The 56,277-nt window shown below is 68.9% G+C and carries 56 protein-coding genes and 2 pseudogenes (2 of these 58 running past the window's edge); 28 read left to right on the top strand and 30 right to left on the bottom strand.

Annotated features, from left to right (window positions below):
- The 5 genes from FLL47_RS38880 to FLL47_RS38900 all read right to left on the bottom strand — a co-directional run.
- On the bottom strand, positions 1 to 111 hold the 5' portion of the coding sequence (locus FLL47_RS38880) for a glycoside hydrolase family 11 protein (RefSeq protein ID WP_246159271.1). 981 nt of this gene lie to the left of the window's left edge; only the first 111 of its 1,092 coding nucleotides appear in the window; it begins with the start codon at positions 109 to 111; the stop codon falls past the left edge of the window.
- Between the two features lie 662 nt (positions 112 to 773).
- Positions 774 to 1,676 carry an NlpC/P60 family protein gene (locus tag FLL47_RS38885; RefSeq protein WP_144127692.1) on the bottom strand — a complete coding sequence of 301 codons (903 nt, stop codon included), beginning with the start codon at positions 1,674 to 1,676 and terminating at the stop codon, positions 774 to 776.
- Positions 1,677 to 1,917: 241 nt separating this feature from the next.
- Positions 1,918 to 2,517: a TolB-like translocation protein gene (locus FLL47_RS38890; protein ID WP_144127693.1), complete on the bottom strand. Its 600-nt coding sequence runs from the start codon at positions 2,515 to 2,517 to the stop codon at positions 1,918 to 1,920.
- Positions 2,514 to 3,956 (bottom strand): IS607 family element RNA-guided endonuclease TnpB, encoded by a 1,443-nt coding sequence (gene tnpB, locus FLL47_RS38895; protein WP_144127694.1) that lies wholly within the window; start codon positions 3,954 to 3,956, stop codon positions 2,514 to 2,516. Before tnpB ends, FLL47_RS38890 begins: the two co-directional genes overlap by 4 nt.
- A gap of 146 nt (positions 3,957 to 4,102) precedes the next feature.
- Positions 4,103 to 4,537, bottom strand: coding sequence for a hypothetical protein (locus tag FLL47_RS38900; protein ID WP_144127695.1), 435 nt, complete (start codon positions 4,535 to 4,537; stop codon positions 4,103 to 4,105).
- Positions 4,538 to 5,418: 881 nt separating this feature from the next.
- Between FLL47_RS38900 and FLL47_RS38905 the strand changes: the two genes are divergently transcribed.
- Positions 5,419 to 6,621 (top strand): MFS transporter, encoded by a 1,203-nt coding sequence (locus tag FLL47_RS38905; protein ID WP_144127696.1) that lies wholly within the window; start codon positions 5,419 to 5,421, stop codon positions 6,619 to 6,621.
- 141 nt (positions 6,622 to 6,762) lie between these two features.
- Here FLL47_RS38905 and FLL47_RS38910 read toward each other — a convergent pair whose 3' ends face one another.
- Entirely contained in the window at positions 6,763 to 7,521 is a 759-nt protein-coding gene (locus FLL47_RS38910; protein ID WP_144127697.1) for a hypothetical protein, read from the bottom strand.
- Between the two features lie 347 nt (positions 7,522 to 7,868).
- On the opposite strand from FLL47_RS38910, the gene FLL47_RS38915 reads away from it, so the two are divergent.
- On the top strand, positions 7,869 to 8,192 hold the full coding sequence (locus FLL47_RS38915) for a PadR family transcriptional regulator (RefSeq protein WP_144127698.1): 324 nt from the start codon (positions 7,869 to 7,871) through the stop codon (positions 8,190 to 8,192).
- Positions 8,193 to 8,457: 265 nt separating this feature from the next.
- Positions 8,458 to 9,852 (top strand): DUF1996 domain-containing protein, encoded by a 1,395-nt coding sequence (locus FLL47_RS38920; RefSeq protein WP_144127699.1) that lies wholly within the window; start codon positions 8,458 to 8,460, stop codon positions 9,850 to 9,852.
- Between the two features lie 73 nt (positions 9,853 to 9,925).
- Here FLL47_RS38920 and FLL47_RS38925 read toward each other — a convergent pair whose 3' ends face one another.
- From FLL47_RS38925 to FLL47_RS38935, 3 genes are read right to left on the bottom strand one after another with little or no spacing between them, the layout of a single operon-like run.
- On the bottom strand, positions 9,926 to 10,594 hold the full coding sequence (locus FLL47_RS38925) for a hypothetical protein (protein WP_144127700.1): 669 nt from the start codon (positions 10,592 to 10,594) through the stop codon (positions 9,926 to 9,928).
- A gap of 1 nt (position 10,595) precedes the next feature.
- Complete coding sequence (locus FLL47_RS38930) at positions 10,596 to 11,243, bottom strand: LuxR C-terminal-related transcriptional regulator (RefSeq protein ID WP_222106403.1); 648 nt, start codon at positions 11,241 to 11,243, stop codon at positions 10,596 to 10,598.
- Positions 11,244 to 11,251: 8 nt separating this feature from the next.
- Complete coding sequence (locus FLL47_RS38935) at positions 11,252 to 12,448, bottom strand: sensor histidine kinase (RefSeq protein ID WP_144127702.1); 1,197 nt, start codon at positions 12,446 to 12,448, stop codon at positions 11,252 to 11,254.
- Between the two features lie 214 nt (positions 12,449 to 12,662).
- On the opposite strand from FLL47_RS38935, the gene FLL47_RS38940 reads away from it, so the two are divergent.
- Positions 12,663 to 13,154, top strand: coding sequence for a PH domain-containing protein (locus tag FLL47_RS38940; protein WP_186316178.1), 492 nt, complete (start codon positions 12,663 to 12,665; stop codon positions 13,152 to 13,154).
- Between the two features lie 205 nt (positions 13,155 to 13,359).
- Here FLL47_RS38940 and FLL47_RS43410 read toward each other — a convergent pair whose 3' ends face one another.
- Positions 13,360 to 13,524 (bottom strand): hypothetical protein, encoded by a 165-nt coding sequence (locus tag FLL47_RS43410; RefSeq protein WP_186316179.1) that lies wholly within the window; start codon positions 13,522 to 13,524, stop codon positions 13,360 to 13,362.
- Positions 13,525 to 13,819: 295 nt separating this feature from the next.
- Here FLL47_RS43410 and galE point away from each other — a divergent pair, with 295 nt between their 5' ends.
- Genes galE through FLL47_RS38965 form a run of 6 tightly spaced genes read left to right on the top strand, consistent with a single transcriptional unit; the run spans position 13,820 to position 21,265 of the window.
- Positions 13,820 to 14,788, top strand: a complete 969-nt coding sequence (gene galE / locus FLL47_RS38945; RefSeq protein WP_144127704.1) for a UDP-glucose 4-epimerase GalE — start codon at positions 13,820 to 13,822, stop codon at positions 14,786 to 14,788.
- A gap of 32 nt (positions 14,789 to 14,820) precedes the next feature.
- Entirely contained in the window at positions 14,821 to 16,851 is a 2,031-nt protein-coding gene (locus FLL47_RS38950) for a hypothetical protein (protein ID WP_222106404.1), read from the top strand.
- A gap of 10 nt (positions 16,852 to 16,861) precedes the next feature.
- Positions 16,862 to 18,343 (top strand): GT4 family glycosyltransferase PelF, encoded by a 1,482-nt coding sequence (gene pelF, locus FLL47_RS38955; RefSeq protein ID WP_144127705.1) that lies wholly within the window; start codon positions 16,862 to 16,864, stop codon positions 18,341 to 18,343.
- Entirely contained in the window at positions 18,340 to 19,695 is a 1,356-nt protein-coding gene (locus tag FLL47_RS43415; RefSeq protein ID WP_186316180.1) for a hypothetical protein, read from the top strand. The genes pelF and FLL47_RS43415 overlap by 4 nt, the downstream gene beginning before the upstream one ends.
- Positions 19,692 to 20,324, top strand: a complete 633-nt coding sequence (locus FLL47_RS43420; protein ID WP_186316181.1) for a spherulation-specific family 4 protein — start codon at positions 19,692 to 19,694, stop codon at positions 20,322 to 20,324. Before FLL47_RS43415 ends, FLL47_RS43420 begins: the two co-directional genes overlap by 4 nt.
- Positions 20,321 to 21,265: an endo alpha-1,4 polygalactosaminidase gene (locus FLL47_RS38965; RefSeq protein ID WP_144127706.1), complete on the top strand. Its 945-nt coding sequence runs from the start codon at positions 20,321 to 20,323 to the stop codon at positions 21,263 to 21,265. The genes FLL47_RS43420 and FLL47_RS38965 overlap by 4 nt, the downstream gene beginning before the upstream one ends.
- Before the next feature lie 97 nt (positions 21,266 to 21,362).
- Here the strand turns inward: FLL47_RS38965 and FLL47_RS44900 are convergent, their stop codons facing one another.
- Both FLL47_RS44900 and FLL47_RS43425 read right to left on the bottom strand, forming a co-directional pair.
- Positions 21,363 to 21,485 carry a hypothetical protein gene (locus FLL47_RS44900; protein WP_281286781.1) on the bottom strand — a complete coding sequence of 41 codons (123 nt, stop codon included), beginning with the start codon at positions 21,483 to 21,485 and terminating at the stop codon, positions 21,363 to 21,365.
- Between the two features lie 43 nt (positions 21,486 to 21,528).
- Positions 21,529 to 21,672 carry a hypothetical protein gene (locus tag FLL47_RS43425; RefSeq protein WP_186316182.1) on the bottom strand — a complete coding sequence of 48 codons (144 nt, stop codon included), beginning with the start codon at positions 21,670 to 21,672 and terminating at the stop codon, positions 21,529 to 21,531.
- Between the two features lie 65 nt (positions 21,673 to 21,737).
- On the opposite strand from FLL47_RS43425, the gene FLL47_RS38970 reads away from it, so the two are divergent.
- Complete coding sequence (locus FLL47_RS38970) at positions 21,738 to 22,508, top strand: hypothetical protein (RefSeq protein ID WP_144127707.1); 771 nt, start codon at positions 21,738 to 21,740, stop codon at positions 22,506 to 22,508.
- 347 nt (positions 22,509 to 22,855) lie between these two features.
- Here the strand turns inward: FLL47_RS38970 and FLL47_RS38975 are convergent, their stop codons facing one another.
- On the bottom strand, positions 22,856 to 25,759 hold the full coding sequence (locus tag FLL47_RS38975) for a hypothetical protein (RefSeq protein ID WP_144127708.1): 2,904 nt from the start codon (positions 25,757 to 25,759) through the stop codon (positions 22,856 to 22,858).
- A gap of 285 nt (positions 25,760 to 26,044) precedes the next feature.
- On the opposite strand from FLL47_RS38975, the gene FLL47_RS38980 reads away from it, so the two are divergent.
- Entirely contained in the window at positions 26,045 to 26,371 is a 327-nt protein-coding gene (locus FLL47_RS38980) for a DUF3592 domain-containing protein (protein ID WP_186316183.1), read from the top strand.
- An 82-nt stretch (positions 26,372 to 26,453) separates the two neighbouring features.
- Here FLL47_RS38980 and FLL47_RS38985 read toward each other — a convergent pair whose 3' ends face one another.
- The 3 genes from FLL47_RS38985 to FLL47_RS38995 form a co-directional block, all read right to left on the bottom strand.
- A complete protein-coding gene (locus tag FLL47_RS38985) occupies positions 26,454 to 26,840 on the bottom strand; it encodes a hypothetical protein (RefSeq protein ID WP_144127710.1) in 387 nt (128 codons plus the stop codon).
- 143 nt (positions 26,841 to 26,983) lie between these two features.
- Entirely contained in the window at positions 26,984 to 28,063 is a 1,080-nt protein-coding gene (locus FLL47_RS38990) for a LacI family DNA-binding transcriptional regulator (RefSeq protein ID WP_144127711.1), read from the bottom strand.
- A gap of 134 nt (positions 28,064 to 28,197) precedes the next feature.
- Positions 28,198 to 29,277, bottom strand: coding sequence for a hypothetical protein (locus FLL47_RS38995; protein WP_144127712.1), 1,080 nt, complete (start codon positions 29,275 to 29,277; stop codon positions 28,198 to 28,200).
- Between the two features lie 246 nt (positions 29,278 to 29,523).
- Between FLL47_RS38995 and FLL47_RS39000 the strand changes: the two genes are divergently transcribed.
- Entirely contained in the window at positions 29,524 to 32,775 is a 3,252-nt protein-coding gene (locus FLL47_RS39000) for an NACHT domain-containing protein (protein WP_144127713.1), read from the top strand.
- A 240-nt stretch (positions 32,776 to 33,015) separates the two neighbouring features.
- Here FLL47_RS39000 and FLL47_RS39005 read toward each other — a convergent pair whose 3' ends face one another.
- Both FLL47_RS39005 and FLL47_RS39010 read right to left on the bottom strand, forming a co-directional pair.
- The gene (locus FLL47_RS39005; protein WP_144127714.1) at positions 33,016 to 33,942 is read right to left on the bottom strand and encodes a hypothetical protein; all 927 of its coding nucleotides are present in this window, start codon (positions 33,940 to 33,942) and stop codon (positions 33,016 to 33,018) included.
- Position 33,943: 1 nt separating this feature from the next.
- Positions 33,944 to 34,606, bottom strand: coding sequence for a hypothetical protein (locus FLL47_RS39010; protein WP_144127715.1), 663 nt, complete (start codon positions 34,604 to 34,606; stop codon positions 33,944 to 33,946).
- A 161-nt stretch (positions 34,607 to 34,767) separates the two neighbouring features.
- Here FLL47_RS39010 and FLL47_RS39015 point away from each other — a divergent pair, with 161 nt between their 5' ends.
- Genes FLL47_RS39015 through FLL47_RS39025 form a run of 3 tightly spaced genes read left to right on the top strand, consistent with a single transcriptional unit; the run spans position 34,768 to position 37,327 of the window.
- Positions 34,768 to 35,457, top strand: coding sequence for a response regulator transcription factor (locus tag FLL47_RS39015; RefSeq protein WP_144127716.1), 690 nt, complete (start codon positions 34,768 to 34,770; stop codon positions 35,455 to 35,457).
- Positions 35,454 to 36,863, top strand: coding sequence for a HAMP domain-containing sensor histidine kinase (locus FLL47_RS39020; protein WP_246159273.1), 1,410 nt, complete (start codon positions 35,454 to 35,456; stop codon positions 36,861 to 36,863). Before FLL47_RS39015 ends, FLL47_RS39020 begins: the two co-directional genes overlap by 4 nt.
- Before the next feature lie 23 nt (positions 36,864 to 36,886).
- On the top strand, positions 36,887 to 37,327 hold the full coding sequence (locus FLL47_RS39025; RefSeq protein ID WP_144127717.1) for a hypothetical protein: 441 nt from the start codon (positions 36,887 to 36,889) through the stop codon (positions 37,325 to 37,327).
- A 356-nt stretch (positions 37,328 to 37,683) separates the two neighbouring features.
- Here the strand turns inward: FLL47_RS39025 and FLL47_RS39030 are convergent, their stop codons facing one another.
- The 4 genes and pseudogenes from FLL47_RS39030 to FLL47_RS45285 form a co-directional block, all read right to left on the bottom strand.
- Positions 37,684 to 38,457 (bottom strand): hypothetical protein, encoded by a 774-nt coding sequence (locus FLL47_RS39030; RefSeq protein WP_144127718.1) that lies wholly within the window; start codon positions 38,455 to 38,457, stop codon positions 37,684 to 37,686.
- Positions 38,458 to 39,197: 740 nt separating this feature from the next.
- The gene (locus FLL47_RS39035) at positions 39,198 to 39,713 is read right to left on the bottom strand and encodes a hypothetical protein (protein WP_144127719.1); all 516 of its coding nucleotides are present in this window, start codon (positions 39,711 to 39,713) and stop codon (positions 39,198 to 39,200) included.
- Between the two features lie 149 nt (positions 39,714 to 39,862).
- Entirely contained in the window at positions 39,863 to 40,426 is a 564-nt protein-coding gene (locus FLL47_RS43430; protein WP_246159278.1) for an RNA-guided endonuclease TnpB family protein, read from the bottom strand.
- Positions 40,427 to 40,551: 125 nt separating this feature from the next.
- Positions 40,552 to 40,641 (bottom strand): annotated as a pseudogene (locus FLL47_RS45285) (helix-turn-helix domain-containing protein); the annotation flags it as partial.
- 197 nt (positions 40,642 to 40,838) lie between these two features.
- Here FLL47_RS45285 and FLL47_RS39045 point away from each other — a divergent pair.
- On the top strand, positions 40,839 to 41,021 hold the full coding sequence (locus tag FLL47_RS39045) for a hypothetical protein (RefSeq protein WP_144127720.1): 183 nt from the start codon (positions 40,839 to 40,841) through the stop codon (positions 41,019 to 41,021).
- Between the two features lie 9 nt (positions 41,022 to 41,030).
- Here the strand turns inward: FLL47_RS39045 and FLL47_RS39050 are convergent, their stop codons facing one another.
- Together FLL47_RS39050 and FLL47_RS39055 are read right to left on the bottom strand one after the other, a co-directional pair.
- Positions 41,031 to 41,837, bottom strand: a complete 807-nt coding sequence (locus FLL47_RS39050; protein WP_222106405.1) for a GNAT family N-acetyltransferase — start codon at positions 41,835 to 41,837, stop codon at positions 41,031 to 41,033.
- Positions 41,838 to 41,866: 29 nt separating this feature from the next.
- Entirely contained in the window at positions 41,867 to 42,556 is a 690-nt protein-coding gene (locus FLL47_RS39055; RefSeq protein WP_144127721.1) for an HAD family hydrolase, read from the bottom strand.
- 243 nt (positions 42,557 to 42,799) lie between these two features.
- Here FLL47_RS39055 and FLL47_RS39060 point away from each other — a divergent pair, with 243 nt between their 5' ends.
- From FLL47_RS39060 to FLL47_RS39090, 8 genes and pseudogenes are all read left to right on the top strand, one after another.
- Positions 42,800 to 43,126, top strand: a complete 327-nt coding sequence (locus FLL47_RS39060; protein WP_144127722.1) for a hypothetical protein — start codon at positions 42,800 to 42,802, stop codon at positions 43,124 to 43,126.
- Positions 43,127 to 43,193: 67 nt separating this feature from the next.
- Positions 43,194 to 43,769: pseudogene (locus FLL47_RS39065) on the top strand (DUF1963 domain-containing protein); the annotation flags it as partial.
- 134 nt (positions 43,770 to 43,903) lie between these two features.
- Complete coding sequence (locus FLL47_RS44905) at positions 43,904 to 44,029, top strand: DUF1963 domain-containing protein (RefSeq protein ID WP_281286784.1); 126 nt, start codon at positions 43,904 to 43,906, stop codon at positions 44,027 to 44,029.
- Positions 44,030 to 44,201: 172 nt separating this feature from the next.
- The gene (locus FLL47_RS43435) at positions 44,202 to 45,308 is read left to right on the top strand and encodes a hypothetical protein (RefSeq protein WP_186316186.1); all 1,107 of its coding nucleotides are present in this window, start codon (positions 44,202 to 44,204) and stop codon (positions 45,306 to 45,308) included.
- Positions 45,309 to 45,589: 281 nt separating this feature from the next.
- Positions 45,590 to 46,081 carry a cupin domain-containing protein gene (locus tag FLL47_RS39075; RefSeq protein ID WP_144127723.1) on the top strand — a complete coding sequence of 164 codons (492 nt, stop codon included), beginning with the start codon at positions 45,590 to 45,592 and terminating at the stop codon, positions 46,079 to 46,081.
- A 402-nt stretch (positions 46,082 to 46,483) separates the two neighbouring features.
- On the top strand, positions 46,484 to 47,002 hold the full coding sequence (locus tag FLL47_RS39080) for a SigE family RNA polymerase sigma factor (RefSeq protein ID WP_144127724.1): 519 nt from the start codon (positions 46,484 to 46,486) through the stop codon (positions 47,000 to 47,002).
- Positions 46,999 to 48,027 (top strand): TolB-like translocation protein, encoded by a 1,029-nt coding sequence (locus FLL47_RS39085; protein WP_144127725.1) that lies wholly within the window; start codon positions 46,999 to 47,001, stop codon positions 48,025 to 48,027. The genes FLL47_RS39080 and FLL47_RS39085 overlap by 4 nt, the downstream gene beginning before the upstream one ends.
- A 92-nt stretch (positions 48,028 to 48,119) precedes the next feature.
- Positions 48,120 to 48,602 carry a hypothetical protein gene (locus FLL47_RS39090; RefSeq protein ID WP_144127726.1) on the top strand — a complete coding sequence of 161 codons (483 nt, stop codon included), beginning with the start codon at positions 48,120 to 48,122 and terminating at the stop codon, positions 48,600 to 48,602.
- A gap of 69 nt (positions 48,603 to 48,671) precedes the next feature.
- Here the strand turns inward: FLL47_RS39090 and FLL47_RS39095 are convergent, their stop codons facing one another.
- Both FLL47_RS39095 and FLL47_RS39100 read right to left on the bottom strand, forming a co-directional pair.
- Positions 48,672 to 49,448 (bottom strand): class I SAM-dependent methyltransferase, encoded by a 777-nt coding sequence (locus FLL47_RS39095; RefSeq protein WP_144127727.1) that lies wholly within the window; start codon positions 49,446 to 49,448, stop codon positions 48,672 to 48,674.
- Positions 49,449 to 49,619, bottom strand: coding sequence for a hypothetical protein (locus FLL47_RS39100; protein ID WP_186316187.1), 171 nt, complete (start codon positions 49,617 to 49,619; stop codon positions 49,449 to 49,451).
- Between the two features lie 205 nt (positions 49,620 to 49,824).
- On the opposite strand from FLL47_RS39100, the gene FLL47_RS39105 reads away from it, so the two are divergent.
- Genes FLL47_RS39105 through FLL47_RS39115 form a run of 3 tightly spaced genes read left to right on the top strand, consistent with a single transcriptional unit; the run spans position 49,825 to position 53,060 of the window.
- Positions 49,825 to 50,439 (top strand): IS607 family transposase, encoded by a 615-nt coding sequence (locus FLL47_RS39105; RefSeq protein WP_144127728.1) that lies wholly within the window; start codon positions 49,825 to 49,827, stop codon positions 50,437 to 50,439.
- Complete coding sequence (locus FLL47_RS39110) at positions 50,436 to 51,818, top strand: RNA-guided endonuclease TnpB family protein (RefSeq protein ID WP_144127729.1); 1,383 nt, start codon at positions 50,436 to 50,438, stop codon at positions 51,816 to 51,818. The genes FLL47_RS39105 and FLL47_RS39110 overlap by 4 nt, the downstream gene beginning before the upstream one ends.
- 57 nt (positions 51,819 to 51,875) lie before the next feature.
- On the top strand, positions 51,876 to 53,060 hold the full coding sequence (locus FLL47_RS39115) for an MBL fold metallo-hydrolase (RefSeq protein WP_144127730.1): 1,185 nt from the start codon (positions 51,876 to 51,878) through the stop codon (positions 53,058 to 53,060).
- A 187-nt stretch (positions 53,061 to 53,247) separates the two neighbouring features.
- On the opposite strand, the gene FLL47_RS39120 is transcribed toward FLL47_RS39115, so the two are convergent.
- From FLL47_RS39120 to FLL47_RS43440, 4 genes are all read right to left on the bottom strand, one after another.
- Positions 53,248 to 54,471 (bottom strand): RIP homotypic interaction motif-containing protein, encoded by a 1,224-nt coding sequence (locus tag FLL47_RS39120; RefSeq protein WP_144127731.1) that lies wholly within the window; start codon positions 54,469 to 54,471, stop codon positions 53,248 to 53,250.
- A 5-nt stretch (positions 54,472 to 54,476) separates the two neighbouring features.
- Positions 54,477 to 54,836: an RIP homotypic interaction motif-containing protein gene (locus FLL47_RS39125; protein WP_144127732.1), complete on the bottom strand. Its 360-nt coding sequence runs from the start codon at positions 54,834 to 54,836 to the stop codon at positions 54,477 to 54,479.
- A gap of 131 nt (positions 54,837 to 54,967) precedes the next feature.
- The gene (locus tag FLL47_RS39130) at positions 54,968 to 55,612 is read right to left on the bottom strand and encodes a GNAT family N-acetyltransferase (RefSeq protein WP_144127733.1); all 645 of its coding nucleotides are present in this window, start codon (positions 55,610 to 55,612) and stop codon (positions 54,968 to 54,970) included.
- A 163-nt stretch (positions 55,613 to 55,775) separates the two neighbouring features.
- Positions 55,776 to 56,277, bottom strand: the 3' portion of a protein-coding gene (locus FLL47_RS43440; protein ID WP_186316188.1) for an ankyrin repeat domain-containing protein. The gene runs 59 nt beyond the window's last position; the window shows 502 of its 561 coding nt (coding positions 60-561); the start codon falls outside the window, past its right edge; the stop codon is at positions 55,776 to 55,778.

Consider the following 56,277-nt stretch of genomic DNA (forward strand, 5'->3'; position numbering starts at 1 on the left):
GCCGGCCAGGTTCATCGAGGCTGCTGCCAGTAATACGGCGCCGGCAGCGGCGAGGACCAGCTTCAGGCGGTTGCGTCCGCGGAGCTTCGGGTGGGAGCGGAGGTCGTTCACGGGTGTGCATCCTTTTCGTGAGGGCAGCCCGAGGGCCAGGCCGCGTGACACGACTCGATGCTGGCGTGCGGCGCATCGGCGCGGCCGCTGCCGCCAGCGTCGGACCACGCCCGGGATGGCCGTGGTCCGGCCGACGACCGGGAGATCAGGTCTCGGCCGCGACCCGGGCTCGGCAATCGTCGAAACTCATCGATGGCCAGTGTCGGGCGGCCTGCCGATGGTTGTCAACGACTTCCGGAAGTTATCGAAAGGATCGCCACGATGCAGGTCACCTGCAGGATGCGAATCTGTACGTATACGGCGTGGCTATGGACCTCACCGCTTCAATGCGATCGAGCCGCTCATCGGCGGGCCACCCCGCCCGACAGCGAGATCATCGTCGAGTTCGGCGAAAGTTTCGGACCCGATCCGACGCTCCGTATCGCCTTGCCGTCCGCTGGGGAAGGCCACGAGCGCGTATTCGCTCAGCGACCATTCGTGCTTGACGCGCCTGCCGCACCCGCGGGCAGGGGCGGTCGTCGACGGGCGAACGCTTCCTTGGCGTACGCCGCGTGACAGGACTGCCGCAGGAGGAGGCATGAAGCTCTTGGCTGCACGCGGGGAGTCCCGCTGTCGACGACAGCGGGACTCCCCGCGTGCAGACTCGGCCACCTCGTCCTGGTTCATACTCCCGGAACGCGGTGCGCGGTGTAGGACGAGCTGTTCAGGTAGCTGGTGGCGTCGCTGATCACCACGCCCGTCCAGGTGCCGTCAGGGTTCTGCCACTTAGGCGTCGCCTCGAGGACCGACGCCACCCCGTCGCCGTCGCCGTCGCCGAGGTAGACCGCGACGTGGCCGTACTTGGCGAGGAGGTCCCCGACCCGGATCTGGGACTTCGGGACGGACGGCACACCGTCCTTGACGGCGGTCGAACTGTGCCAGTTGAACGGAACGCCTGCGTTCTGGAACATCTTCACGATCAGGCCGGAGCAGTCGAATCCTTTGACGCCGGCCGGCTGCTTGTAGACGCGGGTCTGGCCGCACGTGCGGCCGTCGTGGTTGAGCGTGGTGGAGGGCACGGTCCCGTATCGGTACGTTCCGGCCGCGCAGCCCACGTAGATCGCGTCGAGCTGGGCCAGACCGTAGCTCAGGGCCTGGCGCACCTTTGTCGACGGTGACTCCGTGACCTTGCAGTGGGTCATGTAGTACGGGATGCCGTTGGCGGGGATGCCCACCGCCTGGCTGCCGTCGAGGTAGTAGCGGAAGTCGTCGTTCGAGTAGATGGAGACGCTCGCGACCGCGCCGACCTTCCACTCGCCCGGCGCTGCGACGTAGGTCTGGTCGGATTGGAAACCGACTCCTGGACGGTGGACCTGGACCCTTGCCGTGTGCGCTGTCGAGGTGCCGTTGAGCAGGAGGTTCTCGACTTGGTAGACACCGCCGTAGGCTGTGACCTTGGTCCAGCAGGCGCCGACGTGAGGGTCGGTGCGGTAGAAGGTCCAATCGGCGTGGGCGGCTGGGGTGAACAGGGTGGCGCCCAGGACAGCTGCTGCTGCCACGGCGCTGATGCGACGCAACACCGACATGACTCCATACCTTTCATAGACGGGCTTTCACCCCACGATCGGTCGTGTCCGGTGTGGGGACACTGCCGAAAGTGTCGCCGTTTCGGGTACTCCTCGAGGGCGTCGTGTGGAGCCATGGGAAGGATTGCCGGGATGGCGAACACCTCGCGCGACCGGGGTGGCCAGGGGACCGCTGGGGGATCGGTAACCACCAATGTTCGAAGAGAAGTTCAAAATTTTCAAGAGTCTTCGGAAACTTCTTTCATGAAGCCGCTGGACCTGTTGGCTGCGCGCCACCGTGGATCCGGGGATCATCGACGGGTTGGCCATGCGCGAGGCACGCCACCGCGGGCGGTATCCGACGTTCGCCGGCAGCGCAGCAGCAAGCGCATCGCGGGAAGGCGGCTGGGGTCCCGTCCGTCGGCGGTGAACGCGGCAGTGACCGCAAGGCAGCTCGGCCGGCGTCGATTACCCGTAGTTCGGTGTGTTCGATGTCGTAGTCTGATCCCTTGGCCGGCTGGAGGACCGCGGCGATCTTCTTGCCGTCAGGGGAGATGGACACGCCCGGCGAGCGACCTGCGGTCACCAGGGCCATCTCGCCTGACTGCAGATCCACCCGCAAGATGCCGTATTGCGACTTCCACAGCGTGGAGACGAGCAGGCTCCGGTCGTCCGGTGTCGCCGCCGCGGCCAGCGGGTCGCCCAGACCCTTCACCACGGAGGTCGGCTGGTCGACGCCAGGCGTCCACCGGTAGACGTTCCACGGCTGGCCCGTCCGGGCGGCACCCGACTTGCCGTTGCTAATTCCATAGTCAGGTATCAGCAATCCCGGCCTTTCGGGCGGGAAGGTTCTTGCCGTCACCGAAGCGTGGCCGCTTCGGCTTGGCGAAGATCTCTCGTTTCTGTCCGCTGGTGCGGGGTTGCGCCACCTGCCTGCCCACCCGGCCGCGTATGCGGCCGGGTGGTGGTGCGGGTCTTACGGTCGGCTCCACGAAGGTTCGACGCTTGCGCGTCCTGGTCTCCGGCCACTCCGGTACCAGTCGAAACAGCCGCCGCGAGGGCGGCGAGGTTACGTGCGGCGTTGGCATCGCGGTCCATCACCAGCGGACACTGCTCGCAGGCGAACACCCGGACGTGCAGCGGCAGCTTGGCCTTCACCGCGCCGCAGTCCGAGCAGGTCTTCGACGAGGGCAACCAGCGGTCGGCCACAACGGTGACCCCACCGGCCCACCCGCCCTTGTAGGTCAGCTGTCGGCGGATCTGCCCGAACCCGGCATCGGCGATCTTTCGGGCCAGCCGCCGGTTGCGCAGCATCCCGGCCACGTTCAGATCCTCGACCACCACCGTGCCGTACCCGGCCCGGATCCTGGTGGTGAGTTTGTGCAGCCCGTCAGCGCGCAGATCGGCGACACGGTAGTGGACCCGGTTGCGTTCGGCGTCGGCTTTGACCCACCGCCGCGACGGTGTGCGGCCGGTGCGCCGGTCCGGTCCCTGACGCCGCGAGACCCGCCGCGACAGCCGGCGCAGCCGGGACAAGGCCGTGTCGAGGTGTGCGGGGTTGGGCTCGTAGGTGATCTGCCCGGTGCTGTCGGCCAGCACCGCCAGATGCCTCACCCCCAGGTCGACGCCCACAACGACGTCCGGCCGCGCCGGCCTGCGCGCCTGGCGCGCGACCTCGACCTGCAACGACACGAACCACCGCCCACGGGCGAAGCTGACCGTCGCGGACAGGATCCGGGCCGTCCCGGCATCCAGACGGCGGGCGAGTTTACGGGTGTTCTCGTGGGTACGGATGCTGCCCAGTCGCGGCAACGTCACATGCCGCCGGTCCGGCTCCACCCGCATCGTCCCGGTCGTGAACCGGCACGAGGGCCGCGCCCGGTGCTTGGACTTGAACCGAGGCAAGCCCACCGGCCTACCCTTGCGGACACCCCGCTTGGACTTGGTGTAGTTGTCGAACGCGGCCGCCGCGTTGGCCAGACCGGTGCTGTACGACTCCTTGGAGTTGTCGGCCCACCAGCCCGCGAACCTCGGATCGGTGTGTTTGGCCTCGTTGAACGCTTTACGCAGCGCGGGCAGCGACCACGACCGCCACGGCACGAGATCCGCCTCGGTCACACCGTAGGACTGCTCGGCCCTGCGCTGCCACCAGCACGCCGTTATCCACGACACCGCCCAGTTGTAGGCGGCACGCGCCGCACCGCAATGCGAACGCAACGCGGCCTGCTGACCGGCGTTCGGGTCAATAGCGAACCGGTACGCCTGCACCACGAACCCGGCCCGCGGCTCGAACCTGTTCACCCCCGACTGCCCCCGCACGCGACGACCCACCCGCCGCGCAAGGACCGCCCCACGCCGACAGGTCCCCAAGCGGCGACAACCTCAAGGCCGGCCGGCAACAGGCGAAGCAGCACATACCGACAATACATGTCGCTGTATCAGCGCGTTCACCGGCTGAACCCGCGACCGTCGCCAACCCTGCACCAAGCCCCAGGCAGCCACCATACGTGCCGAGCTCTGACTACATTCGTCGATAAATACGGGAGCAGTTCGCAACCCTGCGACGTCGGTGAGGCGAAGACAAGCAGGCCCTTGCCGTCCTTACGCAGGATCGGATGGACGACGCGGCCGTCGGCCGTGCACTCGGCCGACGCGTCCCGGAACCAGGTGAAGTCGACCGCCCAGGTGTGACCGTCGAAGGTCACCGGGCCCGGGATCCGCTCGGCGCCCTTGCGGGTCACCCGCGCAATGCCGGCACAGATCGAGGTGCTGTGCGAGACATAGCCCTCCTGTATTCCGGGCGCCCAGGTGACGGCGCCCGCCGGGGTGCCACCGAGCATCGCCAGTTCCTCGATCTTCGCAGTCGAGGTTTCGTAGGCCACGAGCCCGTTCCAGCACCCCGTTGGCCACCCGGAGTCCGTATGCAGCACTCTCGGCGATACCTCGAGCATGCTGGACGGGATTGCGGATGACCTGCCCGCCACGGTCTGCCGATCCCGCTGATCACGTGGCAGCCCAAGGTGGACAGGCACGCGCCGAGTCGGGTCCGGCAAGTCGTGGGTGGCCTGCGCACCGACGCTAACGCATCGGGTCCGCCCTGCGCGGGGCCGTCTATGAAAGCACACAGGACGTTCACGCCATCAGCACTGCCGCGGGCCGACCAGCCTGCCCTGCCCATGCCGTGGCACGTCATCGACACTTTCTCCACGGACAGGACAGAGTTCGCTTGCGGCATACGGGTGACGCCGCCCGCGGACTCGGGTGCGGGTGCCCCACCTTGCGGTGGCGGCCGGGTCGGGCCGCGCACCGGTTCGGCGTGCTTGACACGTCGTGGGGGCGTTGGCCAGGATGAGGCCCGTCAATACGAGCTCGCGACGGGGGCGACTCTTGGACGCGCAAGCCTCGATGACTGCGCCATATCCGTTCGATGTCCTGACGTGTGTGGCGTCCGGGAAACCGCAGCACGCGTCCGGTCCGGACTTCGTCGGATCCGGAGACCGCCTGCTTGGCGGCACGGTCGACATCGCATACGCCGGCCAGCGCTGGACGATATGGCGACCGCTCACGATCTCCCTCACCTCGGTCTGGGCTCCACACCGGAACTCCCCCCGACGCCGGCGCGTGTCGCCGGGTCCCGTGCCGCCGCGGTTTCGTGACGTCGATCCCGTCGGTGCCGGCAGGCCGGCTGCCGTGACCAGTTCGAAGGAGTGATCCCATCAACGAGTCGAGGGACGACGGCGCGCTCGCACGCAACCGGCAGGCGGTGGCCGCGCTGCTGGCCCTGGCGGTCGGGGCGTTCTGCTACGTCGCCATGGAGACCATGCCCATCGGGCTGTTGCCGCTGATCTCCGAGGACCTGGGGGTATCGCTGGCCGACGCCGGACTGCTGGTCACCGGCTACGGCCTCACCGTGGCGATCGTGTCGGTGCCGCTGGCGTACCTCACCCGCAGGGTGCCACGCCGCCTGCTGTTCTCGGTGCTGCTGGCGGTGTTCGTCGTCGCCACCCTGGCCTCGGCCATCGCGGAGAACTACGCGGTACTGCTCGGCGCACGGGTGGTGGTGGCGCTGAGCCAGGCCGTCTTCTGGGGAGTGGTCGGCCCGGCAGCGGCCGGCCTGTTCTCCGTGGAGGTGCGCGGCAGGGCCACCGCGACAGTGTTCGGCGGTGGGGCCATCGCACCGATGCTCGGCGTGCCCGCCGGCACGTGGCTCGGCCAGCAGGTCGGCTGGCGGTGGACCTTCGTCGCGCTGGCCGCCGTCGGCCTGGTGACACTGCTGCTGCTGGCCGTGTTGATGCCGAGCGTGCCGGTGGGTCAGGGCCACGCCGCCACCGGCACCGCACCCAGCGTCCGGCGGTTCTGGATCCTGATCGCCGTCACCACGCTGTCCATCACCGGCCTGTTCACCGCGTTCACCTACACCACACCGTTCCTGACCGACGTCGCAGGCTTCCCGGTGGCCGCCATCAGCCCGCTGCTGCTGCTGCGCGGGGTCGTCGACTTCGGTGGCATCGCGGTCGCCGGCGTGTTCGTCGACCGGCGCCCCCGGGCGGTCATGGCGGGCTCGGTCGCGGTGATGGCGGTGTCGCTCACCGGCATGTACGCCTTCGCCGGGGTCCAGATCGCGACGGCGGCGGCGCTCGCACTGTCGGGGTTCGCGCTCGGCGCGTTGACCCCGGCACTGCAGAACCGGGTGCTCGAGGTGGCACCGGGCAACTCCGATCTGGCCTCGGCGGGAAACTCCGCCGCGTTCAACGTCGGTATCGCGGGCGGCGCGTTCCTCGGCGGCGCGGTGCTGTCGGACTTCGGGCTCGCTCCCACCGCGCTGGTAGGCGGCCTGGTGGCGACCGTGGCCCTGCTGCTGGTACTCACCGAGCCGCTCATCGCCCCCGCGGGCAGTCGGCATCCGGCCGCGGACGGCACGCAGCCTGCACGCAAGCCCGACGTGCTGGTGCGCGAAGGCTCGTAGGAACCAGATGACGGGGCGATGCTGCCGGGCGAACGTGGGCGCCCGGGCAGCGGATTGGTGTGGACGAAGTGGGGCCTTCAGATACGGCTTGGCGTAGACAACCAAAGCCGTATCTGAAGGCCCCACCATTGCTTCCTGCGATCAGCAGCGGCCCACCCGGCTTTGGAGCCGTTCGATGGCCTGGATGAGAGCAGCCTGGCGGGAGGTCAGGTTGGCCACGGCCGAATGCGCGTCGATCAGCTCCTCGCCGACCTCCTGGTAGGCGGCGGCGGCCGCATTCCGGGCGGCCCGCGTCACCAGCTCGCGGTTCATGGCCGTATGAAGCTCGACGCCGAAGGCCTTGTCGTGGTCGGGCCGGAAGGCTGCCACCGGCCGCACGACGGTGATGCCAGGTCTGATCTCGACCTCGATTTCCGTGTCCAGGCCGTTGGCCGTGGCGTAGGCGGTGAAGAAGAAGTCGACGTCGGCCTCGGCCCGGCGCCACGTGTCCAATGCCTGCGCCGCTGCCGCCTCGGCCGTCGCTTCGCGCCCCATGGCATCGCCGAGCCAGATGTTGGCCGCATCGAGCTGCTTGTTGACCAGGTCGAGCGCCTCCTTGGTCCGGGCCAGGTCCTCCTTGACGACGTCGCAGTCCTCGAAGTCGGGCGTGCCGCCCTTGCCGCCGTCGGGGTCGTCCTCGCCCTTGGTTCCGGTGCTGTCACCGTGATCGCCGACCTTCGGCGGCGACCAGCGCCAGCGGGCGCAGTAGTGGTGCAACGTGGACTCGAAGTGGTGGCTGACCGTCTCGCTGCGCTCGTCGACACAGACCAGGTCGTCCAGGGCCGCGGCGCTCGAAACCGGCAGCAGGGCGAAGGCGAGCAGGACGGTGCCTGCACTTATCAATACGTGACGGAGTTTCATGCGGTCAGTGTGGGGCTGCGCGTCGGCCGGTCACGGTGTGAGTCCGGAACCCGGCATCACGTGCGGGCGGCGATCACCGGCGGGTGCCGGCCGGATCGCCCGGCCCGCTCGGCGCGAGCCGCTGTGCTCTGACGCCTCGGCGTGCCCGGGTGTTGGGGGTTGTATCGGCTGAGTGCTGTGCCGGTTCGGCAGTCCCGAGCAGGGACTATGTGCGCAAGGTGGGCGCGGTGATGCATCATCCGGGCCTCGGGGCGTCGATGGTGGATGGTGTCGGCGTCTGCGGTCGGTGACTGCGGTGCTCGCGGTGGGCCCTTGCCGTCCAAACTCTCCATATATAGACTTTCGATATGCCGCGTATACCCGACAGCTCGCCACAGACTCTCAAGGTCTTCGGCTCCCTTGTCGACGATCCATCGGCCTGGCATTACGGCTACGGCCTCAGCAAGCAGACGGGCCTCGCGCCCGGAACCCTCTATCCGATTCTGGCCCGCCTCGTCGCGCGCGACCTGCTGGAGACCCGCTGGGAACCGTCCGAGCAGCCGGGCCGCCCACCGCGCCACCTCTACCGGCTCACCGGCGACGGGCTCGCACTCGCCCGCGACCGGCTGGCTGCGGCGAAGCCGCGTACCGCCGCCAATCCCATCACCGCGACACCGAGGACGGCATCATGACCGAACCATGGTTGCGGCGCGTCGCCCGGCGCACGCTCATTCTGGGAGTGCGCGGACGCATCGCAAGTCCAGGCAGCATCCGACACCGGCGTGGCGGTCATGGCTCCGCGCCGGCTTCACCACCGCCAGGCGGCATCGGACCAGTCGGGACGGAAATGGGCCCTGGAATCGTCGCCCACTGAGGCCTTCGCCTCATGCCGCGATTCACGACCGTAACTACGTTGAAAAGATCTCAATCTTTTCGCGGATCGTAGGAGGGTCACGCATGACAAGGGACTGGATCAGACGGCGGGCACGGGTGGTCTCGGTCGGCGCCGGTTGTGCGGGGATGGTGCTGGCCGCGGCCGTCGTCGCGCTGACGCCGTCGGCGGGTGCCGCCGCTGAGCTGGTGGTGCAGGCCGAGGCGTACTCGGCTCAGCTCGGTGGCGTCGTCGAGCCGACCGTCGACACTGGCGGCGGCTCTGACGTCGGCTACCTGTCCCGGGGGGACTGGCTGCGCTACGACGGTGTGGACCTGGGCGCCTCGGGCACGATGACCATCTCGGTACGCGTCGCCTCCGCCGTCGGCGGTACGGGGACCGTCCAGCTGCGTACGGGATCGGTGACCGGGCCCGTCCTGGCACAGTTCGCCATCACGGCGACCGGCGGCTGGCAGGCGTGGGTCACGCAGACGGTGAACGTCACCAGCCACCCGGCCGGTGTCCAGTCGGTGTACGCCGTCATGGCCAACGCCGGCAGCGGCGCGGACTTCGTCAACCTCAACTGGCTGTCGTTCAACTCCGGCGGCACGGGCCCGGCGACCGGCTGGGTGAACGTCGACCCGGTGAAATGGAACGCGCAGCTGGCCGCCTTCCGGGCGATGACGATGGCACCGGCACCGGCCAACGCCGTGCGCGTGCCGGAGTTCAACGCCACATGCACCTACAGCCACTCCTTCAAGGACGACCCCATCGTGTTCCCCGGGCTGCCGGGTGCCTCCCACATGCACAGCTTCTTCGGCAACCGCAGCACCAACGCGAACTCCACCCTGGACAGCCTGCGGGCTAACACCGCCACGACGTGCACGCCGGCCCCTGCGGACCTGTCGGCGTACTGGGTTCCGACCCTGTATCACCGCGGTGCCGTCGTGGAGCCGAAGGGGGTCGTGGTGTATTACGGCTCGCGGCTGGCGGACCCGAGCCAGACGGTTCCGTTCCCGCTGGGCTTCGAGATGATCGCGGGCAGCGCGGGCCGTCAGGTGCCGACGCCTGCGGGATCGGTGAACCAGTTCTACTGCGTGGGCGGTACGACGGGCGGTGAGATCGGCCGCAGCGCCGACGGCAACTGGCCGATCTGCTCGCCCGGCGGGACGTTGATGTTCCAGCTCGTCTTCCCCGACTGCTGGGACGGCGTGCACCTGGACAGCCCCGACCACAAGTCGCACGTGGCGTTCACCCCGAACGGGACATGCCCGAGCGCGTTTCCGGTGGCGATCCCGTCGGTGTCGTTCGTCATCGCGTATCCCGCCGTCGGCAGCGCGGACGGGTTCACGCTGGCGTCGGGGATGGCCTCGTCCATGCACGGGGACTTCGTCAACGTCTGGGACAACGATGCGCAAGGTCACCGGGTGAAGAACTGCATCGTCCAGTCGGCCAAGTGCAACAGCGCCGGGCAGTTCTGAGCGTGCATCCGGGCGGGTGCCTCATCGGGGCGCTCGCCCGGGCGCCGGCGGTGTTCGTCGTGGCGGTGCGGCGTCAGCTGACCGTGATCGTATTGATGTCGGGGGCCGAGCCGGTGTCGTTGAAGAACCGGATCCAGCAGGTGCCCTTCGGCAGCCGCAGCCGCACCGAAACATGTACCGGGATCAGCCAGCTCTGGGCGCCGCTGAGCGTAAGTTCGCGGGCAGGGCCGCCGTCGACCGCGACTTTGAGGGTACGCGGCTGCTCGGTCTCGTAGACGACGGTCAGCGTTCGCTCACCCGCCTGCGGCACACCCGTGATCCGGACGGCGAGGGTGTTCGGGCCGCCGATGTAGCCGACCCGGCTGCCGTCCACGCAGGTGGGACAGTCGATCACGCGGGCGCCGACGCGGATGTTGGCCGGGTCGGCGGCGTGCACGGTGATCGGGCTGAACCGGGTCGCTGTGGGCGCGGTCGTCTTCGCCGGCGGCGCGGGTGCCGACGCCTTGCCCGGCACCGCAGCGGCCGGCGGCCGGGAAGTCCGCGACGGCGCGGGTGTCGATGGTGGGCCCGGCGCCGATGTGGTTGACGGCTGCGGACTCGGCGAACTGGGAGGTTGCCCTGCGACGGGTGCGCCGTCGCGTTCCGGGACGGGCATGATCAGCGGCGGCACGACGGCGATCGTGGCGCCGACGGCCACGACAAGGGCCGACCAGCCCAGCACGCGCGCGGATACGACCGGCACGTTATCTCTGCCCGGTCCACACGACGACCGCCTCGGTGCGGCTGGCTACGCCCAGCTTGGCGAAGATGTGCTGCAGGTGGTTCTTGACGGTCTTCTCGGTCAGCATCAGCCGGTGCGCGATGGCGGCGTTCGACAATCCCTGTGCGAGCTGTGCCAGCACCTCCTGTTCCCGTCGGGTCAGACCGAAGCGGGATCTCGCGAGCCGCCGCCGTTCGGCGAGTTCGCGGTGGGCGCGTTCGTGTTCGGCGTGTTCGCGTACGGCTGCGGCGGCGACTGCGGCCGCGACAGGGGAGAGCCAGCCGTGCCCGGCTGCCACGGCGAGCACCGCGCGATGCAGTTCCGGCGGATCGAAGGCCCCGTGGACGAGGTAGCCGCGGGCGCCGCCGCGGATCATCCCGGCGATGAGTTGCGGGTCGGCGTCGCTGGTGAGCACCAGCACCCGCGTATAGGCGATCATCTCGCCGAGCACCGAGAGTCCGTCCGCCACCGGCATGCGGTGGTCGAGCAGGGTCACCATGGGCCGGTACCGGCGGGCCAGCGCGACGGCTTCGCGTCCGTCGGCGGCCTGGGCCGACACGCTTACCTCCGGGCATAGCTGCAGGTAGCCGTTGAGGGCGGCCCGGACGATCGGGTTGTCGTCCACGACCATCACCGAGATCATGGCAGCGTTCCGGCGTACGCGGCCGCTTTGAGCGGACTGTTCGCGGCGACGGTTTCGACGGTCGTTCCCGCGCCTGGCGCGGAGATCACGCGCAGGGTGCCGCGGACGGCGGCGGCCCGTTCTGCCATGCCGATCAGGCCGAAGCAGCCGCTCAGCTCCGCAGGTACGCGGAACCCGGCGCCGTTGTCGGTGACGCGCAGCCGGACGCTTGCGCGGGTGTGCGCGAGTTCCACGGTCACGGAGCTCGCCCGAGCATGTCGGGCGATGTTCTCCAGTGACTCGTGCAGGATCTGGGCGAGCTCGTAGCGCAGGTCCAACGGGAGGTCGGCGGTCGCGACCGTCATGTGCACCGGGATGCCTTCACGTTCGGTCCACCGGCGGCAGATACGGTCCACCGTCGTGGCGAACTCGTGGTCCGGGTTGTCGAGGCGAAGGCCCTCGAGGACCTCTTTCGCCTGCCGGACCGCCGCGGTGGCTCCGGCTGAAACCGTTGCGGCCAGTTGTTCGGCCAGGGCGGGCTGTCGTCGCAGGGAGGTCGGCAGCGCCAGTGCCGCGAACGAGACCCCGCGCAGCGTTTTGGTGACCGAGTCGTGCAGCTCGCGGGCGAGCCGGGCTCGTTCCGCGGCAGCCGCCGTACGCTGGGCCGATGCGACCAGCTTGACTGACAGGTCGACGTGGGCGGCCAGTGCGGCGGTCGCGACGGCGGCGCCGACGGCGGTGAGCACGTTGATGATGGGGAAGGCCAGGACGAAGCCGGCCAGGCTCGGCGCGCCCGGCGTCGAGGCGAGCAGGTGGGCCGCGACCAGGTAGCCGAGTCCGGCGTAGCACGCGGCCGGCAGCAGTGCCCAGAAACCTACGAGTACGCCGGCCAGCGCGCTGGCCCCTGCGGCACTGCAGAAGAAGGCGACGTCGCCGTCGCCGACCCCGAGGACGACCATGACGATCGTGGCGTCGGCCGCCAGGATGGGCAGGGGATGAGTGACCACGTGGGGATTGCGGGACAGCGTCACGAGAGCGACGACTGCCGTGAGGAGGACGAGTAGGAGCACGACGATCAGCGAAGCGGGCTGTGCTCGAAGGCGTAGGCCGCCGCCCGCGACGGCGAGGGTCGCAGCTGCCCGGCCGAGCAGCACTGCCCGCGCGACAGCGGCCCGCGCGACTACACGGTCGAGGTGTCCAGCGGTCGTTGTCACGAGTCCTGCCCCGGGCGTGGGCGATACCTGACGATCTTCGAGGGAGCGCTCTCTCGAGGATCGGGCAAGTGATTGACGGTTGTCAAGGCATCCATCATTTCCGCAGGGCCGTGTCAATGGCGGGCAGGTAGTCCAGGCGCGAGAGATGGTTAGGCCAGCCGCCGCAGGCTCTGCGGGGGTAGCGGGAAATAATGGCGTGGTAGACGATGACGCCGTGCGGCAGAGATGGCGAAGGCCTTACGACATCGACTACGGCCTGGCCAGCGCGGTGAACGCCCTGTTCATCCTCGGTGCCGGGACCCTGTTCTGCCTGATCGACCTTCTCGCCGGCGGCAGGCGGTTCGGCCTCTACGCCGTGTGCTGGGTGCTGACCGGGGCCGTCGTCCGGACGTGTTTCGTGGGCCTGTTCGTCAGCGGCGCCGGGGTACGTGTCCGCAAGTTCTGGCGGACGTACACCGTGCCATGGCGCGACATCTCGAGCGTCGGCATGCGGCCCCGTGCTCCATGGGGTCACCAGCGCATCCGCATCGTGACCCGCCGCTACACGATCATCGACACGCCGGTGCTCGCCGGTCCTCCCGGCGAGTGGCGACCGGCGCTGTACGGGCAGCAGCGCGGGGGATTGCTGACCCGGGTACTGCCGCCGCGGGAGTTTGCGCGGGTCATCGAAGTACTGACGGACGCGGTACAGGGCGCGGGCGCCTGAGCTGGTCGTTTGCCGGCGTCGCTCCCGGACTCGGCCTACGCGTCGGCCCACAGGCCCGCCAACTTTGTCGAGTCCCTGTGCCGCAGCCATTCGCCGCGAAATGAGCGCGATCAGACGCGCCCTCGGCACCCGCAGCCAGATGGCTGCTTAGCCGCCTGCGGTAAGAATGTCGATCAGCGGAGCGCGTCCGAGCGGAACCTCTCGATCAGCTTTCGAGCATGGGATGGCCCTGATCCGCCAGTTCTTGCAGCTCCGAGACCGCTGCGTCGGTGTCGCCCGCCTCGGCGAGCAGCCGAGCAAGACTCCGCAGTGCCTGGTCGTCCCCACCGGTAGCCCGTCCACGCAGGCCGTCCACGTCTCGGTGGTCCACCAGCCACAGATTGAGCCGACGGCCGGCGGCCCGGTCACCCTAGTCCGCCAGCCCGCTCTGCAGTAGGGCCGACAGGCAGGAGCAGGTTCTCGACCGGTTCGGTCTGGTCGTGATGGCGCGGCTTAGCACAGTCGCGGGCCGTTCCGCATCTTCATCCAGGGCGCATCCATACACGACGGACACGCGGTGCGAATAGGATAGTACGAACGGCTACTGATTTCGGTTTTCCTAGTCTGATAAGTCGTGATTCACGCCGCGACCCGTATCTGCCGGCGCGGGCGTCGTTGACCTGTTCATGTCCTGGATAGTGACCGGAGGCGCCGGATACATCGGCGCCCATGTCGTGCACGCCCTGCTCGCATCGGATCTCGAAGTCGTCGTCGTCGACGACCTGTCCACCGGCGACGCCCGGCGGATACCCGCGCAGGTGGCGATCGAGCAGATCGACGTCTGCGATCTGGCCGCGATGGACACCGTCGTCGCCCGGCACCGGCCGGTGGGCGTCATCCACCTGGCGGCGCACAAGGACGTGGCCGAATCGGTCCGCCAGCCGATGCGCTACTACCGCGACAACCTGGACGGGCTGCGTTCCGTACTCAGCGCCGTCGTCAACAACGGCGTCGGACATGTGCTCTTCTCCTCCAGCGCGGCCGTATACGGCACCCCGGACGGCGACACGCCGATCCCGGAGACCGCGCAGACCTCGCCCGACAACGCCTACGGGCGTACCAAACTCGTCGGCGAATGGCTGCTGCGCGACACGGCAGCAAGCCATGGGTTCCGGTGGGCGGCGCTGCGGTACTTCAACGTGGCCGGCGCCGCCGAACCAGGGCTGCGCGACACCGGCCTGACCAACCTGCTGCCCCGGCTGCTGCTCGCGTCGCGGCGCGGCCTGCCCGCCACCGTGTACGGCGGCGACTACCCGACCCGCGACGGCAGCGCCGTCCGTGACTACGTACACGTCGGCGACGTCGCCGACGCCCACGTATCGGCTGCGCGCGCCCTGGTCGACGGCGTGCTCCACGCCGACGTGCTCAACGTCGGCCGGGGTGAGGGCACCACGGTACTGGAGATGATCGACGCCGTCGGCCGGGCCACCGGGCGCGAGCTGTCCTACCTGGTCGAACCCCGCCGCACCGGCGACCCGGCGCACGTAGTGGCCGGCGTCGACGAGATCTCAGCCCGGCTGGGCTGGACGGCCCGCTACGGGCTCGACGACATCGTCGTCTCGGCAGCCGCCGACAGCACCCTGGCAACCGTATGACCAGGTCCGTGACTCAACCAGAGGAGACAACCTTGTTCGGCAAGCACACATCGCCGCCGGGCGGGCGCAAAGCGCGCCTGCTCGCGGCCTGCACCGTCGCGTGCCTGGCGGTGACGGCGCTGGCCGGCTCCCCGGCGCAGGCGTACGCCACCGGCGTCCGCGTGGACCTGCGGGTGCTGGTCTTCGACGACGGCTCGGCCGGTGTCGGGGTCGTGACCGCGCAGATGGACCGCGAGGGCGTGCCCTACGACACGATCGACCTGAACCAGCCGGCCCGGCCCGCGCTGACCGCCGCCGCCCTGTCGGACCGGGTCGCCGGCCAGCCGCGCGCCAAATACAACGGCGTCGTCATGCCCAACGAGCACGCGCTGCCACCTGCCGAACTCGCGGTCCTCGCGGCATTCGAGCAGACGTTCGGAGTCCGGCAGCTCGACGCGTACACGGCACCGACCGCGGCCGTCGGCCTCACCACCACCTGGAGCGGGCTGCTCGACGGCGGCGCGCTGGCCGTCACGCCCGCCGGGCAGGCAGCCGGGTTCGGTTACCTCACCGGTGCCCTGGCGGTCGACGACGCCGACCCGGCCGTGGCGGAAAGCTACGGCTACCTGGCCGCACCCGCCGCCGGGGCGAACTACACCCCCCTGGTCAACGGCACCAGCCCCGCATCCGGGGCGATCATCGGCGTGTACCGCACCGGCACCCGCGAGGAGCTGGTGGTGACACTGGCGATGAACGAGTACCAGAGCGTCGCCCAGCAGCTCGGCCACGGCCTGGTGACCTGGCTGACCCAGGGCGTGCACCTGGGCCACTGGCGCAACTGGTTCAGCGTGCACATCGACGACGTCCTGCTGCCCGACGCCCGCTGGGACGCCGAGCGCAACTGCACCGTCGGCGACGACTGCCCGCCGATCCCGGACCCGCTGGCCGACATCCGGATGACCGCCGCCGACGTCACCGCGCTGGTGTCCTGGCAGAACACCCAGGGCATCAAGGCCGACCTGGCGTTCAACGCCGAGGGTGCCGTCGAGGCGGGTCCGACCGACGCGCTGACTGCGAGGCTGGTCGCCGACCGGGCCCAGTTCCGCTGGCTCAACCACACCTACTCGCACCCCTACCTGGGCTGCGTGCAGGACTTCTCCACCACGCCATGGCACTGCGCCACCGACCCGGTCACCGGCGCCGTGCTCTATGCCGCCCAGGCCGACATCCGAGCCCAGATCACCGACAACCTGACCTGGGCGCAGGGCAGGGGCATCAGCGTCAACCGGGCCGAGCTGGTCACCGGCGAGCACTCGGGCCTCAAGACCCTGCCGCAGATGGCGGTCGACAACCCTCACCTCGCCCCGGCGCTGGGCCAGGCAGGTGTCACGATCATCGCCTCCGACGCGTCCCGTGAGCCGGTCACGCGCCGCGTCGGCGCGGCCCGTACGGTGCCCCGCCACCCGATGAACATCTTCTACAACGTCGCCACCCGGGCCGACGAGGTCGACGAGTACAACTGGATCTACACCAGCCGTGCCGACGGCGGCAGCGGCATCTGCGAGAACAACCCGTCCTCGACCTGTATCGCCCCGCTGTCCACCGTGACCGGCTTCGACGACTACATCGTGCCGGTCGAGGCCCGGATCGCCTACGGCCACGTGATCTCGGCCGACCCGCGCCCGCACTACGTGCACCAGTCGAACATCACCGCAGACCGCATCCTGTACCCGGTCCTCGACGCGGTGCTCGACCGGTACCGCAGCACCTACACCGCCGCCACACCCATCGTGAATCCGCGGATGAGCGAGGTCGCGGCGCTGCAGACCCAGCAGGCCGCATGGCGGGCCGCCGTCGCGGCCCGCACCGTCGAGGCCTACCTCAGCAACGGCCGGATCACCGTCATCAACCGCGGTGCCGCCCTCGCCGTGCCGATCACCGTACCGGCGAACACGCAGACCATCATGCTGTCGCTGCTCGGCCTCGAACTGCGCGGCGGCCCGTACGGCTCGGTCTACGGCCCGGAGCGCTCCGGGTGGACGACCCTGGCCGCCAACGGCCAGCAACTGCTGCGCACGGCATAGGGGACAGTCGATGCGCGTCGCGTTGGTCAACGAGGGCACCTACCCGTACGTGCTCGGCGGCGTCAGCACCTGGTGCGATCACCTCGTCCGCGGGCTGACCGACGTCACCTGGCACCTGGTCACCATCGTCGGCCAGCCGACGATGACACCAGCGCTGGCCCTGCCCGACAACGTGGCGTCGCTGTCGGCCGTTGCCATCTGGGACCGGCCCCGGGCTCCGCGCCGCCGCTCCATCAGGGCGGCGGCGCGGATGTGCACCGGCATGCTCGGCGACACACCCGCCCACCTCGACCTGTTCCGATCCGGGCTACGCGAACTGGCCCTGGCCCAACCCGGGCACGCACGGCCAGGATGCGCCCACTGCGCCCGGGCACCAGCCGCCTGCCCCCGCCACGGGCTCGCCGGCCGCCACCCGCTCCACGGACTTCCCCTGGCCGACCTGCTACTCGACGCCTGGACACAGGCCGCACGCACCACCGGCCGGCCACTGCCCCGGCTCACGCTACGCGACGCCGACGAAGCCGCAGCCCTCATCGAACACGCAGTACGCCCCCTCGCGGCCTTCCTGCCACCGGTCGACGTATGCCACGCCAACGCCAACGGCCTGTCGTCACTGGTGGCGCTGGCCGCGAAATGGCGCGACGGCGTCCCGTTCCTGATGACCGAACACGGCGTCTACCTACGCGAACGCTACCTGTCGGCAGGCACCCACCAGCCCGGGGTGAAAGTCGCGGTGCTGCGGTTCCACCGGGCACTGGCCCGACTCGCCTACACCGAAGCCGACCTGATCGCCCCCGTCAGCGCCTTCAACCAGCGCTGGGAGGAACGCCACGGCGCCGACCCCGCCCGCATCCACGTCATCCCCAACGGCGTCGACCCGCACCGCTTCCCGCCGCTCACCGCCGAACCCGACATCCCCACCATCTCCTGGGTCGGCCGCATCGACCCGCTCAAAGACCTGGAGACGCTGATCAGCGCCCTCGCCGTGGTACGACAGCAAGTACCCGACGCCCGCCTGCACCTCGCCGGACCCGTACCCGCCGGCAACGAGGACTACGCCCGCACCTGCCACGACCTCGCCGCCGGACTCGGCCTGGCCGACGCGGTGACCTTCGCCGGCCCCGTCGCCAGCAGCCGCGACGCGTTCCAAGCCGGACACGTGGCAGCACTGTCGAGCATCTCCGAAGGCATGCCCTACACCATCGTCGAAGCGATGATGTGCCAACGGCCCACCGTCAGCACCGACGTCGGCGGCGTCGCCGAAATGGTCGGCGACGCCGGCATCGTGGTCCCGCCACGCGACCCGATCGCCTTCGGCACCGCCTGCGCGACCCTGCTACGCGACACCGGGCAGCGCCGCGACCTCGGCCGCCGCGGCCACGACCGGGCACTGCGACTCTTCACCCTGCGCCGATGCCTGGACTCCTACCGCCGGCAGTACCAGCTGCTGGGCGGCAACCGGCCACCACACGACGGCAGCGCCCCCGCATGAGCATCGACAGCGCCGCACCGCCGACCATCGCACCCATCGCGATCCCGTCCGCCGCCGACCTCGCCCAGCAGGTACACGCCCGGCTCGGCTGGGCCGCCGACACCGGCGAGGTCGCCGCAGTCCTCGAATCAACCGGAATCAACGACCGGGCCGCCGGAACCTACGGACACCCGTCGGTCTTCACCCTCGCCCGCCAGATCCTGACCACACCCGCACAACCCCACCCCGCACCCGAACCGGCACCCCAGACACCACGCATCCCGATCATCGACGCACTCGTCCGCGCCGGACTCTTCCTCACCCCGACGGTCATCGTCACCGGCAGCGCCCCACTGTTCGGCACCCTGCCCTGGTACGCCACCACCGGCCCTCTCGTAGCCGGCTGGGCCACCGCCCAAGCCCTGGCATTCCTCGGCTACCAAGCAGTCAACGAAGCCGGCGTACGCTGCGCCGCCCGACGCCTCGCCCTCGGATTCGCGACACTGGCACTGCTCTGGGCCGCCCTGCTCGCCGCCTCCGGCGCCTCAACCACGTCCTACCTCGTCAGCGCCGCCCAGATAATGCTGTTCGCGGCCAACACCGCCGCACTGGTCACCGGCACCGAACGACGCACCCTCATCGCCGCAGCCTCCTGCTGGCTCGCCACCGCCGCCCTGCTCGCCGGCACCGGACCACCCGCCGTCGCCGCCCTGCTCGCCGGCCTGCTCGCCATGGTCACCGTCGCCTACCTACCGGCATGGGGACGCGGCACCCAGCCGTGGCGCCCGGACCTGAACCGCTACGCCGTCGCCGCCCGGCACGGCACCGTCGGCGCCGGGCAGGCCCTGCTGTTCATCCTCGTAGCCCTGCAGCAGACGGGCACCATCGCGCCGGCCGCGACCTCGGCACCACTGCTGGTCGGCATACCCCTGACGGAACTGATGCTGCTGCGCCACCAGCGGCGCGTCGCCGACGGCCGGGTCCGGCTCACCGACCGCACCGCCTTCCGCCGCCACCTGGCCCGCACCGGCACCACGACCGGACTCGCCCTGGCCGTACCGCCGCTGGCCGCCGCGGCACTCCTGCTGTCCACACCCACCCCCGACGGCTGGGCGGTCACCGCATCCACCCTGCTCGCCGGAATCAACGCGATCTGCCTGGTCCTCGTCGCGCACCGCCGCCCCGCCTCCGCGCTGGCCCTGATCTGGCTCAGCGCGGCCCTGATCGCCCTGAGCATCACCGCCCTGCGGATCCTGCTGCCGAACGCACCCGACGCAGCCACCGCCAGCAGCGCCGTAATCCTCCTATGCCTCTACCCGCCCGCCCTGGCCGAAGCCGTCAGGGCACTGAAAGACCCCTGGAGCTACCGATGACCACCCTGCTCCCGCTCTACACCCACCCGCTGGAAGACCCCGCCGCCTGGCAGGCGGTAGCATCCGCCGGCCCGACCGTCACCACGATCATCAACGTCCACAACGGACCCGGCAGAGCCGCCGACACCGTCTACGACCAGGCCACCACGCTGCTGCGCGCCGCCGGAGCACCCATGCTCGGCTACGTCGACCTCGACTACGGCCACCGCGCCGACGCCGACATCGAAGACGACCTCGCCGCCTGGCACCGGTATCCCATCGACGGCGTCTTCTTCGACCAGGTACCGACCGCCGACGCCGCGCTCGCCGGGACCGCCCGGATGACCCGCCTCGCCCGTGGCCTGGTCGTGCTGAACCCGGGCACCCGCCCCGACCCGGCCTACGCAGCCCTGGCCGACCTCGTCTGCACGTACGAGGGGCCCTGGCCGGACTACCGGCAGCAGCCCGACACACCGGACCTGCCCAACGCGGCGCACCTCGTCTACGGGGTGCCCACCGCCGAACTGGCCCACGCCCGTGCCGTGCTGGCCACCCGCACCGGTGGTGCCGGGCTCGTCACCGACGGCACCGCCCCGCTGCCGTACCGGGGCGTCCCGTCGTGGCTGGTCCCGGCCGGGATGCCCCGATGACCCGCCGCACCGCCGCGATCAGCGCGGCCGGCGTCGCCGTTGCGTTGGCCCTCACCTGGCTCGCCGTCACCGCGATCCCCGACGGCACCCGGCCCGCCGCCGCCACTGGTGCCGGATCGCCGGACGCGCCCGCCCTCACCGGCCGGCCGGACGGCACCGCCTCGGAACCGCCTGCCGCGACAGGCACCGCAACACCCGCGCCGGCCGCGCTCACCAGCGCACCCGCGGCACCGCACGAGCGCTGGCAGCCCCGGGTCGGTCAGACATGGCAGTGGCAGCTGTCCGGCGACCTCGACCTCACCGTCGACGCCGACGTCTACAACCTGGACGCCTTCACCGCCACCGCCGAGCAGGTGACGACCCTGCACCGGGCCGGACGGCACGTGATCTGCTACGTCAACGTCGGCGCATACGAAGACTTCCGACCCGACCAGGCGGCCTTTCCCGCCGAGATCCTCGGCCGGCCCCTCGACGGCTGGCCCGGCGAGCGGTGGCTCGACATCCGCCGCTGGGACCTGCTCGAACCCCTGCTGGCCGAGCGGCTGGCCCGGTGCCGGCAGAAAGGCTTCGACGGGGTCGAGCCCGACAACGTCGACGCCTACGCCAACGACAGCGGATTCCCGCTCACCGCAGGCGACCAGCTGCAGTTCAACCGGCGCGTAGCGGACCTCGCCCACAACGCGGGCCTGGCCGTCGGACTGAAGAACGACGTCGAGCAGGCGGCCGCCCTGGTCGGTGTCATGGACTTCGCCGTCAACGAGGAGTGCGCCAGGTACCGCGAGTGCGACACGCTGGCCGTGTTCACCGATGCGGGCAAGCCCGTCTTCCACGCCGAGTACGACCTGCCCGCAGGTTCGTTCTGCGCCCAGACGAGCCCGCTGCGCTTGTCCTCCATCCACAAGCGCCTCAACCTGGACGCCTATCGCGTCCCCTGCCCCTGAGCCACCCGACACGGCCCTGAACCCACGCGGAGGAGGCGTGCTGGGCCGAACGGCCCGCTCAAGTCGACGCGGCCGAAGGCATCGAGCAACGCATCGGTTAGACGGTGACCTTCAGGTCCATCTCGACCGGATGCAGCACGACCAGCGCCAACAGGGAGAACTTCTTGCCGCCGGTGGTCACGATCGTGCGTGACTGCTCCTCGCATCGGACCATCGTCACGATCAGCACCCCGGCGAACGAATGCCCGGTCTGGCAAGCCGATCTAGTGCTGCCTCTCCCGTTCCCTGCGGGCAGCATCCTCGATGCCCGACGAGACAGCAGCGCGCACCACCCAGAACAGCAGGAAGAAGAAAAAACAGACGCCGCCGACTAAAAGGAACATCGGTATCCAGGACGCGGTAGCCATGACGTAGACCGTAAGGCGTCGATGCCAAGTGCGCCGCCCGCACTGCCGCATTAAGCTCCGCTGCCATGGTGCGATGGACCAATACCCCGATTTTTGGCTGCTACATGGGTGTACGGGCCACGGTCGACGTCGAGCAGGCGGTCGTGCGTGAGGTAGTGCTGGCCGACGGTTTCGTGCAGCACGAGCCGGACGACCGCATGGGCGCGGACGAGATCGCCGAGATCGAGGCGAGGGCACTGGCCGGTGTGCGGTCGGCTCTGGACGACCTGGAGCCGCACGTCGGCCCGCTGCGGGTCGTGTTGGTCCGGCACGTGGTTCATCCGGTCGACTACTCCTGTGGCGGCATCCACTCCGCCGCCGCACGGGCGGTGCGGGAGTCGGTCGAGCAGCTTCCTGTACCCGTAGGCTTCGCCCGGCGCTGGCTCGCGGCCACCGCGGAGCCCGGCGGCTGCGTCCGGGCGCGGGTGACCAACCCGGCCGACGCCGGCAGTGCCGTCGGCGGGGTGAGGGTGACCATCGAGGTGGAGCGCGTGCCGGTGCGGGAGGTAGAGATCAGCCATCGCTTCGTCGTGGTCTCCGACGCCGACCGCGAGTCCGCGACTGAGGCGGTCGTGGCCGAGCTGGAGCAGGGTGCGGTGCTAGCGGTCCACGAGATGCTGGACGAGCTGGAGCCGAGGACGGGGCCGTTGCGCGTGAACCTCGTCCGGCACCGGTTCCGCCCGGTGGACTCCACGGTCTCGTCGATCGCGGCCGCCCTCGACTGCGGTCTGCGCAGGGCGGTCCAGGAGTTGGACTCCGCGCGTCCGGAAGCGCTGAGCGGGCCCTACATCGGCTGACGGTCGGGGCCGGCCAGGCGGCCCGCCCCCGCGCAGGATCAGCGGGTGGAGAGCTGCCTGCCGAGCGTGAACAGGCTCGGCAGCATGGGTCGAGGCCTTGGTGCGAATCCGCGAAGCCGACGTTCACCGTCGTACCTGGCACCATCGTGCGGGTGGTGGTCCGCGACGGCCGTCCCGGCTGCCGGCCGGCCTCCTGCCGATCCTGCCCTGGTAGGAGGCAACCCGACGGTGATCACCCACATGCCATACCTGCTCGACGCGGTCGGCGAGGACCAGGTGGAGCTGATGGTGCGAGCCGCCGCCGAGCGGCCGTGACCTCCGCGTACTGATTCATGCTGGGACGCCGTCTAGTTGATCTTTATCTTCCCCTTCGCCAGGCCGGCATCCACGCGGTAGAGCACCGTCGCTCGTGAGGCGTCGGTGTAGACCGTGAGTCGGAGACGGTGCGGCGTACCGTTCCCGGCCGCGTCACCGTCCACCGCCGTGACGGTGAAGGGCAGACCGGCCGTAGCCGTTCCGTTGAGCACGGCGTCGGCCACGCCCTGGAACGTGGCGACCGAGTTGTCGGCGCCGCTGACCACGAGCCAGTCGATCCGTGTCGAGGCGAGATGGAAGGCGTCGTCGCCGATGTTGTAGGTGAAGGTGAGGGCGCGTCTGGTGTCGAGGGTGCCGTCGCCGCGGTAGCCGAGACTGAAGTCGAAGTCGGCCTTGGTGTTGCTCCCGGTGGCCAGGCCCGGCAGCTGATCGGTGCCGTGGACGGGCACGACCCGGCTCTGGCCCTGCGCGGTGGCATTGCGGCTGTGGTTGGCAGGCGAGCTGAGGTTGGTGACGGCTACCTGCACCGGGGCGGACAGCGTGCTGCTGTTGCCCGCCAGGTCGACCGCCGCGACGGCGTACTGGTAAACCCCGGGAATGTAGCCGTCGGTGAAGTTCGTGGCGTCGAGGGCCGCCGGTGAGACCAGCACGCTGTCCCCGGTGAGGATGTCTTCACGCCACACCTGGTAGGTGGCGGCACCGGGGACGGTATTCCAGGTGAGCACCGGGGCGTTGTTGGTCGGCGTGGCGGCCGACAGGCCCGTGGGAGCGGGCAGGCCGACCACGAGTGTCGTAGCCACGGTGGCGCTCCAGTTGCCCGCCCGGTCCCTGGCGCGCACGTGTACGTCGTAGACGCCGGCCAGGCCGGTGTCGAACTCGGCCGACAACGTGGCACCGTTCCAGGACATGCCGGTGCCGTTGCCCGCGCCCGGGTCGGCGGCACCGACGTAGTACTCGCCGGTGTCCACGCCGGTGAGGTCGTCGTCGGCCGGGACTGTCAGGGTGCTGGCTTCGTCGAGCTGCTTCGGGTTCGCCGTCCAGTGCGGGGCGCCCAGCGAGGGCGGGGTCAGATCGGTGCTGGGGTCGACGACCTCGAATCGCGCCTCGAACGTGGGTGACCAGTTGCCGAAGCTGTCATGGACACGGTAGTGAATCGTGACCGTTCCCGCAGTATCAAGGTTGGACGCAGCTGCGACGAGGTCGTAGCGGAAATGTGAGGTGTCCGGATCCGGAACCGCGCCGAAGGACACGAGGCTGCCCTTGCCGAGTCCCGGGTCGGTGTCGCCGAGGTAGAACTCGCCGTGGGCGACGCCGGCACCGGTGTCGGTGGCGTCGATGCGGAACGGCATGTTGCGGCCCAGCAACGCGTTCGGAGCCAGAAAGGTGATCCCGACCTGCTGAGGTGGCGTCGTGTCCGCGATGGCGGCGGGATCGGTGGCGACGACGTACGCGTTGTTGCAGGGCCTCGTATTGGGGTAGGCGCGCTCGTCGTAGCTGACGGCGCAGTAGTACGGGGCGCCGAACGTCTCGGCGGCGGAGGTCATCGCGACATGGGATCCGTCCGCGGTCAGCGCGCTGCCGGACTGCAGGCGCCAGGTGGCCGGAACGCCGTTCGCGTCGACGTTCACCAGGTGCACTGCGCCGGTGTCCAAGCGCTTGGAATACAGGCCGGTGCCATGGAAGTAGGTGCTGTTCGAGCGCATGATGGATTCGGTCGTCCAGACGAACACGTTCCCGTCGTCGGACATCTGGAAGGATCCCGGCAGGGTGTAGCGGTCGGGTGTGGTCCCGTCGGCGTTCACATCGGCCCGCTCCAACGTGGCGGTGACGGTGTCGTAGCGGAACAGGTTGCGACAGACGCCGAACGCCGTCATGAAGTACTCGCAGTATCCAGGGGTCTGCGGGTAAAGCATGGCGGAGTCGGCGATGAAGCCCAGGTAGCGTCCGGTCGCCGAGACCTCGATCGTGAATGCGTTCGGGCTGGCAAGGTGATCGAACACCAACGTGGTGGTCCGGCTGGGGACGTCATAGCGGTAGATGCTGTAGACCAGCGGCTGATTGAACTCCGATTCGACCCGCCGGTAGTAGACCGTGTTGCCGTCGCTCGACAGGCCCAGAGGTCTCGCATTGTCCGCGACACGGGTGAGCGCAGGCGTGCCGGGCGCCGCGGTGCGGTCGACGAGCATGACGGCGTTGGCGAAATTGTTGTTCCCCGACACCTGGTACCCGAAGACGACTTTGGAGCCGTCGGCCGACGCGTGATGAAACTGCGATCCGGCATTGGAACCGATGTATGTCGGCGTGCCGATGTAGGTTCGTTCGACATTGACGACGGCACCGGTGACGAGGTCTTTGGCGAACAGATACGAGCGGCTGTCGGTGTCACTCGGATTCACGGTCCGGGCGCCGGTGACGAAGAAGAGATGTCTGCCGTTGCCTGACAGTCGACCGTCGCCCAGCGCCATGTCGGGGTTGTTCGCCGACGTCGACACCAGAGTGAGCGTGCCCTCCTGCCGGTCGCGAACATAGAGGCGCGACCGCTGCGACTCGAACGACAGATTGGTGGCGTTGGAGCTCAGCAAGACGTACCGACCATCGTGCGAGATGTCGAGGGCGTTGCCGCCGCGGTCGGCGTACTCGCCGTCGTCGTCGACCGAGACGACATCGCCGGCCGGAGGCGCCGCAGCATGCGCCGGAGTCGCGACAGCGATCATGGAACTGAGCAGCATCAGGCTGCCGACGGCGAATCTTCCGACCATGCTGCGCATACCGTTATCCACCGCCAGTGGCTGTCTCGGAATGGGATCCATCAACCTGTCGGCGCCAGTCTGCACGGTTACGCTGATTGAACGATACGGCCGCCCATCGAAGTGGGCCGTTAGACCGAATCGAATCGGATCGCAGTCTGATGCCGGGTGACTGGACAGGCCGATCACAGCTACGGATGTACTCGCCCGCACGAGCTACACGTCTCCGTGTTCAGCGGTGGCAGGCCAGCTTGTTCAACGTCCACCGGTCGGTGACCTGCTCGTCCTCGGCCAGCGGCAGGATCCTGCCGAGCAGGCGCCTGGCCGGGTGGTGGTCAGTGCCGTCGACGGCCCGGAACGACGCCCGGGTGTTGGAAGGCCGTAGAAGCGTTCAGGACCGGTGCACCTCGCCGTCGAGCAGTCGGCGGTGCCCACGCCACCAGGCTGGAGACGGTTGGGCGTCAGGTCGACGCCGTGGTCACCGACGTTGAGCCGGGCAGTAGAGGCAAGCACGTCACCGTCGAGTTCCCGCTCGCGTCAGGGGAGCGAGTGTCGGCCTGGTGCGACAGCTGTGACGACGGGCTGCGTCAGGGCGACCAAGTCCGAATTCGCTACGACCCGACGGATCCCGACCAGCTCGTGGAGCAGGTCGGGAGAACCAGCCGACGCAACGTCTCCCGTTTCAGCTGGTTCGCAGCGGCAACGCGGACGGCCGGAATGATCGCGATCATGGTCGCCCGCTGGCGGCGTCGGCGGGACCGCAACAGCACCAGTTACGGCAGCTCAACCAGTCAACCGTGACTGCCGTACTAATCCCCGCGCTTTCGGCAACATTGTTCGGGCCATCCCGGAGGGGCGGTGCTGTCAGGTCAGAAACTCCCGGTCAGATTCGCAGCACCGAGCGCAGCTGCGCGACTTCCGCCTTGTTGTACAGCGGGCGCAGCTTGAGCTTCTGCCGCGGATCCCTGCCGGCGAGCTCCCAGTAGCCGTCGACCTTTCTGAGCCCCATGATGTCGGACCTCGGCATGGCTTGATCCGGCCAGACTGTGTCGTAGACACGGACGTGGGTCGCGTCGACAACGACTTTGGTCACACGGACATAGCGTATCCAAACCGCCGCGAAACCTGCGCTGATCAGAGCCATCCCGACGTATTTCCAAAGCTCCGTCGGCGGCCAGATGACACTCAGGATGGCAGCGAGCATGACCGGCCACATGCCGTACACAGCGGTGCGCCGGTATGTCAAGCGCAGGACCATTACCTCCTGCATGGTGATCCTTCCGGGGAGAGGGCCGGACGGCGGCCGGACATCCCGGCTTCGCCGGCGCTAGTCGATCACTGCTAAGGCCGGTGCCCGGAGGAGGAGCACCAGAACCTCGGCGGTCATGCCGTGTCTGGCGATGCCAGGAAGCGTCATGGGCGTGTGCCGGTCGAGCCTCGAACGACGAGCGTGGGGCCGAAAGTGGACCGCCGATTCCGTAACGGTCGGCCGTCGATCACCTGAGCCAGCATCTGCACAGCCGTGGCCGACATCGCGGCCACGGGCTGGCGGAGTGTGGTGAGCGGCGGATCGGTGAATGACATCAGCGGGGAGTCGTCGAACCCGATGACGGAGATGTCTTCCGGCACAGACAGACCCCCGGCGCGGGCGGCGCGTACAGCCCCAAGTGCCATCAGATCCGAACCACAGACTACGGCGGTCGCACCGTCTGCCATCAGCCGCGCGGCTGCCACCTGGCCATCCTCAGCCGTGAACCACGGCGCGACCTCAACCATTTCCCGCAGCCCGGCGGTACGCATGGCCTCCAGGTATCCGTCGAGCGCGCCCCGTGCCGGCAGGTAGCGTTCCGGACCGATGACCATGCCGATACGTCGGTGCCCGAGTGAGGTCAGATGGGACACGGCGAGTCGTCCCGCGGCACGGGTGTCACACGATACGAAGGACGCCTCAACGTCTGGCAGGTCTCCGTTCATGAGCGCCATCGGCAAAGAGCGACCGACAAGGTCGCGGTATCGATCGCGATCCTCGGTGGCATCCGCGTGCAGCCCTGAAACGAAGATGATCCCTGAGGCCCCCTGTTGCAGCAGCGTCTTCACATGGCTGTCCTCGCCGGGACCGCCAGGTGCCAGGGTGTGCAGTGCCGGGGTGTAGCCCTGCTGGATCAGCGCCGCTCCTATGGCACGAGCGAAAAGCGAGAAGATCGGGTTCTCCAGTTCGGGCGTGATCATCCCGATCAGGCGGTCTTGGCGCTCACGCAGGTGCTCCTGACTCTGGTATCCGAGCGCCTCCAGGGCGGCGGTCACGGCCAGTCGGGTAGCCGGATTGATGCCAGGTTTGTTGTTGACCACGCGGGAAACGGTGGACTCACTGACCCCCGCCTGCCGGGCGACGTCGGCCAAGCGGGTCGTGCCCCCGTCTGCGGTCGTCACGGTCTTCCGCGAACCGGTGCCCGAGCCGCCCGAGGATGGATGCAGGCCACGGCGCGATGACATGCGGGCACTCTAGTCGTTCCACGAACGCCGCAAGTGCCCGTCGAGGAACCAGGCAAGCCGGTGCCGACGGCCGTGGGGGAGCTGCCGACGCGGTGTTCGTGGGCCAGGCGCCGGGTCAGACGTTGTCGATCCGCTCAATTCGCCATGAGGTCGGTCTGGCGGGCCTCGATGACGCGGGACAGCCACCGTGCTGCCTCGTCGGGCGGCAGTTCGTGGTCGAAGGTCATGGTCGGGACCAGGTGCTCGTAGACACGACCGTTCAGCCAGCCGTACATGCCGTTCGGCGGGTGCATGACCAGAATCCGCATGCCGTCGGTGGTAGCGATATCGGCGGGCCTGCTCTCGGGGGAGACGTACGCACCAGTGCCGTCGAACAGCCGGAACCGGCGGACGACCATGTTCCCGGCGGACAGGTTCGGTTCGCCGGTGGTCGCAGCGTCGACCCAGTCGGGCGGCACCGGTTCGAAGTGGGGCAGGCCCCGTCGGGTGGGACCGACAAGGCGGTCGGCGAGCAGCGTGTGTAGTTGGAAGTTGTCGCCGAGGCCGCTCATGGTCAGCCGGAATCCGCGCCCGGTGGCGTGATCGAGCACGATCAGCGGCTCGTCGTCGAGCACCTCGGCCAGGCCGTGCACCCAGTGGGCGAGTGGGACGTCCCCCGCGATCTCGGCGGCGGTTTCGCGGACCTTGTCGCGGTCCGACATCGCGCGGCGGAACTCGGGCAGGGCCATCGTGGTGATCAGCGCCTTGCACCAGTAGTCGACGTCGTACCAGGCCATCGCGATAATCGTGGCCTCTTCCTCGGAAAGGCCGAGGCGGCGCGATCTGCGGACCAGCTTGTCGATCACCTTCGCCATGGGTGGCGGGTTCTCGCGGTCGGGCAGCTTCCCGGTCCAGGTCACCCGATTCCAGAGCACCCGGAACACGTCGGCGGCGAGCATCGACTTCGCCGCCTGTGCCGGCAGCACCTCGGCGAGGGGCAGTGGGGAGCCGCCCCACTCCACGCAGGCCCCGGCGAGGACCGCGACCCTGGCGAAGTCGCCGCTGAGTTTCGGGAGGAGAGCCGCCAGATCCTCGACGACGGTGGTGAGCTCGTCGGGCGGGAGCGGCCGGGCGTGTTCGGAGACCCTGCCCAGGTGTGCCCAGAAGCCTTCGATGTCGCCGGACTGCATCGCCTGGTACAGGCCGTCGGTAAGCGGCTTCAGCGGGGACGGCACAGTCGGTCAACGTACCGGCTTCGTCGGGACATGTCAGCCCCGCCGGGTTCGCCTGCCCGCAGATGCTAGGCGATCGAGGTTGCACGGACCGCCCTCGAGGACAAATGATCTTTGGTTGGCAGGGGCGTTTGCCCTAAGGAGCGCAGGTTCACCCGGACAGGCGACGGCGGCTCGCCGCCGACTCGTACACAGTGTGGAAGGCCGCCGTCACACCGCGCGGTGGTGCCGACAGCCGGAGAGGTGCCCGTGCGACGCGACAACCCACTCACCCTCGATGGCGCGCTGAAGATCCTCGGCAAGCACGAACCGAAGACGATCGGGCTGCTCGACAAGATCCTCGGCGGAGTCATCCTGGTCGGCGGTGGGATCGCCGCGGCGACCAACCCTGCTCTCGTGCCGCTGGCCATGCTGGCCGCTTCGTGGGGCTGGGTCGACCAGAAGAACGAGGCCGTCAAGCTTGTCCGTGCCGCGGTCGACGCCGTCAGCGCGAGGTTCTCCGCCACCAACGGCCACGACCGCGTCGACCTGCTCGCCGCAGCGCACACCACGATCGTCGTCGCGGGCTACTTTGAGGCGCTGCGCGAGGCGCTGGGCGAGTCACAGTGGGCCAAGCTGGACTTCTCGGCCGACGAGCAGGTCAACGTCGCCCTGGACGTCCGCCCCAGCGACTTCCTGTCCACGCTGTACACGGCGGAGGTGCCACGGCCCTGCGCGACCCAGGGCTTCGTCGAGAGCAACGAGCTGGTGCGCGAATGGATGACCGGCCTGAGCGTGCGCTGCATGCACTTCATGCGAGGCCTGGCAGGGTTCGAGGACATCTCGCCGGTGATCTTCGCGGAGACGCCGCGCAACGGCCTGAAGCGATACCGATCCCTCTACTTGCAACTCGCCGACCAGGCGCCGGAGTTCAACATCTGGGCTTCGCTCGCAGAGCACGCCGCGACCCGCGACGCGACGCGGATTCTTGGCGCCGACCTCCACGCGGCGCTCGACGGGCAGTCCGACGCCCTCGCCCGAGTCGAGTCCCTGCTCACCATCTCCCGGACCTGCCCGGAACCGGTCGACCTGGCTCTCAAACTGCACCGCGCCAACCAGCGCGTCCTCGACCAGCCGATCGTCGACTCCTCCGCCGACCGCCACGAACTGCCCATCAACGTCCCCACCGTCGCCGAGGCCTACCTCAACCCGCGCTACCGCCACGCCCGCTACGACAGCGAGCAGTCCCGCCCCGGCGACGAGTCCTGGTGGGACGCCCAGCCCGCCGGCGACGACCTCGACCTGCTGGTCGTCGACCACGTCACCGGCCCCGAGGCGCAACGCCTGCCGATGCTGCTGCTCGGGCACCCGGGCGCAGGCAAGTCGCTGCTGACGAAGGTGCTCGCCGCCCGCCTGCCACCGTCGTCGTACACGGTCGTGCGGGTGCCGCTGCGCCGGGTCTCCGCCGACGTCCCCCTGTACAGGCAGATCCAGCTGGCACTCGACCTGGACACCAACTGCCGCATCGGCTGGCCTGAGCTGGTCGAGCAGACCTCCGACACCATCCGGGTGGTGCTGCTCGACGGCCTCGACGAGCTGCTGCAGGCCACCGCCCACGACCGCGCCGGCTACCTGCACGAGATCGTCGACTTCCAGCGGGCCGAGGCGGCGCAGTTGCGACCTGTCATCGTCGTGGTGACCTCCCGCACGGTCGTCGCCGACCGCGTCGACATCCCGCCGGGCACACCCGTCGTCCGCCTCGACGACTTCGACGACGCCCAGACCCGGGCCTGGATCGACCAGTGGCGCGCCACCAACGACACCGCCATCCGCGCCGGCCGCCTGGGCGCGATCACGCACGAGGCGGCCCTGGCCCAGGGGGTCCTGGCCCGGCAGCCGCTGCTCCTGCTCATGCTCGCCCTGTACTGCGCCGACCCCGCCGCCGCGCCGCTGGATTCGGATCTGTCCCGGGCGGCCCTCTACCGAAAGCTCATCGACAACTTCGCGCTGCGTGAGGTCAGGAAGCGAGCCGACGGTGGGCTGACCGGAGATCGGCTCCGGGACGCCGTCGACGACCAGGTGGGGCGGCTCGCGATCGCCGCGCTGGGAATGTTCAATCGCGGCCGGCAGGACATCACCGACCGCGAGCTGGGCGCGGATCTGGCGGCCCTGGGCGAGGCCGGCGACGCGCCGGACCCTGCCGAGTCGGGCCGGCGCGCGCTGGCCGAGTTCTTCTTCGTGCACACCGCCGAAGCCCAGACGCTCGCCTCAGGCCCCGCGCCGAGCGAACGTCACGGTGCGACGAGACGCTGCTACGAGTTCCTCCACGCGACCTTCGGGGAGTACCTGGTCGCAGCACGGATCGTCGAGGCGCTCGCGGACACCGCCGACAGCACCGTCGGCCGACGCCGCACCCACGAGCCCGACGACAGCTTCCTGTTCGCCGTCACCGGCCACCAGAGCATCGCCGGCCGCCAACCCGTGCTGGAGTTCGCCCGGCAGCTGCTCATGGAACTGGAGCCCGACGAGCGCGAGCAGATCGACGGCGTGCTCGTGACGTTGCTGGCCGAGGTGCGGCAGCGGCCCGATTCGGCGAAGTTCGCCGGATACCTGCCGACGGCGCAGGACCGGCTGCGGCGGATGGCCGCCTACTCGGCCAACCTGGTGCTGCTGCGGCTGCTGCTGTGCCCGGTCGAGCACGGCCTCGCCTGGGCGGATCTGTGGCCCGACCAGAACGAACAGGACGCCGCAGCGTCCTGGCGGGCCACCGTCAACATGTGGCGGGCGGGTCTGGACCCCGGCGGCTGGCAGGCGATGATGACAACCCTGCACAGCTTCGAGGCGAAGGTCTACCTCACGACAGCGGACCAGTCGCTCACATACGACATAGGAGGGCTGCTGTACGCGCGGCTGTCGGGTGATCAGGTGATGGAACGCCATCTGCGCATCGGTACGGCGGTCACCGGCGAACTGATCTACACGCTGCTCCCGCACGACGATGCGCCGACTGTCGTGCTGACCAAGCTCCTGGCGAGGAACAACGGTTCACCGATTCCGATGCCGCTGTTGCCGATCCCCGACGGCCTCGAGGACGACGACCTCTACGCTCTCGACGACATGGTGGTCCGGCAGCTCATCCAGTTCAGCGGCCGCTGGTCGACGCAGGTGGTGGAGGTGTCGGTGCGGTGGTTGCTCGAGTCACCCGGCCATCATCGCCTTCGGTCGTACGCGCTGACGGCGGCTGTCTGCGCCCACCCCGACATGTTGTCCGGCCTACCGTGGCGGGAGCTGGCGGCGCACTTCCGCGGTCCGGGTACGCGGCTGATGGTCGACGTGGCGCTGGCAATCCGCGCCTACACCGATCCCGAGCGGAACCAGTTGGCCGACTTCTGCCAGGCGGTCTTTCCGAGGGCTTCAGACGAACCCCGCTTCGACACGCTGCTACAGCGTGGTGATCATGTCGGGCTTCAGGTGCGTGACCTGCTGTCCGCGTTCATGCCCGATCAGAAACGCCTACTCTGAGCGGCGGGCGCCGGCGGATGGAGAGCGATCAGTTGCCGGCGTGGAGGACGACGCTGCTGGCTTCCGCGCAGCTGCGCAGCCTAGGCCGCGGCAATGGCACCGGAGGGACGAGTAGGGGAGCGCCCGCATCGGTGTGGGTACGGGTTTGTTGGTGCGTTCGATATCGCCTCGCGGGAGACCCTGAGCACCCGTGGCGCGTGCTGCTTCCCGTAGCGGGTCCGCGGGCGCCTCATGTCGTCGTCACCCCGGGATCGGGCCGTGGTGCCCCGCATCCTGCCGGAAGGTAGCGACACGGTTGCCGGAGATCTCGAGCACCACTTCGACTGCGGCCGACATGTATTGCTCATCGGAGGTGGCGAACGGCAGGTTCAGATGGGCTTCCACGCTCTGCGTAGACACGCCGGCCGCGCTGCTTTCGGCTCCGATCAATGCGGTGATGGTCCGAGGTAGATCAAAGGAAATGATCGTATATTCGTTGCCGGTAAGCGTGATCTGGCCGGGAAAGCTGACTTCCAGCCAACTTCTGCCAGTCTTGCAACTGTTGAACACTCTGCCGTTCAGTTGCACCTTGGTGCCGGCCGATTCGCTCAGCAGCGAGCCTTCGACCTGCCAGTGATCGCTGGCGACCGAGCTCACAGTCAACGTGGATCCGACCCGTTTCGCGGGCTCCTCCTCGCCCATGCAAGCCACCGCGATGGGCTCGTTCGTCGTCGCTCGCACGGTGACGTTCTTGAGTAGTTGCTGTTCTTCGCTGGAGTTGTACACGGCGAGCTCCAGCCGGTAGTTCTGGCCCGCCTCCGCGATCGTCAATGCCTCGACCTGGACCTGCCCGGACGTGTCCACGAACCCGAGTGCATCATGGATCAGGAAGTGTCGGCCGGCCGCGGTCATCGACGCCGTACCTATGCCCAGGACGAGGCCAGCGGCCAGGGCTGCCGCCAGCAGCCGCAGCCGCGGGTAGCGCGGCTTGTCCTCGGCATTCCTGGCTCGCCACAGGTTGTGCAGCCCATATCCGCCAAGTGCCACGACGGCCACTGCCACGCCGACGGACGAGGCCGGACGGTCCTGGGTCAACGCCACAGTCGCCGATACCGACGTCAACGCGACCGCGAGCAACGGCTCGACTTTCGACAGCAGCGATGGCCGTGATGGCTGCGGTTCGGTCACGTCATGGTCCCTTCGTCGCCGCCGGCAGCGGCTGGGGCGGAAGATTGATGCGCTTCATGTGACTCAGGGAGCCGACCGTGCCCATGCTGTCGGGTTCACAGAAGTAGCTCTTGTTGTTGCTGACGGTCTGGATATGCAGGTCGATGGTGTCGAGTGCAACGCCGTCGATCGGCGAGTAGGACACCAGCGCGCCTTTGGCGTTGTCGTACTCGACGATCTGTAGGTTGCCGTCGGTTGTGCTCCAGAGAAACGGGATGCTCCCCGAGAACCTGAACCACAGCTCGTCTTTGTCGTTGAACTTGACCAGCTGCGGTCCGGTGGTGTTGTAGCTGTAGTAGCCAGTGCCGTCGGCGTAGAAGACTGCCATCGGTCCGTAGGCGGTGACGGTGTCGCTGCCAAGGTCATCGATCCGGACTGAGTAGTCGTCTTCAGGTACCTGCCATGCGCCGAGCACGCATGGATCGTGCGGCCCGGTCGGCGGGGCTGTCGGTGGACGGACCGCAGGTTCGGAGGGCTCCGCTTCGTCAGTCTGTTCCGCGATGACCGGGCTGGTTTGATCGCGTCCAGCCGAGGTCGTCATCACGAAGGCGGCGACCGCGATGGCGACCACCATCGCGCCCGTTGCGGCGTCGGCGAGTCTCTGACGTGTCGCTGCGTTGGGCATGACCTAAGCCTTCGAGGATTGACGTGTTGGGATCACGTGTTACCGAACCTGCCAGCTGCCGCGCACACTGAACAGCAGCCGGGGTGTCAAATCATGGACAGGCCTGCCAAGCTGTGGTTGCGTCCGCGGTGGCGAGCTCGAGCTGAGTCGAGGAGGACGTGTTGCGGATCCTGGTGGCCGACGACGACACTGCCGTGCGTGACTCGCTCGCGCGCAGTCTCAGGTTCGAGGGCTACGCGGTGGACGTCTCCGCGGACGGCGCCGAAGCGCTCGCCTCCATGCTTGTCGCCGAACCCGATGCGCTCGTGCTCGACGTGATGATGCCCGGCGTCGACGGACTCGACGTATGCCGATCGCTGCGCGGGCGAGGCATCGTGGTTCCCGTGCTGATGCTGACCGCCCGCGACAGCGTCGGCGACCGGGTAGCCGGGCTGGACGCCGGCGCCGACGACTACCTGGTGAAACCGTTCGCCCTGCAGGAGCTGCTGGCACGGCTGCGCGCACTGCTGCGTCGCGCGGTGCTCACCGGCGCCGGCAGCCAGGACGGGCCGCTGCGCTTCGCCGGAATCACCCTCGACCCCGTCACCCGCGAGGTGAGCGCCGACGGCCGCCCCGTACGGCTGACCCGTACCGAGTTCAGCATCCTCGAAGTGTTCCTGCGCCATCCGCGCCAGGTCATGACCAGGTCGGCGCTTTTCGAGCAGGTCTGGGGGTACGACTTCGGCGAGAGCTCCAACAGCCTGCACGTGTACCTGGGCTACCTGCGCCGCAAGCTGGAGGCCGACGGCCGCGACCGTCTGCTGCACACCGTGCGCGGCATCGGCTACGTGCTGCGTGAGACGCCGCTGTGAGCCTCACCAACCGGCTGAGCGTCATCGCGGCGCTCGCCGTCGCCGTCGCCGTCGTGGCCGTCAGCGCCATGGCGTTCCTCCTTGTCCAGGAGGAGCTGTACCGGCAGCTCGATGCCCAGCTCGACGCCGACGCCCGCACCATCGCAACTCAGCCGGACCGGTGGATGGCCAAGTCCCCGATGAAGCCGCCGCCGAAAGGTCCGGTCGAGGGACAGCGGCGCGGCATCGAGGAAGTCGGCCTCGGGCCGCGCTGGCAGATGATCACCGTCAAGGGCGTCGTCTTCACCTCCGCCCTGCCGGTCACCGACGGCACCCTGGCAGTCCTCAACGGGCAAGCGGCCGGCAGCAAGGAGACGGTCACCGCCGGCGACGAGCAGCTGCGGATGGTTTCGCTGCCCCTGGACGAGGGCGGCGTCATCCAGGTGGCCCAGCCGCTCGGACCGCTCCATCAGACGCTCAGACGGCTGGCGATGCTGCTCGCGTTCGGCTGCCTCGGCGGTGCCGCGCTGGCGGCACTACTGGGGCGCAGTGTCGCGCGCGCCGGACTCTCGCCCATCCACCAGCTGACCGGAGCCGTCGAGCGCGTAGCCGCCACGCGGGACCTGCTCACCGCGATACCGGTGCGCGGCCACGACGAAGTCGCCCGCCTGGCGGGAGCGTTCAACGACATGCTCGCCGCGCTGAGCGAGTCGCGTGCCGCCCAGCGGGCCCTGGTCGAAGACGCCGGACACGAGCTGCGAACGCCGCTGACGAGCCTGCGTACCAACATCGAGCTGTTGGTGCGGGCGGAAGCCGAACCCGAATCGGGTCGGGTACTGCCGGCGCAGGACCGGGCCCGGCTGATGCAGGACCTGGAAACACAGGTGGTGGAACTGACGCAGCTCACCAACGAGCTGGTCGACCTGGCCCGTGAACAGACGAGCCCGGAACAGGCCGAGCCGGTCGACCTGGCCGAGGTGGTCGTCACGGCGGTCGAACGGTGCCGCGGCCGTACCGCGGTGCCGATCGACGCCGACCTGGTCACAGCGGAGCTGACGGGCCGTCCCGGCGCATTGGAGCGGATGATCATGAATCTGCTCGACAACGCCACCAAGTGGAGCCCGGCCGGCGGGCGGGTTTGTGTGCGCCTGCGCCATGTCGGACAGCAGGTGGAACTGAGCGTCGTCGACGCCGGCCCCGGCATCGACGAAGCCGATCGCCTGCGCGTGTTCGAGCGGTTCTACCGGGCCCCCGCGGCCAGGGCACTGCCCGGTTCCGGCCTGGGCCTGGCCATCGTCGCGCAGACGGTGGCCCAGCACGGCGGCACGGTGACCGCGGAACCGGCGACGACCGGCGGCGCCCTGTTGCGGGTGCTGCTGCCGTCGAACTCATCGCATTTTCTTAACCAACCGATCAGCGGCGTTTAGCCGCCTGCGCCACCGTGTCCTGCATGACAACAGAGTCCTTCGAAACACCACCCGCCGACGCCTCCGCAGAACCGGTGGCCCCGGTGGCCACGCAGCCGGCCGCGGCACCGGCTCCACGGCGCTTGTCAGGCAAACTCGCACTGGCACTGGCCGGGGCGTTTCTTGCCGGAGCGGTCTGCACCGGATGTTTCGGTGTCGCGGTCGTATTCGTAGGGCACCATGCCGACGATCACCGCGAGTTCGGTGGCGACCACCCGAAGATCGAGCGCGTGATCCCGGAGCGCGGTGAGTGGAAGGGCGAGAAAGGCCGGCCCGGTGGCGGGATGCCATGGGAGAAGCAGGCCTGGCCCGGGCCGCAGGACAAGGGAATATGGCCGGATCCGAACGGCAAGCCCGGTTGGCCGGGCGTGCCGGCACCCGCTGACAAACTCCCGTCGCCGGTGCCGTCTCCGTCGAGCTCCTGACCAGAACGGCACCAGCAGGTTGCACCGAAGCCGGGGTCGTGCCGTCGTTGCCCGAGGGCCGACCCTTCGCTGAACCACTCACCCGGCCGCCCTCCCCGGTTCATGCCGGCCGACAGCGTCGGATCGCGGCGTTATTCGGCCGGGAGCTGTGATGAAGACGGCGGTGTGCACGAGATCGGTGGCGTCCCCTCGCTGCGAGGACTTCCCGGATCCCGTGGCCGGTGACCGATGAGGTGGTCATCGACGTGAAGGCGGTCGCGGTCGCGGTCGAGAACGTCGACAACCGGCCGCGGCCGGCCTGCTCGCCGCGACCGACCGCTGCCCGCCGGTGCGGCGGGCAGCGGTCGGTTCATCGCTCAGTCGCGGTGGAAGAAGATGTCGTCCATGTCGCCGCGGAACTGGTCGGTGTCACCGTCGTGCTTGGCGCCGTTGATCGTCTTGGCCCCGATCGTCACGGTGCCGGTCGGCAGGATCGCGCCCATGGTGGCCGTGGCCGTGACTGCAGGCGTCAGGAGCGTGCCGGTGGCCGGGTCGGTGACGCGGAGCTCGAAGCTGGTCGCAGACAGGCGCGAACACTTCATCTTCACCCACGTGTTGTCGGGCAGGGTGTATCCGGTGGCCTTGAGCAGCACCTCGGTGGTCCCGTCGGCCCAGCGGCAGCTCGGCGTGAGCTTGTCGACCTGCAGCTTCCACTGAGACGCGCCGACCGTGGCGAAGCCGTACTGGAAGACGTTCATGCCGGCGTTGGGGTTCACGACGCCGTTGTGGACCCGGACGCTGGCGCCGAACGCGAACGTGCCCGCGCCGGCGCTGTTCGGGACCAGGGTGCTGGACACCGCCGGGGTGATCCTGGACTGCTCGCACGTTCCCGCGGTCGCGCACGCGGCCCCGCTGAAGTGCAGGTACGGGTTGGTCGTGCCGGCGTCGGTGACGGTGGTGACCGTGCCGCCGTTGGCGGACCCGACGGTGCCGTCGTTGAGGTTGCCGGACGTGTCGACGACCGTCGTCGCCGACGACATCGTGCCCTGGTATCGCAGCTCGTAGTAGAAGACGGCCTGCGCCCCGCTGGCCATCGACACCGCGATCGCAGCGCCGAACGCCACGGCCGCGAAGAGCCTGGATTTCTTCATTTCGTTGACTCCATCCGAAGGGGTGAGCGCCCAGGGAGGGTGCGCAGGACGGATCGCCGTGACGGATGCCTGAGCGGAACAAGGACGGCGGTCAGGCGTCGGCCAAGACCGTCCTTGATGGAACGCGAACCGCTCGATGCGTCGGAGACGCGGTTGCCGAGTCGCAGAGTCGCCGCGACCTGTGCGACTGGCGCTTGCCCATGACGTCGCGGAAAAACCGCGGACGACCGGGCATTGCGGCGTTGAAAGGCGCATTTGCGGCGCGCTGATACTCGGAAGTGAGCATCCTTGGTGATGACATGATTCTGCGCCCTCCCCGTGGCTTCCATATGAGAACACGCGGCCCTCTTTCGCCGCTGTCCCGTAATCGAATCGTGACGGCCCAGAACGGCGTCGATACCGGTGACCTGCCTGAGGTCAGGGCGGCCACAACGCGGATACAAAGCCCCTGTGCCTGCGGTGCAACCACATCGACGCGATGAGCGGCCGGGACTGCAGGAAATGCAGTGCTCTTGTCCGGACGTTCGCCTTCGTGCATGATCTGCCGCGTTGTGCCCGTCGGTGCGCAAAGACACCATGAGTCCGATATGGATCAGTAATGCCTGCCCCATCCAGAGAAGCAGTAGATAGCATCCGCCCACGCCGCGACCACGCAGTTACGAACCTCGCGCGGCTCGACGTCTGCATCGACTCCCTGTGGATCTTCTCGCAGTTATCGGCTGTGGTTGCTCGTTCGCGCGTCACACCATCGAGGCGCCGACCGCCAACTCGTACTGCAGCACATGGGCGATGTCGACCATTCGCCCGTCGGCCAGTGTCCGGCCCGACGGCCACACGATCGACTGCAGTCGCCGATTCTCGATGGTGCGGATCGGCGCGCTCGCATGAAGATCGATGCTGTCCTGGTCACACCACGTGACGACGGCCTGCCAGAAGCGCTCCACCTGCATCCAGCCCGCGACCGTCCGCGGTCCGCGCAAAGGCAGCAGATCTTCGGTGGTGAACAACCCAACCACGCCGTGCGACGTGGTGTTCTGCAGCGCCTCCAGAAACTTCAGCGCAGTGAGCGGGCCGTCGCCCTGCTCCGCCAGCAGGTCCTCGACAACACGCAGGCAGGCCGCGGCTCGGCCGTTGTCCCTGCGCGCCACTTCCATCGCGATGGCCGGCATCTGGATCTCACCACCCGCCGTGGGTAGCCCCGCAGCAGCCATGAGACGAAGCACCGGCGGCAATGGCCGCCGTTTGAACAGTCCCACGTCGTCACCTCGTCCAGCCGGTCGCGGTCATGGATCATGCCAGCCGCGACCCCGCACGTCGACCCGCTCGCCTGAGTTGCCGTTGCAATCGAGTGATCTCTAGTGGGCACTCAATTGCAGTCGGCCGTTGCCGGCCGACGGTCCCCGTCTTACCCACCGAGGTGGTGGTGCGGGGTGGTCGGTTCACAGCCACCTGCCACCACGGGGTTGGTCTTACGGTCGGCTCCACGGCCGTTTAGCGTCTCCCGGCCACTCCGGGCGACGTCCTGCTGCAGGTTGATCGCCGCGTTCAGATCACGGTCCAAGCTGAGGCCGCAATGGCCGCAGGTGTAGGTCCGTTCCCGCAGCGCCAGCTTGGGTTTCACCACGCCGCAGGATGAACAGGTCTTCGAGGAGGCAAACCACCGGTCGGCCCTAGCCAGGCGGCCGCCGTGCCATGCGGTCTTGTATTCGAGCTGGCGGCGCAGGGTGGCCCAGCCGGCGTCGGCGATGTGGCGGGCCAGGCGCCGGTTGGCCATCATGCCGGCGATGTTGAGGTCCTCGACCACGATCGAGCCGTATATGCCGGCCAGGGTGGTGGTGAGTTTGTGCAGTCCGTCGGCGCGCAGGTTCGCCATGCGGGCGTGTGCGCGGGCCAGGCGGGTCTTGGCCTGCTGCCAGCGGCGTGATGGCCGCCGTCCGGTCCGCCGGTCCGGGCCCTGCCGCCGGGACAGTGTCCGGGCCGCACGGGGGTGAGCTGCTCACCGTCCAGGCCGTAGGTGCGTTCGGCGGCGCGCTGGTCGAGGTTGGCGCGCACCGCCGCTAGGGCCCAGTTGAACGCGAACCGCCCGGCTCCGGCGTGGCGGTGCAGGTAACGGTCCTGGGCCGGGGTCGGGTCCAGGGCGAACCGATACGCCTGCACCACCACCGAACCAGCCACATCGGACACTCGAGCAGATTAGACAACCCGTACGACTACACCGCCATCGCCCGCGGACATCAGCCGGGCCGAGCTTGCCACCGCACGCTGGAGCGCACCAAAGCACACTCAAACACCAGCAGTTGGATACCCCACTCGCGGCGAGGCAGGCAGAAAGTCGACGTCCGTCCGGCAGCTGGGCGGGTCGCCGTCAGAGGTCCCGCACCGTGCCGACGTCCACGAACTGGCGCTCCTGGATCACAGGCTGCCGGCGCACTGTCCATGACTACGAACGCCACCCGGAGCACCGCGCCGCCATGGTCCAGTGGGCCATGGTCGTCGTCATGACCCGGCGCCTGACCCGATACCACACGACCGGACGCCTCCAAGCCATACTCGGCACCGCCTGACCTGGTTGGTCAACGAGCGCTCAGTCCCGTGACCCGGATGCTCAGCTGGGTGCCAAGTTCATGGAATCCGAGCGCACGTGCCACTCGACGCGACGGTTCGGGACGAGCCCGCCACTGGGGCAGGAGGTCGTTGGCCAAGGCGTCAGCCACTGCTGCGCCCCCGACGACGCGTGCAAGCCCGCGCCCACGCTGTTGCGGGGCGGTGAGTACGCAGATATGGGCAGCCTGACCCGGCCAGCGTCGGTAGCCGGCCGCCGCCACAACGTGTGTCCCGCTGCGCATCACGAACGCGGGCGAGGTGATTTCTGCGAGCCCGCACTCGTCGGCGTCATCCGACGGAACCGAGGCGAGGAATGCGGCGAGATCAGCATGACCTGCGGGGATGACGTCTATAAGGTCGGTATCCGTTGGTCGGAAGCTGTCCTTGTCACAGTAGGCCAGTGTCGCTGGACCCAACAGTTCAGCGACAGGCAGGGCGCGGCACACCCGGTCAGGGTCGGTCAGGGTGGTGACCGGCAGTCCGCCCAGCCGCTCCCGTACGAGATCACCGATGCCGTCCTCCGGAACAGTGATGATCGCGGCGTTGCCGAGCGTGACGATCCCGCTCCAGCCGGGCGGACACAGCAACGACCTCTCCGAGACGACCACTTCCGTGCCCTCGGCGGGGAAGGTGACGGCGACGCCGGCCAGCTCAAGCCAGACCTGCCGAGCCCGGACGATCAAGAATTCACTGGCCATGATCGCATCCTGGTGGTTGCTGGGGACGCACGCCACCGAGTTGCGGCCGGCGATGGGTGTCGCATCGATCGTCGACAACGCCTTGACCTGCCCAGTTCTAGCAATTGTCAAATCTTGCGGGTGGGCAGTGCCTGATGGAGGGTTGGCTGCCGTTCGGTGATGAGATTCGGCAGCTGGCGCATGTCGTGGAAGACGACGGTGTTGTGGCCTTCAAGGCGTTCGGCCGGGGTGAGTCCGCCGGCGTAGCCGAAGGTTCGCATGCCGGCGGCGCGGGCGGCGTGGACGCCGGGTTGGCTGTCCTCGACGACAACGCAGGCTTCGGGATCGACGCCCATCTGCTGGGCGGCGTGCAGGAACAGGTCGGGTGCGGGCTTGCCGCGGGAGACTTCGGTGGCACTGTAGATGCGGCCTGCGAAGCGTTCGTAGAGCCCGGTGCGGCCCAGAGTGTGCCGCATCTTGTCGTGGGAGCCGTTGGAGGCGACGCATGTCGGCAGAGTGAGCGCGTCGAGTGCTTCCGGCAAGCCGTCGACCGGGGCAAGCTCGGCGTCCACGGCCTCCCGGTGGAGCTGCTCGAACCTCTCCGACCAGATCGCGGCCGTGTCCGGGCCGAGCTGGGCGGCGATCTGCTCGTGGATGGCGGCGGGTGAGCGCCCCATGAACCGGTCCACGACCTCGTCCTCTGTCAGCGGCCACCCGAGCTCGGCTCCGAGTCCGACCTGGACACGAGCGGCGATGCGCTCGATGTCGACCAGTACGCCGTCGCAGTCGAATATGACGAGTGCAATGGGCTTGATCATTCCCGCAGCATAGGCCCTGCTGCTCACGCTGCGGCGGCCTCCTCACGCTCGACCACGCCGTTGTTGAACTGGGCGCCGGAGCGGACCAGAGCGACGAGGCAGACTCCGGTGATGGCTCGCGCTCTACCTCATCCACCTGGGCAGCGCTATCCGCGTCTTCTACGACACGAGGATCGCCAACGCTTCCAACGCAACAGCCGTACAAGAGCCCTGGGCATTGACGTCACTTGGATGATTGGTCGCATGACCGTGGATGATCCGGAGCCGGTGTGGGTCGCCTTGCGTCTGGTCATCGTGGCCCTCGGCTTTGTCTGGGTCTTACTCGGCGTGCGTGTCGCGGTGACGCGACGGTTTCCTATGGCCTGGGTGCGGGCTGCGCGCCTGACGACGAGCCAGCGATCCCAGCCCATCCGCCTCGGTGGTGGCGTCGCCCTGCTCGGTGCGAGTGCGCTCCTCCAGCAGGCACCGTTTCTCCTCCCCCTGCCCTCGGCGGTCGGACGTGCCCTGTTCGCAGTGGCACTGCTTCTCCTCATGAGTGCGGTGGGAGGGCACGTCCTGCTCCGGCGCTGACCGTCCTGAAGATCAGTAGCGGACCGGCAGCCCTTTCCCGTCGTGGCCGGGTGCGACTATTCCCGACATGGCTTCCACCATCGACCTCGCCGCGATCGCCCATCGGCACCTGCCCGCCGACATCGCCGCCCGTTGGATCACCCTGCTGCGACCCGCGATCCGACTCCGCTCGGATGGCGCAGCGGGACGGCTCGAGGTCGGCCACAGCGGCGGCGAGCCGGTGCTGCCGGCCGGCGAGCCGTGGCCGGTGTGGCCGGGGCATGGCCCGCTGACGCTGGTCGCGTCGATCGACTGTGCTCGGCTGCCAGTCGTCGCCGGCCTGCCGCTGCCGGCCGGTGGCCGGCTGCTGTTCTTCTACTTCGACGGCCAGTACGACAACGGAGAGGCGTTGGTGTACTGCATGGATCCCCAGTCGCAGGCCGGTGCCCGAGTGGTCTTCGTTCCCGCCGAGCTGCCGTCGGAGCCGGCTGTCGCCCCCGCCGGCATCGAGCCGTATCCGCGGTGGCCGCTGTACGCGGACGTGGTCGACACCGCGCCGGATTACGACAGCCTTGCGGTCCGGAAGGCCTTCCCGGAGTCGGCGAACACCGACGGCGATCATCCGGTGTGCGGTGACGACTTCGTCGATGGCCTGGATCTGCCGTACCACTTCGGTGATCAGCTCGGCGGGCACCCGCTGTCTATCCAGGGTCCCGTCGAGTTCGAGGTGGCACAGGCCGCGCTCGGCGGCGTGATTGGCGGTCGCCGGTCCTGTCGCTCGAAGCGGCGCGCTGGCGGCTGCTCGCCCAGTTCAGCCACGGCAGCCATGGCGGGCACACGGCAGGCACCCTGTACTGGATGATCAAGGAGGAAGACCTCGCGGCGGGCCGCTTCGACCGGGCGCTGTTCGCCCGGCAGTGCTGACGGCGATGTTCTCGGCTGGACGGCTCACGCCGCGTTGGTCAGCCGCCAGAGCCGGCGCAGGGCCGACGGCTCGGTCGGGCGATTGTGGGCCCGTTCGGCGGATGCCCGCATATCAGGTGATCTTCTAGATTGCTGCGGGCCGTCGGTGGTGGCCGGGACTTAGGGAGCGATCGTGAGGAACCGTCTGGCCGGCCTGCTGGCCGCCGTCCTGTGCGCCGTCGTGTGGGCGCCGTCCGCTGCGCACGCCGCGGTGCCGCTCGACCTGGCACTGTCGAGCGTGCCGTCGTCGGTGACGACCGGGGCGCGGGTGACCACCGCGGTGGACGTCATCGTGCGCAACCAGGGCTCGGCCACCGCCGAGGCATACCTGGCGGTGACGCTGGAGGGTGGCACCGGCCGGGTCTCGGTCAGCTCGACGGGCACCTACGCCCAGCTCGAGCCGGGCGAGCAGCGACGGCTCACCGCACTGATCACGCTGCGGCCGTATGCGAAGACCGGCTTCGCGGGCACGATGGTCGTGCGCGCCGAGGGCGGAGTCGACGGCGCGGTCCCGGCCGATGCCCGCTTCGGCATCGCGCGGGTCAAGGTCACCGTCGGCGTGCCACGCACCGCGGACGTGGTGGTCAGCGGCAACAGGGTCGCACAAGCCAACCCGGGGGAGACGGCGGTGTTCCGGTACACGGTCGCCAACCGGGGCCCGATGGAGGTGCCGACCTTCGAGCTGACGGTGCGCAGCAGCGGCTTCGAGATCGTCCGACTGGTCGGCTGCACGAAGCTGGCGAAGTCGGCGTTCCGGTGCCGCGCGAACGATCTCGCCCCCGGCAAGTCGCTGCGCTGGGAGATGCACCTGCGGTTCGCCAAGACCGACGTGAGCGCCTCAGGTGGGGCAAGTGTGCTCGTGGCCGAGCGCAGCGATGACACCAACGTCACCAATAGCGACTTCGGGTTCGACGTCCGCGCCCGCGGCTTGGGCGCCACCCCGGCGGCCAAGCCGACGGTCGGATCCTCAGCCGCCCCGTCGCGGTCGTCCGCGACGACCGCGACGGTTCCGTCCGCACCGGTCTCGGCGTCCGCCACCCCGGTGGCGCCGGCCACGGCGGGGTCGGAGGCGGCTGCGGGTGTGCCGGTCAGTGCTTCGGAGCCGAAGTCCGGCTCCGGCTCCGGCTCACCCGCGATAGCCGCGTTCGCGCTCGTGCTGGCGCTGACCGTGGGCGCTTCGATCGGCCTTTGGCGGCGGAGCCGTGCTGCTGCGGCGGAGGCAGCCGAGCCCGTCGAGTGAGCAGACGACCAGGCGCCCGCCGCGGTCCGACATCAAGTGCTTGCCGCGGGCGGCTCCTGCTCGCAGACGAGAGGTCGCCTACCGCGCACGCGGCACATTGCCGGGCGCTGCCACGTCCACGGCAGCCGGATGCGCTGTCTGGGCAGCGCGTGCGCAAAGGCGACGGCCCGATTCGAGCGGCCAGGCATGAGACAATACAGCCTAAAGGGGATGCCGGCACGGTACCTGCAGGAGTGACCTTCGTCCAAGCGCCGGCGCCCGATCTGCCGAGGAGGCGTGCCATGCGTGAACACGTCAAGGGCAGGACGCTCATTGCCGCAGGCGAGGGCGACGACGCCGACGGCGTCGTGATCAAGCTGTACGGCGAGGAGACGAACGGGGTCGTCTCGGTCGTCGAGCAGCCGTTCGAGCCGGGACTTCTCCTACCGCCACATGTGCACCAGAACGACGTGTGGCTCTACGTGCTCGAGGGGGAGATGCACGCGCGGGTCGGCGACGAGGTCGTCAGGGCGACACCCGGCTGCTGGGTGCTGAAGCCGCGCCGGATCCCTCACACCATGTGGAACGCGGGGCCCGAACCTGCCCGCATCATCGAGGTGTACACGCCTGGTGGGTTCGAGTTGTTCTTCAAAGACTTCGGGCAGCGGTTGCGCCAAGGGCCGATCGGGCTCGATGAACTGAACCGCCTTGGCGAGCCGCACGGCATCCGGTTCTTCGACGACTGGGTTGCCGACCTCAAAGCGACCTACAACCTGCGCCTCATCGGCGAGTAACCAGCGGTGCCGCCCGAGATGTGATCAGAGTGCCGTCCACCCCGACGCGACCGGTGCGCCGGGCACCTCATCACGGCGAGCACGTCGGGCACGCGGACGCCGAACTCGTGGAGAACCCGCCCGATCAGCGCGCCGCCGGCCGCAACACCGGCTCTCGGCTGATGTACCACCAGCTGCGCCAACTTCAATGTTCGGCCGCCGGGCCGACCTGGCCGCCGATCAGGACCGCCTGTCGGCTGCATCAATGCGGTGCCCGAACGCGCCGCCATGTCGTGTATGGACGACCAGGCCGGTCGTGGAATGCGGCACAGAGCAACCGCGGACGCCCGGCAGATTACGCAGGTCCGTGATGCAAACTTCCGGGCGTCCCCGTCGTGAGGAAGGCGAAAGGAGGTGCACACAGTGCAAGATTCCGAGGAGGCCGACTTCACGGCCTTCGTCGCCGACCGCGCCCATGCCCTGCTGAAGACGGCGTACGCGCTGACCGGCGACCGGCACGCCGCCGAGGACCTGGTCCAGGGCGCACTGGCCAAGGCGTTCGCACGCTGGCGGCGCATCGAAGAACCCGAACCGTATCTCCACAAGATGATCTACAACGACTTCGTGTCGGGCTGGCGTTACCGGCGCCGCCGACCCGAGGTCGCCATGGCCCGGCTCCCCGAACGCGCCGCCGGGCAGCACGTGGAGTCGACCACCGCGCTACGCCTGATGATGCGTGAGGCGCTGCTGTCGCTGCCGCCACGCCAACGCGCAGTGCTGATCCTGCGCTACTTCGAAGACCTCAGCGTCGAGGAGACCGCACGGATCCTGTCGTGCCGCCGCGGGACGGTGGCCAGCCAGGCCAACCGCGCCCTCACCAAACTACGCGAGCTGGTGCCCCTGCAGGGCATGGCCCCCGACCTCGTGGAAGGACGGCGATGACACACTTCGGACAGGTCTTCTCCGACACGATCGAGGAGATGACCGAGCAGATCACGGGGCCGCCTGCGGGCCTCGCTGGGAACGCGATGGCACGTGGCCGGCGCCTGCGCCACCGGCGGCGGCTCACCGCCGCGGGCGGTGCGCTGCTGGCATGCGCGGCGCTCGTGCTGCCGTGGGTGGTTCTGTCGCCGGCCGCGGACTCGCCCCAACCCGGATCGACGGCGGGGGTGGCCGCCACCGGCCGGCCGGCGGACACCGGACTGGTCGGCGGATGGGTCATCGTCGGCAACGGAAGTCGCGTCCTCGACCGCGCCACCGGGAAACTCGTCGAAATGGCCGGTTCGGTCCTGCCCGCACCGGCCGGCGGCCGGGTCCTGATCGAGGAGAGCGGAGGCGGGCTGCGGATCACCGACGCACACGGTTCTCCGCCGGTCGCCGTCGACCCCACCGACCTCGGCGGCGCCTACCAGTGGTCGCACACGGGCGAGTGGCTCGTCGGCCGGGCATCGCAGAAGGAACCGTTCCGAATCGGCTTCGCCGTCATCGACGCCCGCACCGGCGCCGTGAGCAAACACTGGATCGACCGCTCCGCGCACGACTGCAGCCGGTGCTCGTTCAGCTGGACCCGCGACGGGCGCGAGATCGTCATGGCGGTCGCCGACCGGTCCGGTGGCGAGGGCGCGGAGAAGGTGCGCCGCTTGCAACTGTTCGATGCCGCCACGGGGGCGCCGACCCGCTCGCTTGCGATCACGGCGATGCCGTCGGGTCCGTACTCGTGGTCACCGGACGGGCGATACGTCATCGCCGACGTGGATGTCCTGGCGGGCCGGTGGCAGATCGTCGAACTCGCCACGGGCCAGGCCCGCCCGTTCCCTCACGACGCCGTCTGGGCTACCGACGACCGGCTCCTGGCCACCGACGACGGCAAGCTGCTCACCTTGAACCCCGACGGAGCGGTGCTGTCCACGGTCCAGATCAATCCTCCCGGCGAACGGGATGTGATCACTGTCGGCCCGCCGGCCTGACCCGTACGATGCCGCCGACGCCGGTCCACGCCCGGCGTCGGCGGGTACGCCCACCATCTTCAGCAGCCCAACGAGTGAATGGTCGTCGGTATATGGCGGTGAACTGGGCCGATGACGCCCCTGACACCGAAGCAGTCTGGCCGCGGCTCACCCGGGCGGAGCAGGCGACGATCGAGCAGGTCGACGCCGACCGCCTGGAACGTGAACGCGCCGCGATGGCTGCCCGTCTCGCCGCCGCGTTGCCGGAGCCGCGGTATGCGGTGCGCAACCGGTTCAGGTACTGGGAGCACCTGGTCCGGCGACTTGAGCAACGAACCCTCGGCGACGGTTACCTGATCGACCTCTATTTCAACGACCTGGCCAACCGCGACTCGCTCGATACGATCCTGGTCGCGCATCCGGGCCTGGCCGCTGGGCAGCTGGGCCCGCTGCTGGCCGCGCTGGATCGCCGGTTCGACGCGGCGACCGAGTTCGACGGCGGAGCCGAACGGCGGAGGTGGACCTCGCGGTTCGACTCCGCACAGCTGAGTCCGCGCTGGTTGCGCAGGCCGCGCGAGCTGCCCTGGGAGCACTGATCGCCTGCACTCCCGATGATCACCCAGGCACTGCCATTGGTCATCGCCAGGCTGCTCGGCGCGGTGATCCTATTGCGGGCTCGGCCGCAGCTCGGCCCGCAGCTGCAGGAACCGGAACACTCCCGGCCGGCCGGCCACCGTCTGATACCTGTCGACGACGGCATCCACGAATGCGGGGACGTCTGCGGCCGGTAGCCGTGACGTCCAATCCGAGAACCCGACCGTGCACCACTGCGCGAACTGATCACGGGAGCCGAAGTCCCATTCGCGGTCGACGACCGATTGCCGTGTGACTTGCAGACCTGCGCTGCCCGCGATCACGGGCAGATCATCGGGCTCGATGTGCAGGTACGGTTGCGCGAAGTCGGCGAACGCTGGCGCCCAGCGCGAATCGCGCGTCACCGCCATCGCGACGCGCTCGACGCTCGGGCGGGAACCGTGGCAGACGAACTGCACGAGCGCTCGTCCGCCGGGTTGGAGCGCCGCGGCGATGTTGCGGTAGGCGGTCTCCTGGTCGGCGACCCAATGCAGCGCGTTGAACGACACCACGAGGTCGAAGTCCGGCCCGAACCCCATGGTGGTGACGTCGCCGACCTGGAACGACACGTTCGTCAACTGGTCATCGGCAGCGCGAGCCGCCTCGATCATTCGTGGTGACGGATCGACGCCGAGGACGGACCCATCTGGCACGCGGGACGCGATCAGTCGTGTCACGCACCCGTCGCCACAGCCCACGTCGAGCACGCGCTCGGTGCCCTCGACCGTGACGGACTCAAGGGAAGCCGTCGCCATCGCACGCTGCAACTCACTGATGTGCGCGTAGCCGGCGCCGTCCCAGTCGGCCATTCACGCTCCCGGCCGCGTCGGTGGTGCGTCGTTCGGCGCGAGGTGCGCACCGACCTGGCGCAGAAGCGCATCTCTACCGTTCGAGTACAGGCCGTCGTCGTCGAACGCACCCGGCTCGCGGGTGACCGCCACGGTGATCGCGATCTTCGCCGGCGGCACAGGCGCGTTCATGGCTGCGCACATGATGCATTCTCTCGCCTTCAAAGGGAGAAAACCGATCGACGCCTTTTCTGGACTGGTTCAAATGGCGCAGGCTCGCAACTTGTCACGCGAGGATCTAGACGCTCGTAGGATCTTTTGCAGCGATCTGCATCGGGTTGCGAGGAGGCCGACTCTAGCTTGATGTTCTTTACTACTTCTACCTAGAGTTGCTTTCATGGGCAAGGTTTACCGGATTTCGGAGTTCGCGGAGCGCATCGGGCGCTCCGCGAGCACCGTGCGCCGCTGGGAGGCAGAAGGCCGAATCACCGCCCGACGCACGCACACTGGGCAGCGATATTTCGACGAATCCGACGTCTTTGCCGTACTCACCCCCGGCTTCACACGTGACGACCGCAAGGTGATCGTCTACTGCCGCGTGTCCTCCGCCGGCCAGCGCGACGACCTGGCATCCCAGCGCGCCGCGATGGAAACGTTCTGCCTCGCCCGAGGGCTGGCCGTTCACGAGTGGGTCAGCGAGATCGGCGGCGGCATGAACCTGTTGCGGCCGAAGCTGATCGACATCATGCGCCGTGTTAAGGCCGGGCTGGTGTCTACGCTGGTCGTGGCCCACAAGGACCGGCTGGCCCGGTTCGGTTTCGACTATCTCGCCCACGAGGCCGAAGCCGCCGGATGTGAGCTGCTGGTGGCCGATCAGGAGTCACTGTCCCCGCAGGAAGAAATGGTCGCTGATCTGCTCGCGATCGTGCACACCTTCTCGTGTCGCCTATACGGACTGCGCCGATACGAGAAGTCGATGAAAGCCGATGATCTGATCGGGAGCGGATCGTGAGGGTCACCCGGATCGCGTACTCGCACCGGCTCAACCCCGGCAAGTACGCCCAGCTCGAAGAGCAGGCCCGCCGTCTGGGCCGGGTCCGCTGTGAGGTCTGGCGGCGCTACGGCTCCGTCGCCGGGGCCGCATTGTCCGATCGGCAGGTCCGGGACCGGTGGCTGGCCGAGGGCACGCACCGCACCTTCGGGGTGCTGGCCAATGCGTGGAAGGAGACGGTCCGCGACGCGATGGCCGACATCGCCGCGCACCGGGCCGCGGCGAAGGTGAGGGTGCGCCGCGCGATCGGTCGGCGCACCACCGACCCGGCCGAGCGCAAGCGGCTGTTCATCACGTTGAGAACCGAACGATGGGCGGCTGATCCCTACCTGGCCCGGCAGATGCGCCGGCACTGGCGACGCGGCCACAACCGCACCCACGACCAGATCATCGTGCGTGCCGACCAGCACAACACCAGGGCCGACGCCCGCGGCCGGCTGTGGCTGGCCGTCTCGGGCCTGCGCCAGCGCGCGATGGTGAGGATCGGGCTGAACACCACCCTGGCACCGGCCGGCACGCTGCGGCTGATCCTGCGCGGCGGCCGGGTGGAGATTCACTACCAGATCGACTCCGCCGCCATGCCCACCTCGCAACGCCCCTGCGGCACTGGTGCAGTGGGTGTGGACAAGGGCTACACCGAGGCGCTGACCGATTCCGACGGTGACCACCACGGCACCGGCCTCGGTGCGCTGCTGACCGCCGAGTCGGACCGGATCAAGGAGCGCAACCGGCGGCGGGCGAAGCTGCGTTCGATCGCGAACTCGGCCGAGCAGCGCCGCGACAGGGCAAAAGCCAACCGGATTCGCAAGAACAACCTCGGCACCGTGAAGCGGGACCGGCAGGCCGCCAAGCACCGGGCCCGGGTGCGTACGGAGATCTTCGCCGCCGTGCACGCCGTGGTCGACAAGGCGTCCACAGTCGTCGCCGAGGACCTCACCAAGACCTTCGCCGGGCGTAAACCGCTCGGTAAGAACATGAACCGACGTCTCGCCGGGTGGACCAAAGGGGTCACCGCCGAGGCATTGAAGAACGTGTCGGAGCGCAGAGGTTCTGCGCTCGTGCACGTCAACGCCGCCTACACCTCACAAGTCTGTTCCGGCTGCGGTGCCCTCGGGGACCGCAGCGGGGACCGGCTTCACTGCACTGTGTGCGGGGTGGTGTGGCAGGCCGACGTGAACGCCGCGATCAACGTCCTGCAACGACATGGTGATCCCGACATCACCCTGCACACCCCACACCGAGTGGTGAAGCAGATCGTGCAGGCACGGGCCGATCGCCATCGGAGCAGACTGCCGCTCCCGGACTCCAGCCTGAGTGTTCAGCAGACGGAGAGCGAATAATCCGAATACCTCACTCAGCGATGAACAGGTGTGAGGAACAAAAAGGAAGCAGGAACGATGGCTGATGCCGAAGTTCACGAGATAGCCCCGAACCTCTGCGTCATCGAGGGTCACCACCCCCACCGCATGTGGGAAGACCCGGATATTCCGAGCATCGCGGTCTACAGGGGCGCATCGACTCTCTACCTGTTCGACACCGGCGTCGGTCCACCGCAGCGAAACTCGATCCTCGAGATGGCGGCGAGGTACGGACCGGCCGACGAAGTGCTCATCCTGTCCAGCCACGGGCACATCGACCATCTCGGCAACAACGACGTCGTCGACGACATCCCCGCGACGACCAAGCGGAACTACTTCCCGCGGGCCGGCCGGCCCGGACTCGACCCCAAGACGTTCTTCCGGGCGATGTACGAGCGGGGCGCGCCGTATTTCGACTACGCAGACGGCTTGAACCTCGACGCGGATACGGTCGGTTCACTTCTGCGCGGCGTCGGCGCCGACGATCGGGCGACGCCCGGCAACATCGCCGACCTCGGCGCCGCCATCGAGGCCGCCGGCGTAGCTCCGGCGATCTCGAAGTTCCTACCGGGGCTTGTCGTCGACATTCTGATGAGCACCTACCCGCCCGTGAACATCCGTGCCGAGTCGATGCGCGACTACGAGGAGCTCGGCCCTGCGCAAGACATCACGATCGGCCAGACGACGTGGAGCGGATGGACGTTCGGCGGCGGCGAGGTACACGTCTTCCAGACCGCGGGCCATTCGGCCGGAGGCTGCGTCTTCTACGTCCCCGAGCATCGTTTCCTCATGTTCGCGGACGAGACGACGGGCATCCCGATCTGGGCGGACACCAACCCGGCCAACACGGTCCGCACGATGCAACGCGCACTGCAGATGATGGACTCCGGCCACATCGTCACGGTGTGCGCGGGCCACCGCCCGATGCTGCCCCTGTCCGATGCCGAAGCACGTGCCACCCTTGGCGGAGTCATCGCGGGTGCGGAAGAATTCACGGCGACCGTGCGCGACGGGATCGCGAAACACCCCGACGGCATATGCATCGACGAGCTCTACGCCGAGCTGATCTCGGCCGCCGCGCCAGAGTCGATGATCGCGCTGTTGAAGCGGCTCCAGTTCCCGGTGTTCGCGACCTTCCTCAAGCTGACGCTGGCCAACGAGTGCCTGCTGCAGGGCTACCAGCAGGGGCGCGACGACAGGGGCCGCATCACGTTCCGTGTCTGAGGGCCCTTGCCCTGGACGTGAATGTTGTGGTGCCGGACCGGCAGGCATCGTGACGTGACCCCGGCGCGGTCGCCGACCCGGATCGAACCACCGCCGCCGGAACCAGGAACTAGACCGCGGTCGCCGGTGCCGCTCCAACCGACCCTGGCCGGAGGCGGGCAGGGACCGCTGGATCCGATCTGCGGGCCTAGAAGCCAGAGTGCAGGCTGGGACCGGCATGGCCGTGGTCGTCGGGGCCGTCGAGCCTGCGGTTGGGCGGGAGTCCGTCGTCCAGATCCGTGCGGAGCGGGTGCGAGCCGGGGGCGGATGGTGGGATGGGAGTTTCAAAAATTTCGAAGTCGGTGTCGGCAGGGTGGAAGGGGTCCGCGTTCAGGTCGATGTCCGCAGCTTTCAGGCCGACGTCGACGACGGTGGTCTGCGTGCCGCCGACGATTTGGACGCCGTGAGCGTCTGCCACGCGGAGGACCGAGACGTCGTGGACGTCGTACTGCACCGCGTGCACGCGGCCGTCGGTCCACACGATGGCGAGTTCGGACAGCTCGTCGCACAGCAGGTCGATCAGCTCGGCCATGGCCGAGTCGCGGCCCGGCGGCGGGCAGACGACGTCCACGAGCAGCTGGGCGAGAGCACCGTTGCCCTGCAGGAGCGAGACGCCGTCAGGCAAGCCGGTGATCCCGTACACGAAGCGGTTGTGCTGCTCACCGTCGTCGCTGATCTGAACGCCGCGCACGTCGAATGTCAGCAGGTCGCGGAGGAACTCGACGATCGGACCGTACCGGTCGCCGACCGTCAAGGTCAGCGGCGCGGGTGTCCAGGTCCAGCCAGGGCGCATCAACGCCCCCACCAGTTGGTCTCTCAGGCCGCGATCACCGGGTCGGGTCTGGAGCGCACGGATGAGCCACGCGATGGCAGGACGGCGCAGCAGGTCGTCGAAGCTGATCGCCGCCCCGCGCGTCTCGAGGATGAAACGGTTGACCTGGAGGTTGCGGTGCCCGATCTGGACGCCCCTGACGTTGTGCAAAGTGAGATGCAGGTCCGCGAGCGGGTCACGGGTGGTGTCGGGTGACGATGCCGCCACCAGCAGCAGCTCGGCGAGGCCGAACGCGGGCAGTTCGTCGTTGCGGCCTACCCGCAGCCGGTGGGGCAGATCCATGTATCGGAGCGGCGAACCCGACAGGAGCCGCAACCAGAATCCCTGATATCCGTACAGGGCGAGGGCGTTCGGGTTCAACAGGTCGCTGATGAGGAAGTCGACGGTCCGGGATTCGCTGGAAGACGCGTCGTCATCGTCGTCTGCGCCGTGGTGCCGGACGACTCGTTCGACGAGCAGATGTCCGTGCCCGGTGTCCGTCCACAGCCAGGAGATGTACAGCACGACCTGCGGCGGCTCGTCGTTCCATGTGGGATACACGGCGGTCAGCGCCTCCGCCCGGTCAGTGCGCGAAACAGCGTGGAGATTGCCTCGAGCAGGCCGGCACCGTTGTGCTGCACGGGGCGGTAACCGCCGATCTGGACTCCGCGCATGTTACGTGCGTTGATCGTCAGGCCTCCCGATGTGGCCGGGTCGCCGGGCGCGCCGGAGCCGGGCTCGGCGGTGGGGCGTGCCGTGGACCGGGTCGCGGTCCAGATGGAGAATCCGAGGCCGGTGACCCCGGCGACGGCGCCGACGACGCTCGCCAGCCGGTCGGCCTGCTCCAGTCCGATGAACAGGAAGGTCACGCCGAGCGCGGCGACGACGATGCCGGTCACCACCGGCACTGCTCGAGAGGTGCGCATGGATGGATTGTCCGACCGGCGCGCCACCACGTCGATGACGGATTCGCGTCGAACGATGAGCACTGTTCAATTGCCAGATCAGCCGGTGTCGAGTGTGGCTTGGAGCCGGCCGGGCACGGTGCTCCGCTCCGCTAGCCGATGCCCAGGACGGGCAGGCACTCCTCGACGCCGGTCAGTTCGATGTCGTCTCGGCGGACCCGTTGCCACGCGTCCCGGGTGAGCCGCCACTGTTGGATCCGCGCGGGCTCGCCTCGGCGGGTGTCCCAGTCCGTGCCGTTCGGTTCGTAGCCCAGGCCATGGGAGACGCGGTTGGACGCTTCGTTGTCGACGAAGGCGTCACTGCCGGCTTCGCGTGCGCCCAGCCCGGCGAAGGCCAGCTGCAGGATCGCCGCCCGCATCTCCTTGCCGAGCCCCTGTCCGCGGCTGCCGGGGGCCAGCCACGAGAAGCTGGACACCGTGCCGAACCGCGTGAAGTTCTTGCCGATGAGGTCCTGCATACCGACCGGTTCGCCGTCGACGAGCACGGCGAAGTACAGCCGCCACGCATCCGGGCTCACGCGGCCGCGGCCGGCCCAGATGCCCCGCAGCCATTGCCATTCGCGTTCGGGGCTGTCGGCGTAGAACGAGATCGGGTCGTCGAACGGCCACGGCTCGGCGTCGGCGACCCCGGCCCGCACGAGCGGCACAAGACGTTCCAGCAGCTCGTCGGACGCGCCGGCCAGCGTCAGGCGCGGCGTGCGGACTTCGACGTTCAGCGGGGGATAGGTGTGGGCCACGCCCGGACGGTAGCCAGCCCGTCGGGCCGCCGCATCCGGTTTCCCTGGGCGGTGTCCTGTACGTCATCGGAGCCAGAAGCTGGTGGCGGCGATGGTGACTTCGGCTTGGTGGTGGGCGGCGCGGCGGGTGATCTGGTCGTCGCGTTCCGGCTGATGGCCGCGTTCAATCCGGGGGGCGCGCGCCCTGGAGCAGGTCGACGGCGTCGATCCACACGAACCGGTACCTTCTCGGCTGGTGGAGGCCCTGTGCCGCGTCGACCGGGCGGCCCTGAGTGCTGGACGCTGCGATCGTGGGGTCAGCACCGCGGGCGAGCAGATGCTCGAGGACAAGGTAGCGAGTGGCGCGTTCGTCGGCCGGGAACTGTGTGGTGCCGGAGGCGGCGGCATACCAGAGCGCAGTCCGGCCGGTGCTGTCCACGGCGTCGATGGGGCACCCGCCGGCGAGCAGATCGTCGATGATGTCGAGGCGTGCCCTGGCGGGCGCGCGTCCTCCGCCCGAAGCCGCTTCGTGAAGTGCCGTTGTTTCGAACGTGGTTCGTGCGGATGGGTTCGCGCCGGCCGATAGCAGGTACGCGACCATGTCGGCGGCCCCGATGCCGGCGGCGACGTGCAGCGGCGTGTACTTGCGGTAGTTGCATGCGTCAATTGCTGCGCCCGCTGCGACC

The organism is Catellatospora sichuanensis, from assembly GCF_007483665.1.
Lineage (GTDB): Bacteria > Actinomycetota > Actinomycetes > Mycobacteriales > Micromonosporaceae > Catellatospora > Catellatospora sichuanensis.

What these genes read in the sequence shown, in the direction of transcription:
- FLL47_RS38885 (WP_144127692.1), bottom strand. Translation starts at nt 1,676, where the DNA reads ATGTCGGTGTTGCGTCGCATCAGCGCCGTGGCAGCAGCAGCTGTCCTG.
- FLL47_RS38910 (WP_144127697.1), bottom strand. Translation starts at nt 7,521, where the DNA reads ATGAAACTCCGTCACGTATTGATAAGTGCAGGCACCGTCCTGCTCGCC.
- FLL47_RS38915 (WP_144127698.1), top strand. Translation starts at nt 7,869, where the DNA reads ATGCCGCGTATACCCGACAGCTCGCCACAGACTCTCAAGGTCTTCGGC.
- FLL47_RS38920 (WP_144127699.1), top strand. Translation starts at nt 8,458, where the DNA reads ATGACAAGGGACTGGATCAGACGGCGGGCACGGGTGGTCTCGGTCGGC.
- FLL47_RS38930 (WP_222106403.1), bottom strand. Translation starts at nt 11,243, where the DNA reads ATGGTCGTGGACGACAACCCGATCGTCCGGGCCGCCCTCAACGGCTAC.
- galE (WP_144127704.1), top strand. Translation starts at nt 13,820, where the DNA reads ATGTCCTGGATAGTGACCGGAGGCGCCGGATACATCGGCGCCCATGTC.
- pelF (WP_144127705.1), top strand. Translation starts at nt 16,862, where the DNA reads ATGCGCGTCGCGTTGGTCAACGAGGGCACCTACCCGTACGTGCTCGGC.
- FLL47_RS43415 (WP_186316180.1), top strand. Translation starts at nt 18,340, where the DNA reads ATGAGCATCGACAGCGCCGCACCGCCGACCATCGCACCCATCGCGATC.
- FLL47_RS43420 (WP_186316181.1), top strand. Translation starts at nt 19,692, where the DNA reads ATGACCACCCTGCTCCCGCTCTACACCCACCCGCTGGAAGACCCCGCC.
- FLL47_RS38965 (WP_144127706.1), top strand. Translation starts at nt 20,321, where the DNA reads ATGACCCGCCGCACCGCCGCGATCAGCGCGGCCGGCGTCGCCGTTGCG.
- FLL47_RS43425 (WP_186316182.1), bottom strand. Translation starts at nt 21,672, where the DNA reads ATGGCTACCGCGTCCTGGATACCGATGTTCCTTTTAGTCGGCGGCGTC.
- FLL47_RS38970 (WP_144127707.1), top strand. Translation starts at nt 21,738, where the DNA reads ATGGTGCGATGGACCAATACCCCGATTTTTGGCTGCTACATGGGTGTA.
- FLL47_RS38985 (WP_144127710.1), bottom strand. Translation starts at nt 26,840, where the DNA reads ATGCAGGAGGTAATGGTCCTGCGCTTGACATACCGGCGCACCGCTGTG.
- FLL47_RS38990 (WP_144127711.1), bottom strand. Translation starts at nt 28,063, where the DNA reads ATGTCATCGCGCCGTGGCCTGCATCCATCCTCGGGCGGCTCGGGCACC.
- FLL47_RS39010 (WP_144127715.1), bottom strand. Translation starts at nt 34,606, where the DNA reads ATGCCCAACGCAGCGACACGTCAGAGACTCGCCGACGCCGCAACGGGC.
- FLL47_RS39025 (WP_144127717.1), top strand. Translation starts at nt 36,887, where the DNA reads ATGACAACAGAGTCCTTCGAAACACCACCCGCCGACGCCTCCGCAGAA.
- FLL47_RS39030 (WP_144127718.1), bottom strand. Translation starts at nt 38,457, where the DNA reads ATGAAGAAATCCAGGCTCTTCGCGGCCGTGGCGTTCGGCGCTGCGATC.
- FLL47_RS39055 (WP_144127721.1), bottom strand. Translation starts at nt 42,556, where the DNA reads ATGATCAAGCCCATTGCACTCGTCATATTCGACTGCGACGGCGTACTG.
- FLL47_RS39060 (WP_144127722.1), top strand. Translation starts at nt 42,800, where the DNA reads ATGACCGTGGATGATCCGGAGCCGGTGTGGGTCGCCTTGCGTCTGGTC.
- FLL47_RS39075 (WP_144127723.1), top strand. Translation starts at nt 45,590, where the DNA reads ATGCGTGAACACGTCAAGGGCAGGACGCTCATTGCCGCAGGCGAGGGC.
- FLL47_RS39085 (WP_144127725.1), top strand. Translation starts at nt 46,999, where the DNA reads ATGACACACTTCGGACAGGTCTTCTCCGACACGATCGAGGAGATGACC.
- FLL47_RS39090 (WP_144127726.1), top strand. Translation starts at nt 48,120, where the DNA reads ATGGCGGTGAACTGGGCCGATGACGCCCCTGACACCGAAGCAGTCTGG.
- FLL47_RS39095 (WP_144127727.1), bottom strand. Translation starts at nt 49,448, where the DNA reads ATGGCCGACTGGGACGGCGCCGGCTACGCGCACATCAGTGAGTTGCAG.
- FLL47_RS39100 (WP_186316187.1), bottom strand. Translation starts at nt 49,619, where the DNA reads ATGAACGCGCCTGTGCCGCCGGCGAAGATCGCGATCACCGTGGCGGTC.
- FLL47_RS39105 (WP_144127728.1), top strand. Translation starts at nt 49,825, where the DNA reads ATGGGCAAGGTTTACCGGATTTCGGAGTTCGCGGAGCGCATCGGGCGC.
- FLL47_RS39115 (WP_144127730.1), top strand. Translation starts at nt 51,876, where the DNA reads ATGGCTGATGCCGAAGTTCACGAGATAGCCCCGAACCTCTGCGTCATC.
- FLL47_RS39125 (WP_144127732.1), bottom strand. Translation starts at nt 54,836, where the DNA reads ATGCGCACCTCTCGAGCAGTGCCGGTGGTGACCGGCATCGTCGTCGCC.